We start from the raw sequence: 56829 nt of genomic DNA, 5'->3' as shown, positions 1-56829 counted from the left end.
CCGCGTCGTCGGCCAGGTGATGGACCGGGTGAGACCGTCGCCCATCTCCACGATGGGACGGGTCATCTGGAAGTCGTAGTAGTCCTCCGGATCCAGCTCGACGAGCGGTGTCGCCTTCCACTCCGCCTCGAGGTGAGCGAGCACTCCGCTCGACGCCTCGCCGGCGTCGTTCCACCCTTCGAACGCGGCGATCAGCACCGGGTCGACGAGCTCTGGGAGCCCTTCGAGCTCGATCACGCCGCCTCCCTCACTGGCCCACGGGACGTATGGTCAAGTCCAAGACTATTCGCTGGGGGGAGCGGGGAGGCACGTTCGGCGGCTTTGACGGGCGTGCCGATAGTCTTTCCCCCATGAGCAGCAGCAGACCGTCCTTCCGAGAAGTGCTGTCCCAGCGAGTCCTGGTCGCCGACGGGGCAATGGGGACGATGCTGCAGTCCTACGACCCGACGCTCGACGACTTCCAGGGCCACGAGGGCTGCAACGACGTGCTCAACGTCAGCCGTCCCGACATCGTGCGGGCCGTCCACGACGCCTACCTCGCGGTCGGCGTCGACTGCGTCGAGACCAACACCTTCAACTCCAACCGCGCGGCCCTCGGCGAGTACGGCATCGCCGACCGGATCCATGAGTACTCCGAGGCCGGAGCACGGCTCGCCCGGGAGCGGGCCGACTCCTGGTCCACCGCCGATCACCCCCGGTTCGTGCTCGGCTCGATGGGACCGGGCACCAAGCTCCCCACCCTGGGGCATCTGCCGTACGCGACCCTGCGCGACGCCTACCGAGACAACGCGGCAGGGCTGATCGCGGGCGGGGCCGACGCATTGATCATCGAGACCTGCCAGGATCTGCTGCAGGTCAAGGCCGCGATCGTCGGCGCGAAGCGGGCGATCGAGGCCGCCGGGCGCGACGTGCCGATCATCGCGCAGGTGACCATCGAGACCAACGGCGCGATGCTGCTGGGCTCGGAGATCGGCGCGGCGCTGACCTCGGTCGAGCCGCTGGGCGCCGACCTGATCGGTCTCAACTGCGCCACCGGGCCGACCGAGATGAGCGAGCACCTGCGCCACCTCGCCAAGCACTCGCGCCTGCCGCTGTCCTGCATGCCGAACGCCGGGCTGCCGCAGCTCACGGCCGACGGCGCCCACTACCCGCTCACGCCCGGCGAGCTCGCCGACGCGCACGACGCGTTCCTGCGCGACTACGGGCTCGCGCTGGTGGGCGGCTGCTGCGGCACCACCCCCGAGCACATGCGCCAGGTCGTCGAGCGCGTGGACGGCCGGTCCCGGACCGTACGGCGGCCGCGTCCCGAGGCGGGGGCGGCATCCCTCTACCAGAGCGTGCCGTTCCGGCAGGACACGTCTTATCTGGCGATCGGCGAGCGGACCAACGCCAACGGCTCCAAGGCGTTCCGCGAGGCGATGCTGGCCGGCGACTACGAGGAGTGCGTCGAGATCGCCCGGGCGCAGGCCCGCGACGGCGCGCACATGCTGGACCTGTGCGTCGACTACGTCGGCAGGGACGGCGTCGCCGACATGAAGGAGCTGGCGTTCCGCTTCGCCACCGCCTCGACGCTGCCGATCGTGATCGACTCGACTGAGCCGGCCGTGCTGGAGGCCGGGCTGGAGATGCTCGGCGGCCGGGCGGTCGTCAACTCGGTGAACTACGAGGACGGCGACGGGCCCGACTCGCGCTTCACGAAGATCATGCGGCTGGTCCGGGAGCACGGCGCCGCCGTGGTCGCGCTGACCATCGACGAGGAGGGCCAGGCCCGAACCGCCGAGTGGAAGGTCGGGATCGCCTCCCGCCTGGTCGACGACCTCGTCGGGAACTGGGGCATGCGGGTCGAGGACATCGTCGTCGACTGCCTGACCTTCCCGATCGCCACCGGCCAGGAGGAGACCCGACGCGACGGCCTGGAGACGATCGAGGCGATCCGCGAACTCAAGCGCCGCTATCCGGGCGTGCAGACCACGCTTGGCCTGTCCAACATCTCGTTCGGCCTCAACCCGGCCGCGCGCATGGTGCTCAACTCGGTCTTCCTGAACGAGTGCGTCAACGCCGGGCTCGACTCGGCCATCGTGCACGCGTCCAAGATCCTGCCGATGGCCAGGATCCCCGACGAGCAGCGTCAGGTCGCGCTCGACCTGGTCTACGACCGGCGCCGGGACGGCTATGACCCGCTGCAGCGGTTCATGGAGCTGTTCGAGGGCGTCGACGCCGCGGCGATGAAGGCCGGCAAGGCGGCGGAACTGGCCGCGCTGCCGCTGTGGGAGCGGCTCAAGCGGCGGATCATCGACGGGGAGCGCAAGGGCCTGGAGGCCGACCTCGGCGACGCGCTCGCCCAGCGGCCCGCCCTGGAGATCATCAACGACGTGCTGCTCGACGGCATGAAGACGGTGGGCGAACTGTTCGGCTCCGGCCAGATGCAGCTCCCGTTCGTGCTCCAGTCGGCCGAGGTCATGAAGTCCGCCGTGGCGTACCTGGAACCGCACATGGATCGGGTCGAGGGCGCCACGAAGGGCCGGATCGTGCTGGCCACGGTCAAGGGCGACGTCCACGACATCGGCAAGAACCTGGTCGACATCATCCTGTCCAACAACGGCTACGAGGTGGTGAACCTCGGCATCAAGCAGCCGGTGTCGGCGATCCTGGAGGCGGCCGAGGAGAAGCAGGCCGACGTGGTCGGCATGTCCGGGCTGCTGGTGAAGTCGACGGTCGTCATGAAGGAGAACCTCGAGGAGATGAACTCCCGGGGGATCGCCGGCAGTTTCCCGGTGCTGCTCGGCGGCGCGGCGCTGACCCGGGCGTACGTCGAGCAGGACCTGGCCGACCTATTCCAGGGCGAGGTGCGCTACGCCAAGGACGCGTTCGAGGGCCTGCGGCTGATGGACGCGTTCATGGCGGTCAAGCGCGGCGAGGAGGGGGCCGCGCTGCCTCCGCTGCGGGAGCGCCGGGTCAAGACGGGCGCGGTGCTGAAGCGTACGGCCGTCGAGGACCTGCCGGACCGGTCGGACGTGGCCGGCGACAACCCGGTGCCCGTGCCGCCCTTCTTCGGCGACCGGGTGATCAAGGGCATTCCGCTCGCCGACTACGCCGCGTTCCTCGACGAGCGGGCCACGTTCATGGGCCAGTGGGGGCTGAAGGCGGCCAGGGGCGGCGACGGGCCGTCGTACGAGGAGCTCATCGAGACCGAGGGCCGGCCGCGGCTGCGCATGTGGCTGGACCGACTGCAGACCGAGAACCTGCTGGAGGCGGCAGTCGTCTACGGCTACTTCCCCTGCGTGAGCGAGGGCGACAGCCTGATCATCCTCGACGAGGCCGGCGACGAACGCACCCGCTTCACGTTCCCGCGCCAGCGCCGCGACCGGCACCTGTGCCTGGCCGACTTCTTCCGCCGCCGCGAGTCCGGCGAGGTCGACGTGGTCGCCTTCCAGGTCGTCACGATGGGCCACCGGATCAGCCAGGCCACGGCCGAACTGTTCGCGAAGGACGCCTACCGGGACTACCTGGAGCTTCACGGGCTGTCCGTCCAGCTCACCGAGGCGCTGGCGGAGTACTGGCACGCCCGGGTGCGCTCCGAACTGGGCATCGGGGGCGAGGAGTCGCTGGCCGACATGCTCAAGGTCGACATCACCGGCTGCCGCTACTCCTTCGGTTACCCCGCGTGTCCCAACCTTGAGGATCAGGTCCAGCTCATGGGGTTGCTCGAGCCGGCGCGGATCGGCGTCGAGCTGTCGGAGGGGTTCCAGCTCCACCCCGAGCAGGCCACCTCGGCGCTGGTCGCCCATCACCCGGAGGCGAAGTACTTCAACGTCTAGCAGGAAAGTTCTGGGAAGTCGGGGGAAAGGGGCGACGTGGACGCGGTGCTGTTCGACATGGACGGTCTGCTCGTCGACACCGAGCGGGTGTGGTTCGAAGTCGAGTGCGAGGTGGTCACCCGCCTCGGCGGGTCGTGGGGGCCGGAGCACCAGGAGCGGCTCGTCGGCGGCTCGTGGGAACGGAGCATCGCCTACATGCTGGAGCTGACCGGGGCCGACGTGGCCCCGGTCGTCATCGGATCGTGGCTGATGGACGGCATGGAGCGGCGCCTGGCGGCGGGCGTGGCGCCCATGCCGGGGGCGGTCGAGCTGTTGCGTGAGCTGGCCGACCACGGGATCCGCGCCGGACTTGTCACCTCATCCCTGCGGGCGATCGCCGACGCGGTGCTCAAGTTCGTCGGCCGCGAGCACTTCGAGGTGATCGTGACGGCCGACGACGTCACCCGGACCAAGCCCCACCCCGAGCCCTACCTCACGGCGACCCGCCTGCTGTCGGCCGACCCCGCGCGCTGCATCGTGCTCGAGGACTCGCCGAACGGGGTCGCGTCGGCGACGGCGGCCGGCTGCCGGGTGGTCGCCGTACCGAGCGTCCTGCCGATCGCCCAGGCGCCCGGACGGGTCGTCATGCCGTCGCTGCGGCACGTGGACGTGGAACTGCTCCGCTCGCTCGTCGTCTGATCGCCTCGCCTGTCCGCCCGGCCGGGCCCGCTCGTCCCTCCGCTCACCGTCCGGACCGGCCCCGGCGGAGGGCCGTATGGCGTGCCAGGATGGAAGAACGCCGTACGAGACGAGGGGTTCGTCATGACATATGACCAGATCGCGTGGCTGCCGCTTTGCGCCGGACTCACAGCCGTCGGGATCGTCCTCAGCTTCCTGGCCTTCCGCCGCAGGGGAGCGACAGCAGGCCTGCGCGCCACCGCGTGGTCGCTGCTGCCACTGGCCGCCTATCTGACCGGTGCGCACCGCACGCTGTGGGACATCGGCTCCGCCGCCGTCCGCTTCGTCGCCGGATTGGTGCTCTCGCCCGTGGTCTGGGCGGGGGTCGTCCTGGCCGGGCTGTCCGCCGTGCTCTTCGTCGTCTCCGGCGCCATGCGCGGCCGCGCCCTGTCCCGGGCCCGCGGTGCGGGCACGACGGGGAAGACCGAGCCGCGTCAGGTGGAGCGGCCCGCGACCACCGGACCCGCGACCACCGGACCCGCGACCACCGGACCCGCGACCACCGGGAGCATCGGCTCGGGCAAGTCTGGGCCCGTCAAGTCTGGGCCCGTCAAGTCAGGGCCCGTCAAGTCGGCGCCGCCCTCTGACGACTTCTCTGACATCGAGGAGATCCTCAAGCGGCGCGGCATCAGCTGACCGCATTCTGGGACAGTGTTACAGATCTTGTGCAATGTCACGGTTCCGGGACACAACCGAGATCAAGCCAAGATAGTTTATTCAAGATCAACACGAATGAGTTTCGCGTCAATCACAGTTGAGCCACAGGGTGCCCCTGGGGACTGGTCATCCCAGCTCAGGCCATAGATTCTGCCTCCGGGGGTCCGCATACCCATCGGACCTTCTTGGACAACGTCGTCTGGGATCCAGGGGGCTGACAGCACATGACCGCACCGCTCGACGTCTCCGGTGACGAGCAGCACGCCGCACCGGAAGCCGTCTCTCAGGGCGCGGGCGCCAAAGCCATCCAGGGCCGTTCACTCGGCCAGATCGCGTGGACGCGCCTCAAACGCGACAAGGTCGCGATGGGCGGCGGCTTTGTGATCATCTTCCTGATCCTGGTGGCGATCTTCGCGCCGATCCTCGTGAACTGGTTCGGGCACCCGCCGAACGAGTTCCACCAGGAGATGATCGACACCCTGACGATGCAGCCCAAGGGCGGCACCGGCATCAGTGCGGACTTCCTGTTCGGCGTCGAGCCGGTCAACGGGCGCGACCTGTTCAGCCGGGTTCTGTACGGCGCGCGGATCTCGCTGCTCGTGGCCTTCTTCGCCACACTGCTGTCGCTCGTCATCGGGACGATCATGGGTATCACCGCGGGCTACTTCGGTGGCTGGGTCGACACCCTGATCAGCCGCGTCATGGACGTCTTCCTCGCTTTCCCGCTGCTGGTCCTCGCGCTCGCGCTGGTCGGCGTGCTCGCCCAGTTCGAGACCCAGCTCGCGGTGAAGGGCGACACGCTCCGGATCCTCCTGCTGATCTTCGTCATCGGCTTCTTCAACTGGCCCTACATCGGGCGGATCATCCGGGGGCAGACGCTCTCCCTGCGGGAGCGGGAGTTCGTGGACGCCGCCCGCAGCCTCGGCGCCCGCGGGCCGTACATCCTGTTCCGGGAGATCCTGCCCAACCTGATCGCGCCGATCCTCATCTACGCGACGCTGCTGATCCCGACCAATGTGCTGTTCGAGGCGGCGCTGTCGTTCCTCGGTGTGGGCATCCAGCCGCCCACCGCCACGTGGGGCGGGATGCTGTCGGCGGCCGTCCGTTACTACACGGTGCCGCACTTCATGTTCTTCCCCGGCATGGCGATCTTCATCACCGTGCTGGCCTTCAACCTCTTCGGCGATGGTCTGCGCGACGCGCTCGACCCCAAGTCGTCCCGTTGATCTCCGTCCCAGCCGGCTCCCCGGCCGATCTCCACAGTTGATCTGCCCAGCTGATCCGCTCGGTTGATCCGCACAGTTCCCCAACTCCCATCCACAAGGGGTGTCAACCAATGAGAAAGAGATACGCCTCGTCGGCCCTTCTGGCCGCCGCTGTCGCGATGAGCCTGGGTCTGTCGGCCTGCGGCGGCGGCAGCGAGAAGAGCACCGGCACGGGTGACACCGGCAACGCGGCGGCCCAGGGCCCGCAGCCGGAGTTCAACGCCGCGGTGGAGAACGTGGTGAACCCCTCCGACAAGAAGGGAGGCACACTGAAGATGGCGGTCACCGAGGCGTGGGACTCCATCGACCCAGGGGACACCTACTACGCCATGTCCTGGAACTTCCTGCGCATCTACAGCCGGACGCTGGTGACCTACAACCTCGCCCCCGGCGCGAAGGGCCGCGAACTCGTCCCCGACCTGGCGGAGAGCCTCGGCGAGGCGACCGACGGCGGCAAGACCTGGACCTACAAGCTGCGCGCGGGCCTCAAGTTCGAGGACGGCACCCCCATCACGTCCAAGGACGTGAAGTACGCCGTGCTGCGCCAGCTCGACAAGGACACGTTCGTCAACGGCCCGACCTACTTCAACGACTACCTGGACCTGCCGAAGGACTTCAAGAGCGTCTACAAGACGCCGGACGTCAACACCGACTCCGCGATCGAGACGCCGGACGACCAGACGATCGTCTTCCACCTGAAGAAGCCCTTCGGCGGCTTCGACCAGTTCGCCGTGCTCCCCGCGACGGTCCCGGTGCCGAAGGACAAGGACACCGGCATCAAGTACCGCCAGCACCCCGTCGCCTCCGGCCCGTACATGTTCGAGAAGGTCGAGGAGGGCAAGCAGTACACCCTGGTGCGCAATCCCAACTGGGACCCGGCGACCGACCCGGTCCGCAAGGCGCTGCCGGACCGGTACGAGGTCCAGCTCGGCGTCGAGGCGAACGACCTGGACAACCGGATCATCGCGGGTGACCTGCACGTCGACATCGCCGGCACGGGCGTCCAGGCCGCGGCAGTCGGGACGATCATGGGTGACCCCGAGCTCAAGGCCCGGGCCGACAACCCGACCTCCCCGCGCACCTGGTACATCCCGATCCTCGACGACAACCCGCCGCTCGACAACGTCGAGTGCCGCAAGGCGGTCATCTACGCCGCCGACCGGGTGGGCCTGCAGAACGCCTACGGCGGGGAGCTCTCCGGCGAGATCGCCACGGGCCTCATGCCGCCGTCGATCGGCGGCTGGCAGAAGCTCGACCTCTACCCGACCGGCACCGGTGACGTGGAGAAGGCCAAGGCGGCCCTCGCGGCCTGCGGAAAGCCCGACGGGTTCGAGACGACGATGACCTTCCGCTCCGACCGTCCGAAGGAGCAGGCGGCCGCCGAGTCGATGCAGCAGGCGCTGGCCAAGGTCGGCATCAAGCTGACCCTGAAGGGGTTCCCCACCAGCGAGTACTTCGGCAGCTACGCCGGCAAGCCCGCCTACACCAAGAAGAACAACATCGGACTGGCCGCCCACGGCTGGCAGGCCGACTGGAACGACGGCTTCGGCTTCCTGTCGCAGATCGTGGACAGCCGGACGATCCGCGAGTCCGGCAACTACAACCTCAGCATCAAGAGCCCCGAGATCGACGCGCTGATCGACCAGGCCAGCGCCGAGACCGACGTCGCCAAGCGTGAGGCCATCTGGGGCGAGATCGACCGCAAGGTGATGGAGAACGCCTACGTGCTGCCCGCGGTGTGGGCGAAGGCGCTGACCCTCCGGGGCAAGGGCCTGACCAACGTCTACGTCACCGGCGCCTTCGACATGTACGACTTCCCGAGCTTGGGCGTCGAGTAACCGAGTCGAGCAACCGACAGGCAAGGCGCAAGGGGGCCGGCCGGACCGGCCGGCCCCCGGAGCCGGGGGAACAGTGGTCACTTACATCATCCGGCGGCTGATCGCCGCGGTGCTCATGCTGGTCGTGGTGAGCATCGTCACCTTCTCGATCTTTTTCGTGATCCCGAGACTCGCCGGGGTTACCGCCACCGACTTCGCCAACCGCTACGTCGGGAGCAAGGGCGCCACCGCGGAGACCGTGGTGCACCTGGCGGACAAGCTCGGCTTCAACGATCCGCTGACCGTGCAGTACGGCAGGTGGATCAAGGGGATCGTCGTCGGTTCCGACTTCGACACCGGGGCATCGATCGAGCACTGCCCGGCACCATGCCTCGGCTACTCCTTCATCACCAAGACGCCGGTGTGGCCGGAACTGCTGGACCGGTTGCCGGTGACGGCGTCGCTGGCGATCGGCGCGTCGATCATCTGGCTCGTCGCGGGTGTGGCCACCGGGGTGCTGTCCGCGCTGCGCCGGGGCAGCTTCTTCGACCGGGCCGCGATGGGCGTCGCACTCGCGGGCGTGTCGCTGCCGATCTTCTTCACCGGCATGATCTCGCTGGTCTTCTTCAGCTACAAGTTCGGCATCACCGCGCCGGGCGGCACCTTCGTGTCCTTCTCCGAGAGTCCGGTGCAGTGGGCGTACAGCCTGATCCTGCCGTGGATCACGCTGGCCTTCCTGTACGCCGCCAGCTACGCGAGGCTGACCCGCGCCGGAATGCTGGAGACCATGAGTGAGGACTACATCCGCACCGCCAGGGCGAAGGGCCTGCCGGAGTCCAGAGTGATCACCAAGCACGGCCTGCGCGCCGCACTCACCCCGATCGTCACGATCTTCGGTCTGGACGTCGGCCTGCTGCTGGGCGGCGCCATCCTGACCGAGACCACGTTCTCGTTGCCCGGGGTCGGCAGGTACGCGGTGCAGGCGATCAACGCCAACGACCTTCCGAAGATCATGGGGGTGGTCATGCTCACCACGTGCTTCGTGGTCGTCGCGAACCTGATCGTCGACCTGCTCTACGCGGTGGTGGACCCGAGGGTGAGGCTGGGATGACTTTCCTCGAACTGAAGGATCTGCGGATCCACTTCCCCACCGACGACGGACTGGTCAAGTCGGTCGACGGGCTGTCCTTCACGCTGGAGCGCGGCAAGACGCTCGGCATCGTCGGCGAGTCCGGATCGGGCAAGAGCGTCACCAGCCTGGGCATCCTGGGCCTGCACAAGGGCACTCGGGCGCGGATCTCCGGCGAGATCTGGCTGGACGGCGAGGAGCTCGTCGGCGCCAGCGTCGAGCATGTGCGTAAGCTGCGTGGCAAGAAGATGGCGATGATCTTCCAGGATCCGCTGTCCGCGATGCATCCGTACTACACGGTCGGCAACCAGATCATCGAGGCGTACCGGATCCACCACGACGTCAGCAAGAAGGTCGCGCGCAAGCACGCGATCGACATGCTCGCCCGGGTGGGCATCCCGCAGCCCGACCGCCGGGTCGACTCCTACCCGCACGAGTTCTCCGGCGGCATGCGGCAGCGGGCGATGATCGCGATGGCGCTGAGCTGCGACCCCGAGCTGCTGATCGCCGACGAGCCGACCACCGCGCTCGACGTGACCGTGCAGGCGCAGATCCTCGATCTCATGCGCGACCTGCAGCGCGACTTCAACGCGGCGCTGATCATCATCACGCACGACCTCGGCGTCGTGGCCGAGCTGTCCGACGACATCCTCGTGATGTACGGCGGAAAGTGCGTCGAGTACGGCTCGGCCGAGGACATCTTCGAGCGGCCCGAGCACCCCTATTCCTGGGGGCTGCTGGGCTCGATGCCGCGCCTGGACCGGGAGCCGACCGAGCGACTGCTCCCGATCCAGGGGTCGCCGCCGTCTCTGATCAACGTGCCGCCCGGATGCGCCTTCCACCCACGCTGTCCCTACGCCGACCGTACGGCGGGCCGGTCGCAGACCGAGGTACCCGAACTGCTGGAGACCCACGGCGGCCACCGGGTGCGCTGCCACCTGCCGAGCGACCAGCGGCGCGGCATCTGGGAGAACGAGATCAAGCCGAACCTGGAGGCGTCGTGACGACTGAGCCGCTGCTGACGGAGCCGCTGTTGTCCGTCCGGGGGCTGGAGAAGCACTTCCCGGTGACCGCCGGCCTGCTCAAGCGGCAGGTCGGCGCGGTCCGGGCCGTGGACGGCGTCAGCTTCGACGTGGTCAGGGGAGAGACGCTGGGCCTGGTGGGGGAGTCGGGGTGCGGCAAGACCACCACCGGCCGTCTGATCACCCGGCTGATCGAGCCGACCGGCGGAAAGATCGTGTTCGAGGGTGAGGACGTCACACACATGTCGCAGGGCCGCATGCGCCCGCTCCGCCGCGACATACAGATGATCTTCCAGGATCCCTACAGCTCGCTGAACCCCCGGCACACCGTCGGCGCCATCGTCGGCGCGCCGTTCCGGATCCAGGGGATCAAGACCGAGCACGGCGTCAAGAAGGCCGTGCAGGAGATCCTGGAACTGGTCGGCCTCAACCCCGAGCACTACAACCGCTATCCGCACGAGTTCTCCGGCGGCCAGCGGCAGCGGATCGGCATCGCCAGGACGCTCGCGCTCAAACCAAAGTTGATCATCGCGGACGAGCCGGTCTCCGCGCTCGACGTGTCGATCCAGGCCCAGGTGGTCAACCTGCTGGAGGACCTGCAGAACGAGCTCGATCTCACCTATGTGGTGATCGCGCACGACCTGTCGGTGGTCCGTCACATCAGCGACCGCGTCGCGGTGATGTACCTCGGCAAGATCGTCGAGATGGCCGACCGCAAGGCGCTGTACGAGACGCCGATGCACCCGTACACCAACGCGCTGCTGTCGGCGGTCCCGATCCCCGATACCAAGCGCCGCACCGAGCGGGAGCGCATCCGCCTGCAGGGTGACGTGCCCTCACCGCTCAACCCGCCGCCGGCGTGCCGGTTCCACACCCGGTGCTGGAAGGCGCAGGAGATCTGCCAGAAGGTCGAACCGCCGCTGACGGCACTCGCCCCCGGCCACCAGGTCGCCTGCCACTTCCCCGAGAACCTCTCCGGAAATCCCTCGGGGAACGCGCCGTCGGCGCCGGCGGACGGTCAGGAGAAGGAACCGGGAACGGCCAGCCCGGTCTCGTAGGCGAGGACGACCGCCTGGACCCGGTCGCGCAGCCCCAGCTTCGTGAGCACGTTGCCGACATGGGTCTTGACGGTCGTCTCGCTGACCACCAGCCCCGCGGCGATCTCGGCGTTCGACATGCCCTTGGCGATCAGGCGGAGCACCTCCAGTTCGCGCTCGGTCAGCCGGTCGAGCCGCGCCGGGGTCGCCTGCTGGTGCGCCGAGGGCAGCCGGGCCGCGAACTTGTCCAGCAGCCGCCGCGTCACGCTCGGCGCCACGATCGCGTCGCCGGCGGCCACCACCCGGATGGCCTGCACCAGGTCGTCCGGCGGCACGTCCTTCAGCAGGAACCCGCTCGCGCCGGCGCGCAGCGCCTCCACGATGTACTCATCCAGGTCGAACGTGGTCAGCACGAGCACCTTCGGGACGTGCGCGCTCGGCGCCGCATCCTTGACGATGCGCCGGGTCGCCTCGATGCCGTCGGTCCCCGGCATGCGCACGTCCATCAGCACGACGTCGGGCAGCAGGGCCCTGGACTGGTCCATCGCGGTCGCGCCGTCGCCGGCCTCGCCGACGACGGTGATGTCGGGCTCTGCCTCAAGGATGAACCGGAAGCCCGTACGCAGCAGCGGCTGGTCGTCAACCAGTAACACCCTGATCGTCATGCTGTTTCCTTGAGGGGGCCGCCCCCGAGGGGGCTGTGGGTGCGGGGGCTGTGTGTGAGGGGACTGTGTTTGAGGGGGCTGTGTGTGAGGGGGCTGTGATTGAGGGGGAACTGAGCACGGACCTCGAATCCACCCCCGCTCCGGGGGCCGATCCGCAGGACACCACCATAGAGCGCGACGCGCTCCCGGATGCCCACCAGCCCGTGCCCTTTCCCGTCGGGGCGGGCGGGATCGGCCGCCGCGCCGCGCCCGTCGTCTTCGACGTGGACCGTCAGCCGGTCCGGCTCGTACCGTACGGTCACCCAGGCGCCGGCCGCCGGTCCGGCGTGACGCAAGCTGTTGGTGAGGGCCTCCTGCACCAGGCGGTAGGCGGCCAGGTCGATGCCCGGCGGCAGCGCACGCCGGTCGCCCTCCACCCGTAACCGGATGCGCAGGCCGGCCTCCCGCATCTGCTCGACCAGCGTCTGCAGATCTGCCATGCCCGGCTGGGGACCTCGCTCGGCCGGGCCGTCCGTACGCAGCACGCCCACGATGTTGCGCATCTCGGCCATCGCCGTACGGCCCATCTCCTCGATCGCGGTCAGCGCGTCGCGTGTGACGCCGGGATCACTGTCGAGCATCTTGCGCGCGGCCGCGGCCTGGACGGTCATCACGCTGACATGGTGCGCCACGACGTCGTGCAGCTCGCGGGCGATCCGGGAGCGCTCCTCGGCCCGCGCCGCCCGGGTGTCGGCCTCGCGGGCACGCTCGAGCCGGTCCGCCCGTTGCACCAACTCGGCGAGGTAGGCGCGGCGCAGCCGGATGGCCCGGCCGCTCACCCAGCAGAGCATGATGATCACAATGATCACCGCGTGGTCGGGCCACGCCAGCGGGAGAGGTGAAAGGTCGGTCCCGACGGCGTAACCGACCATGGTGACGGCGAGGCCGGCCAGGCTCAGCGCCAGCCCCCGGTGCGCGGCCACCGTGTAGAGCAGGATCAGGCCGGCGATCTCGCTGAGCCCGGTGTGGTAACTGAGCGAGTCGAGCGCCCACTCCGGGACCGTGGTCAGCGCCAGCAGCATGAACGGCCAGCGCCGCCGCAGCGCCACGGGCAGTGTGCACAGCGCCGCCAGGATCAGGTTCAGCGCGTCCGGCGGGCGGATCTCCACGTGCAGGGCCGCCTGTAACCGCGCGACCCCCTCCGGGCCCATCAGCACGATCATGGCGAGTGAACAGGCCGTCAGCACCACCGCGAGGAGCGAGTCGCCGAACAGGGGATGAGACCTGAACCAGGACCGGAGACCGGCGGGGGTGGTGCGCACGTTCCAAATCTAGGCCGTCGATCTGGCAGTCCACCCTGCTCGGGAGGGATATCGGGCTCCTCCCAACGGATGAGGCACACCTGAGGACCTGCCGGTCACGGTTGGGTCACATCTCGTCGGTGGCGGCCCGCCTGCTCGCCCGCGCGGACAGACGCGGCTCCCGGTCCGGGACCGGCGGCGGCGTGCCGCCGAACTCCGGGCACAGCGCCTGGTGGTCGCACCAGTCGCACAGCCGGGAGCGCCGGGATCGCCACTCGCGGGTGCGGACCGCACGCTCGATCGCCGTCCACAGCGCCTGCACCTTGCGCTCGGTGGCCCGCAGGTCGGCCTCGTCCGGCACGTAGCGTAGGATCTCGCCGTTGCCCAGGTACATGAGCTGGAGCATCCGCGGCACGGCGCCGCCGCTGCGCCACAGCGCCAGCGCGTAGAACTTCATCTGGAACAGCGCCTTCGCCTCGAAGTCGCGCCCAGGAGCGGCGCCGGTCTTGTAGTCCACGATCCGCGTCTCGCCGGTGGGCGCCACGTCGAGACGGTCGATATAGCCGCGCAGCAGCAGGCCGCTGTCGAGCACGGTCTCCACGTACATCTCCCGCTGCGCCGGCTCCAGCCGCTGCGGATCCTCCAGCGTGAAGTAGCGCTCCACCATGCCCCGGGCCTGCGTCAGCCACGTGCCCTGCTCCTCGTCGCTGGAGAAGAGCCCGCCGTAGTCGGGCTCCTCCTCGAGCAGCCGGTTCCACTGCGGCTCCAGCAGGTCCAGCGCCGCCGCCACGGTACGGCCCTGCGCCGGAAGGTCGTACAGCCGCTCCAGCACGGCGTGGACGAGCGTGCCCCGCACCGCCGCCGGGGAGGGCCGCTCGGGAAGCTGGTCGATCACCCGGAACCGGTAGAGCAGCGGGCAGGTCATGAAGTCGCCGGCACGGGAGGGGGACAGCGCGCCGATGATCGAGCGCTCTTCGGCGAGGGTCATGCCCTGCACTGTAGGACACCCGCCCGACAGAACGCCTCTCGGCCTCATACGCTGATCCCACCTCGTGGCGCGTAGCATCGGGGTCAAGGGATGGAGGGCGGCGAGCATGAGCACACCTGTCAACGGGTCGTCCCCCGGGCTGCGGATGGGGCGCCCGTTCGGTATTCCGGTGTACGTCTCACCGACATGGCTCATCGTGGCGGCGTTCATCACGATCACTTTCCAGCCGCAGGTCGCCGACAGCCTGCCCGGCTACGGCGAGATGGCGACCTACGCGGTGGCGCTGGTCTTCGCGGTCCTGCTGTACCTCTCGGTCCTGCTGCACGAACTGGCCCACTGCGTCGTCGCCAAACACTACGGGCTGCCGGTGCGTCGCATCACGCTGTACATGCTGGGCGGCGTCTCGGAGATCGAGCGCGAGCCGGAGACGGCGGGCCGCGAGTTCAACGTCGCCTTCGCCGGTCCGCTGCTGTCGCTGGGACTGGCCGGGATCGGCTTCCTGGCGTACGAGTTCCTCGTGCCGCCCACCGGCATCGTCACCGTGCTGGTCTGGCAGCTGTGGGTGTCGAACCTGATCGTCGGCATCTTCAACCTGCTGCCGGGGCTGCCGCTCGACGGCGGCAGGATGCTGCGCGCCGCGGTCTGGAAGGCCACCAACCGGTCCGGGACCGGCACGCTCGCCGCCGCCTGGGTGGGCCGCAGCGTGGCCGTCGCGGTGGTCGCGGTGCCGCTGCTGCTGAACCTGATGGCCGGTCAGGAGCCGAGGCTCGGCCAGATGCTGTGGTCGGTCGTGCTCGCCTCGTTCATCTGGGTCGGGGCGTCCCAATCTCTGCGAGTCGCCCGGGTCAGGGCCCGGCTGCCGCAGCTGCGGGCCCGGCTGCTGGCCCGGCGGGCGATCCCGGTCACCGCGGGCACGCCGCTGGCCGAGGCGCTGCGCCGCGCCGCCGAGGCGGGCGCGGGCGCGATGGTCCTGGTCGACCACGACGGACGGCCGGTCGGGATCGTCAACGAGGCCGCCGTCAACGCCACCCCCGAGCAACGCAGGCCGTGGGTCGACGTCGGCTCCGTGACGCGCAGCCTGGAGCCGTCGCTCGTGCTCGGTGCCGACCTGGAGGGGGAGTCGCTGCTCGACGCCATGCGCGATGCCCCGGCGGGGGAGTACCTGTTGGTCGAGCGGGGTGGCGAAATCTACGGCGTGCTGGCCACCGCCGACGTCAACCGCGTGTTCAGCGGGGTCTGAACGTTCCGGTTGGGGTCGGTCCCAGGAGACCATCGGCTGTCACTTTTGCTACGTTCTGGGGGGCGAACGGTATCGGCCGCGGCGCCGTTCATCCGGTGGCGTTTCCGGGAGGGAGAGTTCTGTGACGGAACAGGGCGTGGGGGTGGTCCGCCCGCTGCCGGGGGAGGGCGTGGTCGCTCATCTGAACGGCTTAATGCTGGTGTGCGCGACCGGCCAGCCGGTCGAGGAGTTGCTGGGCGCGCTGCACGAGACGGTCGTGGCCGGCGGGGACGGCCGCGCCCTGGCCCGCAGGGTCGCCCATGTCCTCGCCCGGGCCATGGGCGGCCAGGTCACGAGTGAGCCGGTGGCCTGCGCGGTGGCCGGCCCGGTCGACGGCGGCGCGGCCGTGCTGGTGAGCGGCGCCGCGCTCGCGACCGTCTCGGGCGGCCCGGACGGCGACGTCCACCTGGCCGGGCGGGACGCGCTCACCTGGACCGACCGGCTGGTGGCCGGCCCGGTCACCAAGATCGAGTTGCGGCTTCCCGGCGCCGGACCGGCGGCCCCGTACGCGCGACTCGACGGCGGCGTGGTCACCGGAGCAGGCCTCGAATGCGACCTCACCCAGGGCGGCGAGCGCGCGTTCCCTCCGCTGCCGTCCGCCGTGCCGCAGCACCAGCCCCAGCCGGTGCGGCCCTCCCTGCCCGGCCCGCCCGAGCCGATCGCCGCACAGGAGCCGGTGGTTCCGGCGCCCGTCGCCCCCGGGCCGATAGCGCCGCCCGCGCCGCCCCCGCCGCTGCTGTCGTCCCCGCCCCTGCCGCCTCCGCTTCCGGCGCCGCAGGCCTCCCAGCCCCTGGCCGAGCCCATGCCCCCCATGCCCGATCAAGGCCACATATCCGGCCCGAATGGGGGACCGTTCTTCGGGCCGATCTCTGAGCCGATTCCGGGCCCGATTTCAGGTCCGTTTTCAGGGCCCGGCGCGGGGCCGGGAGACCGCGTGCCGTCCGAGGAGCAGGCACTGCCGGAAAACATGCCGCCGGACCTGGCCGCCGCGGACGAGGAGCCGGGAGAGATCACGCGGCTCGAGGCTCCCTCCGACTCCGGGGGACTGTTCATGGTCTACGGCGTCGACTGCATGAACGACCACTTCAACGATCCGCGCGCGCCGTACTGCGCGGTCTGCGGAGCTGGGATCGACCAGCGGGCCGTCGTGCCGTACAAGGGGCCCCGCCCGCAGTTGGGCGTGCTCGTGCTCGACGACGGGGTGGCGCTGTCGCTGGACGGCGACTACGTGCTGGGCCGCGACCCCGAGCGCGCTTCCGAGGTCCAGTCGGGTGAGGCCAGGCCGGCCCGGGTCACCAGCCCTGACGGCTCGGTGTCGCGGCGGCACCTGCGGGTGTCCCTGATCGGCTGGGACGTCAACCTCATCGACCTCGGCTCGGTCAACGGGACGCAGATCCAGCCGCCGGGTGACCCGAACTTCTACGACATCCCGCCGAACGAGCCGGTCCCGATCCTGCCCGGCACGACCGTAAGGGTCGGCGTCTCCCGGACCATGCGCTACGAGGCCCGCCGCGGCGCGTAGACATCCCCCAGCTCCTGTCCCGTGATCTTGCAGTTTCTCGCAACCCATCCTTCTGGCCTGCATGTTTCCTATGGGTGATCTTGCAGATACTCGCGGGCGAGCCGTCTGACCTGCACCTACGCATTCCGTGATCTTGCAGTTGTGAGTGCAAGATCACGGACGATGTTCTCGCTGTTCAGGGCATATGCCTGCGAGAAACTGCAAGATCATGAACGTGAAGTTCCTGGTCAGGGCCCGATGTGCGAGTATTCGCAAGATCACGGCTAGAGGGGGGGGCTCGTGATCACGGGACAGGATGTGGCGGGATGCGACGGGGGCCGGGGGTCATGGGCGCAGGCGCGCCCACTGGAGGTCGTCGACGCGGGTGCCGTCCGGGCCGGGCAGCAGGCCTTTCGCGAGGTGTTCGCGGGTGAAACCGGCCCGTTCGAGCACGCGGTGTGAGGCCGTGTTGCCCGGATCGGTGCCGGCGACGATCCTGCCGAGGGCGGTGTCGGCGAAGGCCCACTCCACGAGCAGGTTCACCGCCCGGGTGACCAGGCCCCGTCCGCGGAAGCGAGGGTGCAGGCTGTAGCCGACCATGGCCTGACCCAGCGGCGGGATGATGTTGGCGAGTTGGATGTCCCCCGCGAACGCACCGGTCGCGGCGTCTCTGATCGCCATGTCGGCCCGCTGCCCGGCCAGCCACCGGTGGCCGGCGTACCGGCAGCGTTCCTCGGTCTCCGCACGCTCGAGCGCCTTCGGGGGCACGCGGTAGCGCATGATGTCCGGCATGTTCGTCATCGCGTGCCAGTCGTCGGCGTCGGCCGCCGTCAGCGGCGTGAGCCGTACGACGCCGTCGCCGAGTGAGCCGTGCGGGAAGCCGCCGGGGAGGAACGGCAGGAGGGGCTTGATCGGGTCGCCGGAGTCCGTGGCCAGCCGGGCGAACGCCGCCATGTCGGCACGCGAGCCGTCCCGGTTGCCCCCCGCTCCGCGCAGCACGCCCTCACGGGTGAACCCGCCGCGGCAGGCGACCTGCTGGCTGGGGATGTTCTCGACGTCGGCCAGCAGCGATATGCGCGGCAACCCGTGGGCGAACGCCCAGTCGGCGAGCGCGCGCAGCGCGGTCGTCGCGATGCCCCGGCCGCGCGCCCACGGCGCGAGCCAGTAGCCCACATCGGCGCTGCCGAACTGATCCGGCGGCTTCAGGCCGATGGCGCCCAGGACCTCCTCGGTCGCTCGGTCGGCGATCACGAAGTAGGCCCCGCCGGCCTTCCAGGTGTCCGGTGTGGTCACAGCGATCCACGCCAGTGCGTCGTCCCGGGTGTACGGCGAAGGGAGGACCGGGATGAACCGGGCCGACACCGGATCGGCACAGGCCCGGGCGATGGCGTCGGCGTCCGCCTCGACGGGGAGTCGCAGGACGACCGGTCCGGCGGAGACGACCTCTGGGGGAAACATGCTCGATTGTTATCCGTCACGCGGCCGTCCCGCGACGGATTTCCCGCCTCGCCCAGGGCACTAGCCTTTTCGGCATGGGTTTTCGCAGGCACGGGCCGTTCCAGGCCGGAGATCAGGTTCAGCTCACCGACCCGAAGAACAAGCGGCACACGGTGACGCTGAAGGAGGGCGGGGTCTTCCACACGCACAAGGGGTCGATCCCGCACGACGACCTGATCGGGCAGCCGGAGGGCTCGGTCGTGCGCTCCTCGGGCGGCACGGCGTACTTGGCGTTCCGGCACCTGCTGCCGGACTACGTCCTGTCGATGCCGCGCGGCGCGGCGGTGATCTATCCCAAGGACGCGGCGCAGATCGTCGCGATGGCCGACATCTTCCCCGGCGCCAGAGTGGTGGAGGCCGGGGTGGGGTCGGGTGCGCTCACGTGCTTCCTGCTGCGCGCCGTCGGGCCCGAGGGGTCGGTCACATCCTATGAGCGGCGGGCGGACTTCGCCGAGGTGGCCACGAAGAACGTGCAGAAGTTCTTCGGCGGCCCGGTGGACCAGTGGCGGCTGGTGGTCGGCGACTTCGTGGCGTCGCTCGACGAGACGGACGTCGACCGGGTGATCCTCGACATGCTCGCGCCGTGGGAGTGCGTCGACGCCGCCGCCAAGGCGCTCACTCCGGGTGGCGTTATTTGCTGTTATGTCGCGACAACCACCCAGATGTCCAGAACGGTGGAAACCCTCCGCGAGCACGGGAGTTTCACCGAGCCCCACGCGTGGGAGACCTTGGTTCGCGACTGGCATGTCGAGGGCCTCGCCGTACGGCCCGATCATCGGATGGTCGGCCACACCGGCTTTCTTGTCACGGCCCGTCGCATGGCGGAGGGGGTCACCCCGCCGCCGAGGAGGAGGCGCCCGGCAAAGGGGGCGTACGGAGAAGGGGCCGAACTAGTGTGACGATTCAGCCACAAACCGGCAAAACCGCGTGACACGGGACCATAAGGGTGTGTTCCTAATGTTGAGCCGATTAAACGGTCCATTAGGTATCAAACGCCGAACACCCAACGTAACTACACGAACACTGCCCGGCCAGGTTACGTACAGCGCCAAGATAGGTAGGGTCTTGAGTAGTCGTTCTCGACGGGGAAGGAGGTGACGGGGCGTGGCAGCTCGCGACGACGCCGAGGCTCGAGCCGCGCAGCGCGAACGGGAGGTCGCGGATCTCACAACACAGGTCTCCTTCCTGCAGGAGGAGATCACCGCGCTGAGGCGGAAGCTGGCCGAGTCTCCCCGGCAGGCCAGGATCATCGAGGAGCGTCTCCATGAGGCGCAGGCCCAGGTGGCCGCCCTCACCAGCCAGAACGAGCGGCTGGTTTCCACCCTCAAGGAGGCCAGGGACCAGATAGTCGCCCTCAAGGAGGAGGTCGACCGGCTGGCACAGCCGCCGTCCGGCTTCGGAGTGTTCCTCGAGGCCAGGGAAGACGACACGGTGGAGGTGTTCACCGGCGGCCGCAAGCTCCGGGTGAACGTGAGCCCGGCCGTGGACGTCGAGTCGCTCAGGCGTGGCCAGGAGGTCATGCTGAACGAGGCGCTCAACGTCGTGGAGGCCCTCGGCTACGAGGATGTCGGCGAGATCGTCATGCTCAAGGAGCTCCTTGAGGACGGCGACCGCGCCCTCGTCATCTCGCACGCCGACGAGGAGCGGGTGGTCAAACTCGCGCACTCGCTGCTGGACCAGCCGCTGCGCGCCGGCGACTCCCTCCTGCTCGAACCCCGGTCGAACTACGTGTACGAGCGGATCCCGAAGGCCGAGGTCGAGGAGCTCGTGCTGGAGGAGGTCCCGGACATCTCCTACGAGGAGATCGGCGGTCTCAGCCGGCAGATCGAGCAGATCAGGGACGCCATCGAGCTGCCCTACCTGCACGCCGATCTGTTCCGGGAGCACCAGCTCCGCCCGCCGAAGGGCGTGCTGCTGTACGGCCCGCCCGGTTGCGGAAAGACGCTCATCGCCAAGGCGGTGGCCAACTCCCTGGCCAAGCAGGTCGCGGAGAAGACCGGCCAGTCCGGCAAGAGCTTCTTCCTCAACATCAAGGGTCCCGAACTGCTGAACAAGTACGTCGGCGAGACCGAGCGGCACATCCGCCTGGTCTTCCAGCGGGCCCGGGAGAAGGCGTCCGAGGGCACCCCGGTGATCGTGTTCTTCGACGAGATGGACTCGATCTTCCGGACCCGGGGATCCGGCGTCTCCTCCGACGTGGAGAACACCATCGTCCCTCAGCTGCTGTCGGAGATCGACGGAGTCGAGGGTCTGGAGAACGTCATCGTCATAGGCGCGTCCAACCGCGAGGACATGATCGACCCTGCGATCCTGCGGCCCGGCCGCCTGGACGTGAAGATCAAGATTGAGCGGCCGGACGCCGAGGCGGCCAAGGACATCTTCTCGAAGTACCTGGTCAGCGAACTGCCGCTGCACGGGGACGACTTGGCCGAGCATGACGGCAGCCGCGCGAGCACGATCCTGGAGATGATCCAGCGGGTCGTCGAGCGGATGTACGCCGAGAGCGAGGAGAACCGCTTCCTGGAGGTGACCTACGCCAACGGCGACAAGGAGGTCCTGTACTTCAAGGACTTCAACTCCGGGGCCATGATCCAGAACATCGTGGACCGCGGTAAGAAGATGGCGATCAAGGAGTTCCTCGACACCGGGCAGAAGGGCCTGCGGATCTCGCATCTGCTGGCCGCCTGTGTCGATGAGTTCTCCGAGAACGAGGACCTGCCCAACACCACCAACCCCGACGACTGGGCCCGCATCTCCGGCAAGAAGGGCGAGCGGATCGTCTACATCCGCACGCTCGTCCAGGGCAAGCAGGGCACCGAGGCCGGCCGGTCGATCGACACGGTCGCCAACACGGGCCAGTACCTGTAACCACCCGGTACCTGTCCGCGACGTGATGGGAGGCGGGGGCGCGATCCGGCCGGATCGCGCCCCCGCTTTCTTGTCGAATTCTCCTCGAACGCGGGGTCTCGGCAGCGTATCGGCCGCGTCTCCGCATGGACAAGATTCGTAAATCGGGGAACCGGTCCGGATGTGATCACGTCAAAGGGGAGTGATCTACCTAGGCGTTGCCGGGGACAAGGCCGCGGGGGGCCGGGCTACTGCGGACAGGGACACCGGAGACACGGCCAACGGGGGCGGCGACACCCAGGTGTTCAAGGGCCGCCGACTCGTCGAACTCGACGCCCTCAGGTTCGTCGCGGCGTTCGCCGTGATGTCGTTCCACTTCATGGCGGCCAGCCGCTCCCTGTGGAACCAGTTCCCGACCACGGTGTTTCCCGAGGTGAGCCGTCTGACGACGCTCGGCATCCTCGGTGTGGAGCTGTTCTTCCTCATCAGCGGGTTCGTCATCCTGATGAGCGTGTGGGGCCGCACGGTCGGCCAGTTCGCGATCTCCCGGGTGTCCCGGCTGTACCCGGCGTACTGGTTCGCCGTTTTGGTCATCTTCATTCTCTACCGCTTCAGCGGCGTCGCGGGCTTCGACCCCAAACTCGACGACGGCGAATACCTGCTCAACCTGACCATGCTGCAGGGCGCGTTCGGGGTGGGACACGCGGGCGGCGTCTTCTGGTCGCTGTGGGTGGAACTGCGGTTCTACGTCCTCGTCGCGGTGTTCTCGCTGTTCGGGATCACCGTACGGCGATGCCTGGTCTTCATGGGGGCCTGGCTCCTGCTGGCCCTGGCAGCCGAGATCACCCAGAACGAGGTGCTGGTCTTCGTCTTCCTGCCCCGGCAGGCTTCCTACTTCATCGGCGGAATGGCCTTCTACCTGATCTACCGGTTCGGCGCGCGGGCCTGGGCGCCGTGGGTGTTCGTGGCCGCCTCCTTCGCGATGTCCCTCTACGCGGCCCAGGAGCGTGTGGGGTCGCGGGTGGACGCGATCGGCCTCAAGCACTTCCCGGCGCCGCCGGAGGGAGTGTTCGTCGCGATAGCGCTGATCTACCTGCTGATGGCCGGCGTCGCGCTCGGCTGGCTGCGGTGGCTGCGCTGGCGGCCCCTGATCACCGTGGGGGCCCTCACCTACCCGCTTTACCTGCTGCACCAGAACGTCTCGGCGGTCCTCATCCCCAGCTACCGGGACGATCTCAACCCGTGGCTGCTCACCGCCATCACGATGGGCGTCTCGGCGGTCCTGGCCTATCTGGTTTACCGAATCGTCGACAAGCCAGGCCAGCGGCTGCTCAGGGCCGCGCTGGAGGCGTTGCGCGGCAGTGTCCGCCCCGCCGGAGGTTCCAGGCGAAGTCATCGGGCATCTGTGCCGTAAGTGTCCGGCAACAGGGCATAGAGAAAGGGCCAGGGAGTGTTGACGCGGCCCGCGTCCGGCAGGGCATGGTTTGTGAAACATGACCTAGGCTCGGGGATATAAGTGATGACGGCCTTGAGCGGGCGGGGTGCGAATGACGGTACGGCGGGTGATGGGCATCGAGACCGAGTACGGCATCGCCGTGCCCGGGCAGCCCGGGGCGAACGCGATGGTGACCTCCTCACAGGTCGTCAACGCCTACCTGGCGGCATCGGCCGCGCGTGCGCGCCGCGCGCGCTGGGATTTCGAGGAGGAGAATCCGCTCCGCGATGCCCGGGGCTTCGACCTGGCCCGTGAGGTGGCCGACCAGAGCCAGCTCACCGACGAGGACCTCGGCCTGGCCAACGTGATCCTCACCAACGGCGCGCGGCTGTACGTGGATCACGCCCATCCGGAGTACTCCACTCCCGAGTGCACCAATCCGCGCGCGGCGGTGATCTGGGACAAGGCGGGGGAGCGGGTCATGTACGACGCGGCGGTCCGCGCCTCGGCGATGCCCGGCAACGCCCCCATTCAGCTCTACAAGAACAACACCGACGCCAAGGGCGCCTCCTACGGCTGTCACGAGAACTACCTGATGCGCCGGGCCACGCCGTTCGCCGACATCGTCCGCCATCTGACGCCGTTCTTCGTGTCCCGCCAGGTGGTCTGCGGCGCGGGGAAGGTCGGCATCGGCCAGGACTCGCGCGGCGACGGCTTCCAGATCAGCCAGCGGGCCGACTTCTTCGAGGTCGAGGTCGGCCTGGAGACCACGCTCAAGCGGCCGATCATCAATACCCGGGACGAACCACACGCCGACCCCGAGAAGTACCGACGCCTCCACGTGATCATCGGCGACGCCAACATGTCGGAGATCTCGACATATCTGAAGCTGGGGACCACGGCGCTGGTGCTGGCGATGATCGAGGAGGGCTTCCTCACCGTCGACCTCACGCCCGAGTCGCCGGTCGCGGCGCTGCGGGCGGTGTCCCACGACCCGACCTGCCGGTACGAGATCGCCCTGCGTAACGGGCGGAAGATGACGGCCGTCCAGCTCCAGATGGAGTATCTCGAGCAGGCCCGCAAGTACGTCGAGGACCGGTTCGGCACGGGCGTCGACGAGATGACCAAGGACGTGCTGGCCCGCTGGGAGTCCGTGCTCACCCGGCTCGCCGAAGATCCGATGCAGCTTTCCAGAGAGCTCGACTGGGTGGCCAAGCTGGAGATCCTGGAGGGCTACCGCACCCGGGACGGGCTGCCCTGGTCCCACCCGCGCCTCCAACTCGTCGACCTGCAGTACTCCGACATCCGCCCCGACCGCGGTCTGTACAACCGCCTCGTGGCGCGGGGCCGGATGCAGCGGCTGGTGAGCGAGGAGGAGGTGGACCGTGCCGTCGAGCTGCCGCCCACCGACACCCGCGCCTACTTCCGCGGCCGGTGCCTGCGCCAGTACAGCGACGCGGTGGCGGCCGCCTCCTGGGATTCGGTGATCTTCGACATTCCGGGCCGGGAGTCGCTGCAGCGCGTGCCGACCCTGGAGCCGCTGCGCGGGACCAAGGCGCACGTGGGGGGCCTCCTCGACCGGTGCCGCACCGCCGCCGACCTCGTCGCCGCGCTCACCGGGGAGAGCTGACCGAGTCCCGTTCCCAGGCCGGGGCTCAGAGTGCTGAGCTGTGGGGAGCCGGGCCGTGGGGAGCCGGGCCGTGGGGAGCGGCGTTCAGCGCGCGTCGGCCCGGCGGCGCGGCCGGGATGCCGCGCCGCCGGAGAAACTCGATCAGCACGGCTGCCGTTTGCTCGGCCGTCGGCCGTCGGCGCGGGTCACGTCGCAGCAGCGCCGTCAGCAGGGCGGTGAGCGGCCCGGCCGACCGCGGCGGGACGGGTTCGTCGGCGGGGGCGGGGGGCACGCCCTCGATGCCGTAATACAGCGTGGCGCCGAATGACCACAGGTCGGCCGCGGCCGAGGCCGGCGCCCCGTGCAGCCGTTCGGGCGCGAGGTAGACCCCGGTCCGCGCGATCGGGACCGTGACGGACGACGAGGAGTCACGGTCGAAGGCCGCGATCCCGAAATCCGTGAGGACCACCCGGTCCTCGGTCAGCAGGACCGTGCCCGGCCGGATGTCCCCGTGCAGCACGCCCATCGCGTGCGTGTGCCGTACGCCGGCCAGGAGCTGGAAACCCACCCAGGCGCCCCAGTGCATCGGCAGGCGCCCCAGGTGTCGTACGGTATCGGCGAGCGTGAGGCCCTGTAACAGTTCGGTGACGATCCAGAGCCGACCCCGGTCCTCCAGCAGATCGTGCACGGTGATGATCGCCGGATGGCTCAGCCGGGCGGCGGAGCGCGCCTCGCGCAGAGCCTGCCGCCGAGCCGCCGGGAGGTCCACCTCATCCGCCCGGTACGGTGGCTGCACCTCCTTGATCGCGACGTCCCGCTTGAGGCGCAGATCGTGCGCGTGCCACATGATCCCCGCGCCGTCGCGGCGCAGTGGGGAAAGCAGCAGGTAGCGTTCCGCCAGCAGTCTCCGTTCTCCGGTCTCCATCAGCCACCCGTCGTCCCCTGTTCCCGTGGATCACATTCTCCCCGGGAACGGTCCCCGGGCGTGACCGTTGGCGGCGCCAGAGGGTCCGACCCCGATAACGATCCGGTCTACCTGGGCGATTGTGGAAAAGATCGCGGGACCTTTCGCGCGCATTGTCTGCCGGTTCGGGGAAGATATGGAGGGAGAGGGTCCCCCGAGCACCGGAGGTGGGAGAGATGGCGACCAAGGAGACCGGCGGTCAGAAGCAGACCGGCCGTCAGGACCATGAGGTCGAGGAGGTCGAGGCGCAGGCGTCCCCGGATGTGCAGGAGCGCCAGGAGAAGCTCACCGACGACGTCGACGCGATCCTCGACGAGATCGACGAGGTCCTCGAGGAGAACGCGGAGGAGTTCGTCCGCAGCTACGTGCAGAAGGGCGGACAGTAGCAGCTCCAGAAGCAGGAGAGAGCGGGTCAGAGCCGGGAAAGCCGGTCAGGCGCGATTTCGAAGGGACTTCGAAGGGACGGGCGCGAACCGCACCGAATTCTCTGAGACCTCCAGCGGGGCGGCGGGGAAGCCGAGCACATCGGCCAGGAAATCCCCGTGGATGATGGCCTCGGTGGCCACCGGATGCGCGGCCACCGGGCGGATCTCCAGCCATCCGCCCCTCTCCCGCTGTACGATCGCCATCACTCCCTCAGCCGAAACACCGGAAAGCACCCCCTCGTCGGCTCCGGCAGTGCTCGCCCGCCGTCGGGGTTCACTTCACCTACGTCCCGCTGTTCGCTCGCCGCCCGGAGAGATCCCGCCCGGAGAGATCCCGTCCGGAGAGATCTCGGCGGACTCGCCTCCCAGAGGGATCCCGACGGACTCGGCGTACTTGCGGGCGATCAGTTGGGCGGTGACGATGTCGCGCAGCGCCCCGTCCAGCCCGGTGAGCGGCGGTTCGCCCTGGGTGACGAACCGGTGGAAGGCGACGAGTTGCCGCTCGAACGCCTCGGCGACGTCCCGGAAGACCATCGTCCGTTCGGTGGTGCCCACCCGCGACCGGACGGTGAGCCGGGTGGGCGCGTTGAGGAGATACGGGGAGGGGAAGTGCAGTTCCAGCGAGCCGTGCTCGTGGTGCAGCGTAACCGTCTCGTGGTAGGCAGGATAGCTCGGCAGATAGTGCCAGCGCAGGCCGAACCTCCCGGAGCGCGACCCTGCTGATGATCCCGCCGGCGGCCCGGGCAGGACCCCGGCCACCTCGACCGACGGTGGGAAGGCGTCCAGCGGCCAGACGGCCACGTGATCCACGGTCGGCACCGTCTCGGTGTCCGGCCTGAAGGACGAACCAGGGGACGAACGGGCGGATGAACCGGCGGGCGGTCCAGTGGACGGCCCAGGGGACGGCTCGGTGAACAGCCGGATCAGTGACAGTTCGTGGCTGATGCTCCCCAGCAGGACCTGCGAGTAGAGCCGCCGCACCCGATCGGGCGCGGTGCCCAGCGCCGCGGTGATCGAGCGCTCCTCGGCCTCCAGGTACGGCGCGAGCCGCTCGGGGGCATGGCCGGAGGCGCGGGGCCGGGCGAACAGGCGTTGGGACTCCCCGGAGGGATGTAGCACGGTGACGTCCAGATGGCGTACGCACTCCGGGCCCCCGGCCTCATGGAGACACTCCAGCAGCCGCTGGACCGCGGGGTCGTACTGCTTCATGTAGCCGACCATCAGCCGGGCCCCGTGCTCCGTCAGGCCGCGCACCTCGGCGTGGCTGTAGGCCAGGGGCTTCTCGCACAGCACCCAGTGGCCGCGCTCCAGCGTTGCCCGCACAAGGCCGCCGTGACATCCGGGGGTGAGCACCAGCACCGCGTCGAACCCGTCCCCGTCCAGCATTTCCACCGGGTCGCCGTACGCCCGGGCGCCGATCTCGCCGCCGACCTCCTCGGCGTGGCCGAGGTCCAGATCGCACACCGCGGCGACCCGGAACATGTCCCGCCGCCGGGCCAGCAGGGGCAGGTAGACCACCTGCGCGACCACGCCCAGCCCTACGAGGCCCACCCTCAACGCGTCCACGGCCTTACCGTCCCCCCGCATCACCTGTTCACGGCATCACCTGTTCACGGCATCTGACGTCCCCCGGCCCGAACAGGTGGAAACCGTACGGCGCGGGCTCCGGTTCGCACTGAGCTGATCGGGAAGAGTGCAACGAGTGGGGAGACATGAGTAGGGTCGGGCGTAACAACGCAATCTTGGAGGGAGTCGCGTGGCATCTCAGCAGGCCTGGATGAACCACCTCTTCACTAACACGGGGTCGTCGTCGTTCACCGAGTTCCTCGGGGCGTACGCCCCGAATCTGCTGCCCACCCGGGAGCAGGCACTGGCGGCCCCGGTGGGCGACCAGATCCCGCACGCGACCACGATCGTCGCCGTGACCTGCGCGGGCGGAGTCGTCATGGCAGGTGACAGGCGCGCGACCTCCGGAAACATCATCTCGCAGCGGGACATCGAGAAGGTCTTCCGCACCGACGACTATTCCTGTATGGGCATCGCGGGCACCGCGAGCATGGGTCTGGAGGTGGCCCGACTCTTCCGGGTCGAGCTGGAGCACTACGAGAAGACGGAGGGCAGGTCGCTGTCCACCGAGGGCAAGGCCCAGCGCCTGGCCACCATGATCCGTGGCAATCTGGGCATGGCCATGCAGGGCCTGGCGGTCGTCCCGCTGTTCGCGGCGTACGACCCGAACGCGGGCAAGGGCCGCATCTTCAGCTACGACGTGGGCGGCGGGCCGTACGAACAGCATGATCACCACTCGATCGGCTCGGGCTCGATCTTCGCCCGGGGCTCGCTGAAGAAGCTGTACCGGCCCGGCTCCACCCCTCGGGACGCGGTGCTGGCGTGCCTGCACGCGCTCTACGACGCGGCCGACGACGACTCGGCGACCGGCGGGCCCGACGTCACGAGGAAGATCTGGCCGGTGGTCGCCGTGATCACTGAGGACGGCTTCCGCCGCCTGCCGGACGAGGAGGTCGCCGAGCTCGTCCAGTCGATGCTGGAGGGGCGGATGACCGAACCGGAAGGCCCGACCGCGCCGCTGCGCTGACGATAGAGAGAGGAACACCCCCGGTGTCCATGCCCTTTGGATATGCCTCACCCGAGCAGATCATGCGGGACAGGGCGGAGTATGCGCGTAAGGGCATCGCGCGTGGCCGCAGCGTGGTCGTCATGCAGTATGCGGACGGCATCCTGTTCGTGGCGCCCAACCCCTCCAAGGCCCTCCACAAGATCAGCGAGATCTATGACCGGATCGGTTTCGCCGCGGTCGGGCGGTACAACGAGTTCGAGTCGCTCCGCCTGGCCGGCATCCGCTACGCCGACATCAACGGATACACGTTCAACCGCGGCGACGTGACCGGCAGGGGGCTCGCCAACCTCTACGCCCAGCAGCTTGGGATGATCTTCACTGAGTCGATCAAGTCGCTTGAGGTGGAGATCGTCGTGGCCGAGGTCGGGGAGGCCCCTGCCGACGATCAGATCTACCGGCTCACCTTCGACGGCTCGGTCTTCGACGAGCAGGGCATGGCCGTCATCGGCGGTCAGTCCGACGCGGTGGCCGGGCGGCTCAAGGAACGCTACCAGGACGGGCTGCCGCTGCCGCGCGCCCTCGACGCGGCCCTGGCAGCGCTGACCGAGCCGGGTGGCGACCGGCCGCCGGCCACCCAGTTGGAGGTGGCGGTCCTGGACCGGAGCCGGGAGCATCGCAAGTTCCTCCGGCTCACCGGCGCACGTCTGGAGCGTCTGCTGGCCGAGGCCGAGGCATCCGCCGGGCCGCCTGAGGCCCCAGAGGGGGCCGAGAGCCAGGGAACCGCGGATGGGGGTACGGCTCCCGCGGGCGGCGAGGCTCCGCCGCCCACCGCGCCGGAGGGCGACGTCGACGCCGGCTCGCCGGAGTAGCCGGGAGGCAGGCCGGGGCCGTCGGATCGTACGGAGTCGTGATCGAGGTCATACTCATGGTCACAACCAGATTGAGAGTTCGCTAGTCTCATCCGGTTATGACGACATTTGACCTCTTCCGGCGGGTGGCGGTCCCGGCCGCGGCCGCCGTCACCCTCCTCTCCCTGGCCGCCTGTTCCGGCGCCGACGGCTCCCCCGCGCCCACCGTGACGGTGACGGTGACCGCGACGCCGTCGGAGCAGCCCGCCGAGCCGTCAGCCGAGCCGTCCGCGGAGACGCCGACCGAGGGGACGCCGGCGCCGGAGGGCTCGGCGAGCCCCGGACCGGTCGCCCAACCGACGGAGGACGATGAGCGGCCGCCGATCTCGGTCAAGACCCCGCCGATCCACGGGGAGGTCATCCAGTCCGATCCGGGGCACGACTTCACCAAGGGCATCAGTCCGAGCCGGGACGGCATCGTACGCGGGGAGATGCGGGCGATGCAGGACGCGAACGTGGCCGAGTACGTTCCCGTGCGCTTCGTGCGGGAGTACGGCGGTTCGACGACCGGCCACTTCGAGGGCCCGCCCAAGGGCGACGTGACGGCCTTCGCCGCGCCGATCGCCAAGGACGTCGTCTTCCTGAGCGCCGTCGGCTGCGACGGGAAGGATCAGACGATCGACGGAAACTACCTGGGCACCCAGCGCTGCTCGCGGGACAGGCTGGTCTCGCTGACCGACAAGGGCGGCTTGTACGCGCTGATCACGGTGAAGAACCGCCAGATCGTCGAGGTCGTGCAGATCTACGCGGCCTGATCCCTGTTCGATTCCCCGAAACGGGGAATAGGGTTAGGTGATGGACAGACGCATCTTCGGGCTGGAGAACGAGTACGGCGTCACCTGCACGTTCCGTGGGCAGCGGAGGCTGTCACCGGACGAGGTGGCGCGGTACCTGTTCCGGCGAGTGGTGTCCTGGGGCCGATCGAGCAACGTCTTCCTGCGCAACGGTGCGCGCCTCTACCTCGACGTGGGAAGCCATCCGGAGTACGCCACCCCGGAGTGCGACAACGTCGTGGAGTTGGTCACCCACGACAAGGCGGGTGAGCGCATCCTCGAAGGACTCCTCGTGGACGCGGAGAAGCGGCTCCGCGAGGAGGGCATCGCAGGGGACATCTACCTGTTCAAGAACAACACCGACTCGGCGGGCAACTCCTATGGTTGCCATGAGAACTACCTGGTCGGACGGCACGGGGAGTTCGGCCGGCTGGCCGACGTCCTCATCCCGTACCTGGTGACCCGGCAGATCATCTGCGGCGCCGGAAAGGTTCTGCAGACCCCGCGCGGCGCGGTCTACTGCGTGTCGCAGCGGGCCGAGCACATCTGGGAGGGGGTCTCCTCGGCGACCACCCGATCGCGGCCGATCATCAACACGAGGGATGAGCCGCACGCCGACGCCGAGCGGTTCCGCCGGCTCCACGTGATCGTCGGCGACTCGAACATGAGCGAGAGCACCATGCTGCTCAAGGTCGGCGCGACCGATCTGGTGCTGCGCATGATCGAGGCCGGCGTCGTGATGCGTGACCTGTCCCTGGAGAACCCGATCAGGGCCATCCGGGAGGTCTCCCACGACATGACCGGCCGGCGACGGGTCCGCCTGGCCAACGGACGGGAGGCCTCGTCACTGGAGATCCAGCAGGAGTACCTCACCAAGGCCGCCGACTTCGTCGAGCGACGCGGCGGCGACGAGATCAGCAAGCGGGTCCTGGAGCTGTGGGAGCGCACGCTCAGGGCGGTGGAGACGGGCGACCTCGACCTCGTCTCGCGGGAGATCGACTGGGTCACCAAGTACCAGATGATTGAACGTTACAGACAGAAGTACGATCTGCCGCTGTCGTCCCCCCGCGTCGCGCAGCTCGATCTGGCCTACCACGACGTGCACCGCAAGCGAGGTCTGTTCTACCTCCTGCAGAAGCGCGGGGCGGTCGAGCGGGTGGCGAGCGACGTCAAGATCTTCGAGGCGAAGTCGGTTCCGCCGCAGACCACGAGAGCCAAGCTGCGCGGAGAGTTCATCCGCAAGGCGCAGGAGAAACGGCGCGACTTCACCGTCGACTGGGTCCACCTGAAGCTGAACGACCAGGCCCAGCGCACGGTGCTGTGCAAGGATCCGTTCCGCAGCGTGGACGAGCGAGTGGAGAAGCTGATCGCCGGAATGTGATCCTTTATCTCGTGCAGACGGTGGGTTCGGGTAGTGTTTCCCGGACCCACTTGTCGTCCCGAGGAATCTCACATGCGCCGCCGTACGGCAATCGCCGCCGCCACCGTCATACCCTTGATGCTCGCCGCGGCCTGCGGCACCGCCCAGCGGACCACCGCCGGTGAGAGCCCCTCCGCCAGTGCCGCCGCGGCGCCGTCGGGGCCGGTGGCCTCCGCCGACGGCATCAAGGTCGAGGGGAGCGTCGGCAAGAAGCCCGACGTCACCTTCCCGGCCGGAAATCCCGCTCTGACCTCGGTCTCCCGCAGGATCATCGAGGGTGAAGGCACGCCGGCCAAGGACGGGGACGTGCTCGCCGCGAGTGTCACCGTCTACACCTGGGACGGCAAGGAGAACAAGTCGGCGGGCTCGGCCTACGACCAGGGCAGGGCGGAGTTCGTCAGCGTCAGCCCGCAACTGCCCAAGCCGCTGCACGAGGCCCTGGTCGGCGCGAAGCCGGGCAGCCGGACGCTGGCGGTCATCGCCAAGGACGTCCTGCCACCCCAGCAGGTCGAGGAGGCCAAGCAGCAGGGGGTCGACTTCGACACCACCAACCAGGTGATGGTGATCGACGTGGAGTCGGCGGTGCGGAAGTCCGTGGAGGGCGCCGCCGTCGACCCCGGCGTCAAGGGCGTCAAGGTGGAGAACCCGGATGGGGACAAGGCGCCCACGCTGACCACCAAGACCGACGCCAAGCCGTCCGACAAGCTCGTCGTCAAGACGGTGATCGAGGGCACCGGGCCCAAGGTCGAGGCCGGTCAGACGATCATGGCCCACTATGTCGGCAAGATCTGGGGCAGCGACAAGGAGTTCGACTCCAGTTGGAAGCGCGGCGAGCCCGCGTCGTTCTCCCTCGACCAGGTCGTGAAGGGATGGTCCCAGGGCCTCGCCGGGGTCCCGGTCGGCAGCCGCGTGCTGCTCACGATCCCGCCGGACCTCGGGTACGGCAAGGACGGCAACAAGGACGCCGGGATCAAGGGCACCGACACCCTGGTCTTCGTCGTCGACGTCCTCGGCGCGGCCTGACTCCTCTGAGGCGCGGAAGACCGCCGCCGGGCGTCCCGGCGGCGGTGGTCATACGATGGCGACGATGGCCTTGCTCCGTTGAAGGAGGGGTGTCGTGCGCTTTGACATGGTGGTGGAGACGCCGCGGGGATCACGCAACAAGTACGAGATGGATCCCGGACGGCAGCGGATCCGCCTGGACCGGCTGCTGTTCACCGCGACGGCCTATCCCTATGACTACGGTTTCCTGCCGCGCACCCTGGCCGAAGACGACGACCCGCTGGACGCGATGGCGCTGGGCGAGCTGCCGACCTTCCCCGGCTGCGTGATCGCCGTACGACCGGTCGGCGTCTTCTGGATGCACGACGAGAAGGGTCCCGACGCGAAGATTCTGTGCGTGCCCGCCACGGATGACCGCTTCGCCCATATCCGGGACATCACCGATGTCCAGCCGCACGTGCTGAACGAGATCGGCCACTTCTTCGAGGTCTACAAGGCCCTCGAACCCGGCAAGAGCGCCGACACCCGGGGATGGGAGCCTCGGCCGAACGCGGAAACCGTGATAGACGACGCGCTGAGCCGGTTCACCTCGATCTCGTAGCGCGTGATCCCGTGGGACACGACCTAGACTCCGCCTGTGGAAGTCGATGACCGCGACGGGGTGCGCGAACTGCTGCGCCCCGGCGGCACGCTGGTGGTGGTCGGCCTGGCCCACGAGACGACCCCGGCGGAGTGGGCGGCGACGATCGCGGTCGCCCCGATCGTACGGATCGCGAAAGTGCTGCGTCGCGCCAGTGGCCCCGAGGCATGCTGGTGGCCGACCCGCGGGGCAGGTGCGATCCGCGGCACGGCGGCTGCTGCCCGGAATGCGCTATCGCCGACACGTGCTCCGCCGCTACTCCCTGACCTGGCATAAAACTTCCTGACCTGGCGTAAACCCAACATGCTAGAGAGTTTCCCGTCGATCTTTATCGCAGAGGCGAAGGGTCAGGTGCATGGCCAACTGCAGCACCAGTGTGACCCGACTGCGTCAACTGCTGGACCGCCCGGACCACATCGTGTAGCTCCCTGCCCTGGGCGTGGCCGGCGGTTGAGGACATGCCGCAGGGAAAAGAGCACTCCACTACAAAATTGTAGTCCGCTTAAAATTAGGAGTAGGGTCCACCTATGGGAGAGGGGCTGCGGGAGCGTAAGAAGCGGCAGATGCGGCAGCGCATCTCTGAAGTGGCCATCGGCCTGTTCGTCGAGCGTGGCTTCGACAATGTCACAGTCACCGAGATCGCTGCCGTTGCCGAGGTGTCGGTGAACACCGTCTACAACTACTTTGAAGCCAAGGAGGACCTCGTCCTGCCGCCAGAGGATGCCTCTCCGTGGCGGCTGGCCGATGTCGTGCGGCAGCGCTGTCCGGGCGATTCGGCGGCGGGCGCAGTGCTGGCCTGGCTGCGCGAGGAGATACGTGGCCGGGAGCGCCGGGTAGGCCTGAGCGCCGGGTTCGGGCGCGTACTCGAGATGATGCGGGCCGCTCCCACGCTGTCCGCGCGGCTGGAGGACCTCGGCCGCCAGATGACCGACGCGCTGGCCGTTGTACTGGCCGAGGAGACCGGTGCCGCACTGGACGACCCGCTGCCGCGCGCGGTCGCCTGGCACATCGGGTGCCTGCACGCGCTGGTCTACGCCGAGATCGGTAGGCGGATCACAGCAGGAGAGTGTCCCGACGTGATCGCCACCGCCGTGCTGGAATTGCTGGACGTCGTGGAGGGGCTGCTGGGCGAGCAGGTTCTCGGATATGCCGTGCGTGAGGGATGAGCGCGTGTTCAGAGTGACGATCAGAGGCAAGTTCAAGGGGCTCGACGACATCGGCCGGGCCGCCGTGCTGGCGGCGAGCGGGGCCGCGTACACGGAGACCGGAATGTTCACCCACGACCAGAGCATGTCGGTTTTCACCTTTCGCTGCCAGGCGCCGGCCGGGCCCGATGACGGCGAGGACGACGCCGTTCTGCACGCCATGGTCGCCCTTGACTCGCATGGGCACCTGTACGAGATCCTGAAGGTCGCGGTCACGGACATGCGTGAGATTAAGGTGCGTCGTCGGCGATGAAGTTCGAAGCGCACGCGGCTTGATCGACAGCTGTTACGAGGCGAGCAGGTCGGCGGCGTGGTGGCCGGCGGCTGCCGAGGCCAGGAAGTAGGCGGTGTCCTCCTCCAGGCCGCGGCCCATCGTGGACAGCCGGACCGGTGCGGCCTTGAGCGCGTCGAGCAGCCCGTCGACGGGCACGGTGACGAGCTCGTGGCGCGCGGCCAGCGGCGCGGCCTGCTCGCGCACCCGATCGCCCAGCTCACCCGGCAGCTCGGGCAGCACGACCCGGGCCGGGGCCAGCGCCACGCGTCCGTAGGCGGTGAGCGAGTGATGTGACACCCCTATGTGGCGGTCGCGCCGGTCGCCCTCGCTGATCCGAAGGGCGGCCACCGGCCGTCCGGACAGCACGGCGGCGGCGTTCACCGCTTCTCCTGCGCACACGCCGGAGAAGCCCCAGCGGGTGCCGGTGCCGAGGTTGCCCGGGCCCTGCGCCACCACGGCCACGTCGGCGTGGAGCACGTGGCGGGCGGCGAGCAGCCCGGTGTGCAGGGTGACCGCCTCCAGGTCGCCGCCGAACGCCTGCCCGACGGTGATCACCCCGCACAGCCATTCGCGCGCCCTCAGCTCGGCGCACGACATCGAGAACCACGCGGGGAGCGCCCCGCCGTCCTGCATCACGTACGCCACCCGGGGCCGGTCGCCATCGCCCGCATGCGAATAGAGGCCGCACAGGATCGCGGGCAGCGCCGAGTGCAGATCGGCGATCACGACCGGCATGCCGTCGACCGAGTCCGCCTCCCGGAGCGCCTCGTGGTACGGCGAGCCCTGTTCGTCCGCGCCCGCCACGGTCGCCTGCAGCGGCGTGTAGCGCGCCTTGACCAGATGGCCGGGACCGGCGGGATCGGCCGGCAACCGGTCGGGCACCGCGACCACCATGGCGTACCCTCCCGTGCCGAGGCCCATGGCGAGTGCGGTCGTGTTGAGCAGCACGACGTCGCCGGTCTCGGGCCGGCCCACCAGCGCGGGATAGGCCAGCGCCCGGCAGCGGCCGTCCTCGGTGGCGACCTCCAGTTCCACCGCCCCCGGCCACTCGCGCCGGACCCCCGTCACCTCGCCTTTGCGCCATCGGATCACCAGGAAAGGGTAGCGTTCTGCCTGGGAAAGGAGGCCTTATGTCACGGCGGAAGACCGAGCGGCTGCTCAACCTGGTGATCTGCCTGCTCGCCACGCACCGGCCGCTGAGCGCGGAGCAGATCAGGCATGCCGTCCCGGGCTACGACCCGGACAACGACGAGGCCTTCCAGCGCATGTTCGAGCGCGACAAGAACGAGCTGCGCGAGATCGGCATCCCACTCGAGGTGCACAAGGACCCGTGGGAGGACGATCCCGGCTATCGGATCCCGCGTGAGGCCTACGAGCTGCCCGAGATCACCCTGGAGCCGGACGAGGCCGCCGTGCTCGGCCTGGCCGCCCAGGTCTGGCAGCGGGCCAGCCTCGCCGACGCGGCCGGCGGGGCGCTGCTCAAGCTCCGGGCCGGGGGAGTGCGCACCGACCTCGCGGAAACCCCGTTGGAGCTGCGGCTGCACACCCGCGACCCGGCCTTCCCCACGCTGTGGGAGGCGGTGCGCGACCGGCGGGTGGTGACCTTCGACTACCGCTCGGCCGGCAGCGAGGCCGTGCTCACCCGGGTCGTCGAACCCTGGGGTGTGGTGAGCCGCTACGGGAGGTGGTACGTCGTGGGACACGACCGCGACCGGGACGCCTCCCGGGTCTTCCGGCTGAGCCGGATCGCCGGCCGCGTCGCGACGGTCGGCCGTCCCGGAGCGTTCACCGTGCCCGAGGGCGTGGATCTGCGGGCGATGGTCGGCTACCAGGAGCGGCCGGTCGAGCGGGTCGCGCTGGTCCTGGTACGGCAGGGCACCTGCCTGGGCCTGCGGCACCTCGCCCGAGCCGTACGGACCGGGTCCGACGGGTGGGACGAGGCCGAGGTGATGTTCGCCGAACCCGAGCGGCTGGCGGGCTGGATCGCCAGCCTGGGCCCGCACGCGAAGGTCGTCGATCCACCGGACGCGCGGGAGGCCGTGATCCGCCGGCTGAAGGGGGCCCAGTTGAAGGAGGCCCAGTTGAAGGAGGCCCAGGGGAAGGAGGCACTGCGATGAGTTCCGACCGGCTGCCGCGGCTGCTGGCGCTCGTGCCGTACCTGATGTCGCACCCGGGGGCGCAGGTCCCCGAGGTGGCGCGGCTGTTCGGCCTGTCGGAGAAGCAGCTCATCGACGACCTGCAGCTCGTCTGGATGTGCGGTCTGCCGGGGCACACCCCGGGCGACCTGATCGACGTGTCGTGGGACGGCGGCGAGATCCTCATCGACAACGCCGACACGATCGCCCGCCCGCTGAAGCTGGGCGTGGACGAGGCGAGCGCGCTGCTGGTGGCGCTGCGGATGCTCGACGAACTGCCGGAGTTCCAGGGCCGCGACGTGCTGGGCCGGGTGATCGCCAAGCTGGAGCAGGCGGCGGGCGAGGGCGCGGCCACGGTCAGCAGCCAGGTGCATGTGGAACTCGGTGCGGCGCCCGACGCCCACGCGGTGATCACGGACGCGGCCCGGCGCGGCCGGCGGCTGTCCCTGCGCTACTACGTGCCGGGGCGCGACGAGATCACCCCGCGCGAGGTCGACCCGCTGCGCGTGGTGCTGGTGGACGGGCGGCACTACCTGGAGGGCTGGTGCTACCGCGCCGAGGCGATGCGGATGTTCCGCATCGACCGGATCATCGACGTCGAGGTCCTGGACGTGCCGGCCGATCCACCGGCCGAGGCCGAGCCGATGGACGTCGCCGAGGGCGTCTTCCGGCCCTCCGACCGCGACGAACTCGTCGAGCTGGAGCTCAGTCCGGCCGGCCGCTGGGTCGCCGAGTACTACCCGTGTGAGGAGGTCGCCGAGCTGGGCGAGGGCCGCCTGCGGGTGACGCTCCGCGCCCGCGACCAGTCCTGGGTCGTACGGCTCGCGCTGCGGCTCGGTGAGAGCGGGCGCGTGGTGTCTCCCGCGTCTCTGGCCGACCAGGTCGCGGCCACCGCCGAGGCGGCGCTGGCCAACTACGCGTCGGCCGGCTGACCGCCCCCATCACGTCCCGATAGCATCCAATTAGCATGGCGGGCATGACGTGGATCTTCGCCGGAAGCGGTCTGGCGGTCGCCGGGCTCGCCATCCTGGCGGTCTTGGCCGTACGGATGGTCGCCGCGGCGCGTGGCCTCGGCTCGGAGTTGGACCGGGCACGGCGCATGCTGCCGCGGGAGGGGGACGAACCGCCCGGGTTGCGCGTACGATCGGGGGGGACGGCACGACCTTCGCTTTAAGGAGATGTCATGGGCAGTCTTGGACCCACGGAATTGATTCTGATCCTTCTGGTTCTGGTCCTCCTGTTCGGCGCGAAGAAGCTGCCCGACACCGCCAAGGCGCTGGGGCAGTCGCTGCGCATGTTCAAGAAGGAGACCGGCAAGCTCAGCGACGAGGACTCCGACGACGTCGTGCGGGCGAAGGCGGAGCCCGTCGCGGCCGCGCAGCTCCCGCCCGCGGGCCCGTCCGTCGAGGAGCGGTTGCGCTCGCTCGAGGAGGAGAACCGGCGGCTCAAGGAGTCGCAGGCTCCGGTCAGCGCGCAGGCGCAGAACGAGCGGAACCCCGGCTGAGACCTGCCACCGCGTTTCGCCGGCCTCCCACCCGTCTCTTGACATAGGACTAGCGTGATGGCTCTGCTGAAGCGATCGACTCCCGCCGTCTCGGATGACGGGCGGATGACTCTGATGGAGCACATCCGCGAGCTCCGCAACCGGTTGATCAAGGCCATCCTGGCCGTGGTGGCGGGCACCGTCCTCGGGTTCGTCTTCTTCGAACCCATCTGGAAGTTCCTGAAGCAGCCGTACTGTCGGCTCCCCCAGGCCCACCAGCTGGACAAGGACAAGTGTCTGCTGTTCGTCAACGGGGTGTTCGACTCGTTCTTCGTGAACCTCAAGGTCGCGCTGATGTTCGGCCTGGTGGTGTCGGCCGGGTTCTGGCTGTACCAGCTGTGGGCGTTCGTCACCCCAGGGCTGTACCGGAACGAGCGGCGCTACACCGTGGCGTTCCTCGGACTGGCCGTGCCGCTGTTCACCGCCGGGGCGGCGCTGGCCTACTTCATCATGGACAAGGGACTGGGGCTGCTCCTCGGCTTCGCCCCCGAGGACACGCTGAACCTCCTCACCATCAACGACTACCTGAACTTCACGCTCGGTATGCTGGCGATCTTCGGGGTCTCGTTCCTGATGCCGCTGCTGATGGTGTTCCTGAACGTGGTCGGTGTGCTGCGCTTCGCCACCGTGGCCAAGCACCAGCGGATGGTCGTCTTCCTGCTGTTCGTCTTCTCGGCGGTGGCCACGCCCAGCCAGGACCCGATCAGCATGCTGATGCTGGCCCTGCCGATGGTCGGGCTGTTCTACGTCGCGCAGGCGATCATGTTCTTCCGCGACAGGAAACGCGAGGCCGCCGACGCGGCGCATGCCCGCGCGATCGAGGAGGAGCTCGACGGCCCGGTCACGACCTCCGACCCCGAGCCCTAAGGATCTGAACGAGGAGCTTTCCGCCAGACGGGACGGCCCGGAATCCGGTTATCGGTAGGGTTGGCGGTATGAGTACGCCTGCGGAACGCTACGCCGCATTCCGTCAACAGCAGGCCGAATCCGGGCCCGCCCTCACCTCGTTCCGTGGCCTGTACGACTTCGAGCTCGACGAGTTCCAGCTCGACGCCTGCCGGGCGCTCGAGGCGGGCGACGGTGTGCTGGTGGCGGCGCCGACCGGGTCGGGCAAGACCGTCGTCGGGGAGTTCGCCGTCCACCTCGCCGTCCAGCGCGGCAGCAAGTGCTTCTACACCACTCCCATCAAGGCGCTGTCCAACCAGAAGTACAACGACCTGGTCCGCCGGTACGGCGCCGCCAAGGTGGGCCTGCTGACCGGGGACAACAGCGTCAACGGCGAGGCGCCGATCGTGGTCATGACCACCGAGGTGCTGCGCAACATGCTGTACGCGGGCTCGCCCACGTTGGCCGGGCTCGCCTACGTCGTGATGGACGAGGTGCACTACCTCGCCGACCGGTTCCGGGGGGCGGTCTGGGAAGAGGTGATCATCCACCTGCCCGAGTCGGTCCGCGTGGTCGCCCTGTCCGCGACGGTCAGCAACGCCGAGGAGTTCGGCGAGTGGCTCGGCGAGGTCCGCGGCGACACCACCGTGATCGTCGACGAGCACCGGCCGGTGCCGCTGTGGCAGCACATGCTGGTCGGCAAGCGGATGTACGACCTGTTCGTCTACGAGGGCGACGACAGCCAGCGGGTCAACCCGGCGCTGATGCGGATCACCCGGGACGAGGCCCGTCTGGCGCAGACGCGAGGCAGGCGGGGCTACTCGAGGCCGGGGCGGGTGAACACCTCCAATCGCGCGGACGTGATCGAGAAGCTCGACGCGGAAGGGTTGCTGCCCGCGATCACCTTCATCTTCTCCCGGGCGGGCTGCGACGCCGCCGTGATGCAGTGCAACTACGCCGGGCTGCGCCTGACCACGGATCGGGAGCGGATGGAGATCCGCCACGTCGTCGACGAGCGCACCGCGCACCTGCCCGACGAGGACCTCGCCGTGCTGGGCTATCTGGAGTGGCGTGACTGCCTGGAGCGCGGCCTGGCGGCCCATCACGCGGGCATGCTCCCGGCCTTCAAGGAGGTCGTGGAGGAGCTGTTCACCAGGGGCCTGGTCAAGGCCGTGTTCGCCACCGAGACGCTGGCGCTCGGCATCAACATGCCGGCCAGGTCCGTGGTGATCGAGAAGCTCGACAAGTGGAACGGCGAGACCCACGCCGATCTCACGCCGGGGGAGTACACCCAGCTCACCGGCCGGGCCGGGCGGCGTGGCATCGACGTCGAGGGCCACGCCGTGGTGATCTGGCAGCCGGGCATGGATCCGCTCAGCGTCGCCGGTCTCGCCGGCACCCGGACCTACCCGCTGCGCTCCAGCTTCCAGCCGTCGTACAACATGGCCGTCAACCTCGTCGGCCAGGTCGGCCGCGACCGCGCCAGGACGCTGCTGGAGGACTCCTTCGCCCAGTTCCAGGCCGACCGGGCGGTCGTCGGGCTGGCCCGGCAGCTCCGCAAGGCCGAGCAGGCGCTCGAGGGCTATGCGGAGGCGATGACCTGCCACCTGGGGGACTTCCAGGAGTACGCGGCGATGCGCAGGCGGCTGTCGGACCGGGAGGCCGAGCTGTCGCGGCAGCGCGGCGCGGCCCGCCGGGCGCAGGCCGTACAGTCCCTGGAGGTGCTGCGGCCGGGGGACGTCATCCGCGTGCCCGGCGGCCGCCGCGCGGGCCTGGCGGTGGTGCTCGACCCCGGGGTGAACCCGCGCGGCGTGAGCGGGCGCGGGGTGAACGGGCGCGGCGAGGGACCTTCTCCGCTCGTGCTGACCATCGGCAAGCAGGTCAAGCGGCTGTCGGCGGCGGACTTCCCGGTGCCGGTCGAGCCCATCGAGAAGATCAGGATCCCGAAGAACTTCAACGCGCGCTCTCCGAAGGAGCGGGCCGACCTGGTAGCCACCGTGCACGCCAAGATCGGCGACCGTGACCTCGGCAAGCCCGAACGGGCCCGGGACCACGCGGTGGAGGACGAGGAGGTGGCCCGGCTGCGGCGGGAGCTGCGCCGGCATCCCTGCCACGGCTGCGACGAGCGCGAGGATCACGCCCGGTGGGCCGAGCGCTACCACAAACTGCTCCGGGAGACCGAGGGGCTGCGCCGCCGGGTCGAGAGCCGATCCCACGTGATCGCGCGGACCTTCGACCGGGTCTGCGGGGTGCTTGACCAGCTCGGCTACCTGGACGGAGAGACGGTCACCGAGCAGGGCCGGCGCCTGGCCAAGATCTACACCGAGCTGGACCTGCTCACCTCCGAGTGCCTGCGCGCGGGCGTGTGGGAGGGGCTCGACCCGGCCGAGTTGGCCGCGTGCGTGTCGTCGCTGGTGTACGAGTCCCGGCAGTCGGACGACACGCGCAGCCCGAAGATTCCCGGCGGGGCGGCCCGCGACGCGCTCGCCGAGATGGTCCGGCTCTGGGGTGAGCTGGAGGAGATCGAGCGGGACCACGGCCTGTCGTTCATCCGGGAACCCGACCTGGGTTTCGCCTGGGTGGCCTTCCGCTGGGCCAAGGGCCACAGCCTCGACGCCGTGCTCACCGACTGCGACCTGGCCGCGGGCGACTTCGTGCGCTGGGTCAAGCAACTGCTCGACCTGCTCGGCCAGCTCAAGGACGCCTCTCCGCGCGGCGCCAAGGTGGGCGACACCGCGGCCAAGGCGATCGAGGCCATGCGCCGCGGCGTCGTCGCCTACTCCTCGGTGAGCTGAGCGCGGCCGGCGCGGCTCAACTGAGCACGGCGAGCAGGCGGTTCAGCGGGCTGTCCAGGCCGCACCGCTCCGACAGGGCGACCAGGCGCTCGGGATCGCGCGGCTTGGCCGGGCGGGTCAGGTCCAACTCGGGAACCGGCGCGTCCTGCACGACCCCGACCACGACCGGGGCGACCTCCAGGTAGTCGCGGGCCGCCGCGAGCTTGCCGCGGGCGCCGCGGGGGAGGCTCTCGGTGGTGCCCGCGGGCGCGTCCAGCGCGGCCAGCAGGGCCGCCAGCGAGCCGAACCGGGTGATCAGGGCGGCCGCCGTCTTGTCGCCGATCCCGGCCACGCCGGGCAGGCCGTCGCTCGGGTCGCCGCGCAGCGTGGCGAAGTCGGCGTACGCCCGGCCCGGGATTCCGTACTTCTGATGGACAAACGCCTCATCGACCACCTGAAGGTTGCGAATTCCCCTTACTGTGTAAAGGGCCCGGCAGGGTTTCGCGTCGTCGACGAGCTGGAACAGGTCCCGGTCACCGGTGACGATGTCCACCGCGCCCGACGCCCGGGCCGTGAGTGTGCCGATCACGTCGTCGGCCTCGTAGCCGGGAACGCCGACCCGGGCGATGCCGACGGCGTCCAGGACCTGCTCGATCACGGGAACCTGCGGGGTCAGCGCGTCGGGCACGGTCTCCGCCCCGTCATCGGTCGCCACCCGGTGGGCTTTGTACGACGGGATCGCGGCCACCCGGAACGCCGGCCGCCAGTCGGCGTCCATGCACGCCGCGAGCCGCGTGGGGGAGTGGTCCCGGACGAGCGTTGCGATCATGTCGATGAGCCCCCGCACCGCGTTGACCGGCATGCCGTCCGGAGCGGTCACCGACTCGGGCACGCCGTAGAACGCGCGGAAGTAGAGCGACGGGGTGTCAAGAAGCATCAGCACCCGCCCATTGTGTCCCGACCGCAGGTGTCTCGGGGCTCAGAGCCCGGCCTTGAGAGCGATGAGCGCGGCCTGGGTGCGGTCGGCCGCTCCGAGCTTGACCAGGATCGCCGAGACGTGGTTGGCGGCCGTCTTGGCCGAGATGTGCAGGGTACGGGCGATCGCGGGGTTGTCGTGGCCGGCGGCGACCAGTGCGAGGACCTCACGTTCCCGCTGGGTCAGCTGGGGGAACGGCGGAGCGAAGTTCAGGCCTGCGACCGCCCTGCGGCCGACGGACGAGCCGAAGATGACCTGACCGTCGGCAACCGCCCTGATCGCCCGCACGATCTCCTCACGCGAGGCTCCCTTGAGGAGGTAGCCGCTCGCCCCGGCGGCCATGGCCGCACCGATGAGGTGGTCGTCGGCGGCCATGGTCAGCATGAGGATCCCCAGGCGGGGCTGTAGCGCGAGCAGACGCGACAGGGCGTGAATGCCGGAACCGTCCGGCAGGTGCACATCCATCACGACGACGTCGGGCGCCTGTTCGCCGACCAGGGCCGCGGCCTCGGCGGCCGTGCCCGCGACGCCCACGACCGAGATGCCTTCGACGTCGAGGGCCAGGCGGAGACCGTCGATGAGCATCGGGTGGTCGTCGACGAGGACGACGCGGATCGGGTCAGTCATCGAGACGTTCCTCCGTTGCCGTCAGGGGCACGGCCAGGGGCAGAGTCGCTCGCACTTCGGTTCCGACGCCGGGGCCGCCGACGGACCAGGAACCGCCGACCTCCTCGGCGCGCAGCCGCATGTTCGGCATCCCGCCGCCGGCCGTCGCGTCCGGCGGGATGCCCCGGCCGTCGTCGGCGATCCTCAGCTCCACATCGGCCCCGGCGACCGTCATCGTGACCTCGCACCGTGACGCCTGCGCGTGCTTCGCGACGTTCTGCAGGGCCTCGTTGACGATCCAGTACACGGCGGCTTCGACCGAGGGATCGAGACGGTCGGCGCCCGGTGCGATGTCGGCCGTCACCGTCATGTTGTCCGACGAGAAGCGCCGTACGAGCGTCGCGAGCGCGCCGCTCAGCCCCAGATCCGTCACCACCGCCGGACCGAGGTCGTCGATGACCCGGCGGATGTCCGACAGCGCCGTGGCGAGATCGGAGCGTACCTCGGCGATCAACACCGCGCCACGCTCCGGTCGGTGCGGCAGCAGCTCGGCCGCTACCTCGGTTTTCAGTCCGAGTGCCGTCAGCGTGGAGGCGACTCCGTCGTGCAGGTCCCGGCGTAGCCGTCGGCGCTCCTGCTCGCGGACGGCCACGAGATCCGCCCGATGCCGCCGCAACGCGGCGGTCAACGAACTGGCGTAGGCGGCTGCTCCGGCCTGCCGCGCGAGATCCTCGAGTAGCCGCCGGTCGGTCGGGGCGAACTCCGTCTCCCCGGCACGCAGCCCGACGACGAGGGCGCCGAGATCTTCACCGTGATGGCGCAGGGCCAGATGAACCACGCGGTCCTGCGGTCGGCCGGCGGATGCGACGGGGGCCGTGCCGGCCGCCCGCAGTTCGACGGCCACCCAGGGCAGTCGCAGACTGGCGGCGGCCAACTCGGTGAGGTGCCGCAATCCCTCACCTGGCTCGCCGGCCGCCTCCAAGGTGGTGCCGAACGCCGACAGGACGGCGTACGGCTCGGTTCGCCGACCGTAGAGGAGACGTTCGATCCAGTCGCGTAGCCGCCGCTGCACGGGGGTCAGGCCGACGCACACGATCAGAGCCGCGACCGGCACGCCGGTGACGTCGTTGCCGAGAAGGATGGTCGATGCGGTGACGGCGCCGACGAACACCGCGACGACGCAGCCGGTGAGCGCCAGGAAGGTGAGTGCGCGTCCGACCGTGGCGCGGACGTCCCACAACGCGCCGCGGACGATGCCGAAACTGACTGCGGCCGTCAGGCACACCGTGCTCGGCACGGCCATCCCGTATATCCAGGGACCTGGCGGCTCGATCAGCAGCAGGCCGATCCCCGTGTTCACGACGGCGAGCCAGAACACCAGGCGCACGGTCGGCCGCAGGCGGGCGTCGATGCCGCGTAGCCGTAATCGCATGGCGACGACAGAGCTGAGGAAGGCGGCGTTGATGGCGGCCACCGCGAACGGCAGTGCCGAGGGCGCCCACGCGACGCCGCCGATCGGGTTCGCGACGGACGCCAGAGGCCCGTCGGCCGCGAGCGGACCGGGGGTCAGCGCGGTCACCAGCACGGCGGCGACGTTGGCCGCGCCGGCAAGCGGAAGCGCGACCCGCCACCGGGGCGACGGCAGATCACCGGCAGGGAAGAGCAGATAGACGGCGGCGGCCGCCCCGAGGTGGGGGAAGAACACCCAACCGCCCACCCAGCCGGTCCAGGCCGCCTCCGCGACGCGTCCGTCGATCGCCGCGAGCGACGCATGCGCGGTCAAGGCGCCGCTTGCCGCCAGGCACAGTCCGCCCGCCGCGAGCAGCCACCCGAACGGCATCCTCGGTCTTGCGTACGCCGTCACCGTGCCGGCGGTGAGCCAGCTCATCGCGGTCACGGCTTCGGCCGGCACCCGCCATCGGCCGCCGGTCCATCCGGCGTGGGCGTAGTCGGCGACGGCGAGGGCCGTCAGGGCGCCGCCGAGCACGAACATGACCGCCACCCACCACCGCACACGACCCGCCACGTCACAATTCCACCAGGTCGCCCCGGTGCTCGTCACGGGCTGACTTCCCGGCGCGACCGGGAGGATTTCCCGGCGCCCACCGCTGCCCGGCTCATGACATCGGGACTGATCCGCGTGCACCCTGCCGCCATGACTTCAACAGACCTCGGCCGCGGCGCCCGGCTGACCACAGGCATCGCCGGGCTGGTAGGCGTGGCGGTGCTCGGCTACTTCATCACCTTCGCGACCCTGCCGGACGTGACGGCGTCGGACGCGCCCGGTGCGATCACCGCCTGGCTCGCCGATCCAGCCACCGCGTCCACCGCCCTGACCGCGCTGGCCGTCGGTGCCCTGTCCTACGTCCTCCTCCTGGTGTTCCTCGGAGGCATCCGAAGGCTCGTCGGCATGTGGGACCCGGACGGCATCTGGCCGTCCGTCACCGGCCTCGCCCTGACCCTCTTCCTGGCGGGGGCGCTGGTCAGCGATGCGTTCGCCTGGGCGGTGCCACTGACCCGCCGGACCGCGCCCGCGATGACCGTGCCACCCGAACTCGTGGCACTGCTCGACCGCGGCTGGCTGGTCGCACTGGTCGAGGCACAACTGGCGCTCGGCGTGGCGATCGGGGCGGCGACGATGGCAGGGCTCGCCGCCCGCCGCCGGGGTGTCCAGGTGCCCCGAATCGTGCTCGGTCTCGGAGCTGTCGCCGCCTTCGCGGTCGTCCCGCTCATCCTGATGCCGGACACATCGGCCGTCTTCCTCGCCACGAACCAGCTGCGCCTGCTGTGGATCGTCGCGGTGTCGATCTGGCTCGTCGCCCGACCGGGCACCCGAACCCTCTGAACGGCCGGCTCCGGCCGTGTCACGTGCGGCCGGTCAGCCGCATGGCCAGCAGGCACACGTCGTCCTCGGGGTTGGGCCCGCCGACCGCCTCGACGAACCGGTCGAGCTTCGCGCCGAAGTCCGCACCGGGATCCGTTCCGGCGTCGACGGCCACATCCTCGGGGGCGACCTCCTCGGCGGCGCGGACGGCGAGCGACACCCCCTCGCCGATATCGCGGTCGCGCCGTTCGACGAGGCCGTCGGTGAACATCAGCAGCAGGTCGCCGGGGGCGAGCCCGACCTCCGCCATGCCGTACGGCGGGTTCGCCGTCGCGCCCAGCACGACCCCGGCGGGGGCCGCGAGCTGGCGGGCGGCGCCGTGCCGCACCAGGATGGGGGCGGGGTGACCGGCCTGCGCCCAGGAGAGCCGGCGCGTGGCCGGATCGAAGTGGCCGCAGACCACCGTTGCGGTCGTGTCCGCGAACCCGTCCAGCACGAGGGCGTTGAGCTGGGCGAGCAGCAGACCCGGGGAGGCCCCTGTCATGCTCAGCCCGAGCAGTGCCCGCCGCAGGCGGGTCATCTTGTCGATCGCCGGCTCTCCGTGGCCGGACACGTCGCCGACGGCCAGGAACAGCCGTCCGTCCGGCAGCTGAACCGCCTCGTGCCAGTCGCCTCCCAGGCCGGTGGCGTCGCCGGCCGGGACGGAGCGGACCGCGATGCCGGCGTAGGGGAGGTCGTTCGAGCTCGCCGGCCCGGGCAGGACCGCGTCCCGCAGGCCAGCGGCGGCATGGGCCCGCTCGGCGGCTCGTGCCCGGACATCGTGCAGTTGCCGCCACGACTCCGGTACGGGGTCGTCGGCGGGGGGGAGGGACGGCTGCGCGCCGTCCACTAGGCCGACCATGGAACTCGCTCTCCGGATGCTCTCGGATACGGGGACGGGGTAGAACGGAACGTGATCGTTCTAGCGCGGAGCGTAGCAGTAGTCTGCACCGCCGGGATGGGATTTCTTCTATGCGGTGGAATAAACACCCGGCTCTCGGCGGTCGCCGCGTGTCGCCTTCCGGCGGCGATCACCGTCTCGGGGTGGCACTAGATTGGGTGGTGTGACAACGACGTCCTCTGAGCTCTATCCGGTGGCCCGCCTGGCCGAGGTCCGCGAGGCCGCCGCCCGAGCCGGTCTCGGGGCCCTGCTGCTGACTCCCGGTCCTGATCTACGCTATGTCACCGGCTATGACGCGCTGCCCCTGGAGCGGCTGACCTGCCTCGCCGTGCCCGCCACCGGGGAGCCGTTCCTGACGGTGCCGCGCCTGGAACTGCCGGCGGCCGAGCACTCGCAGGCCGCCCGGCTCGGGATCGAGTTCGTGGCCTGGGACGAGACAGACGATCCATACGAAGAGGTGGCGCGCAGGCTGGGCGCCGTCGGACGGGTCGGCCTCGCCGACCGCATGTGGGCCATGCAGTCGCTGCGGTTCCGCGCTGTCATGCCGGAGGCCGAGCAGGTGCTCGCCGGGAGCGCGCTGCGCGAGCTGCGCATGCGCAAGACACCGGCCGAGAGGGCGGCGCTGGCGGAGGCCGGGGCGGCCATCGACGCCGTGCACAACCTGGTCCCGAGCCTGCTGAAGGCCGGCCGGACCGAGCGCGAGGTCGGCAGGGACATCGCCGAGGCGATCATCGACGCCGGGCACACCCGGGTCGACTTCGTGATCGTCGGCTCCGGGCCGAACGGCGCGAGCCCCCACCACGAGCTGTCCGACCGGATGATCCAGCCCGGCGAGCCCGTTGTGGTCGACATCGGCGGGACCATGCCGAGCGGTTACTGCTCCGACTCCACCCGGGTGTACTGCATCGGCGAGCCTCCGGCGGAGTTCGCGGCCTACTACGAGGTGCTCAGGAGCGCCCAGGAGGCGGCCTGCGCTCATGTGCGGCCGGGGGTGACCTGCGAGTCGGTGGACGCCGCCGCCCGCGAGGTGATCGCTGAGGCGGGCTTCGGCGACCGCTTCATCCACCGCACCGGTCACGGCATCGGCCTGGAGACCCACGAGGAGCCGTACATCGTCAGCGGCAACACCGAGCCGATGGAGCCGGGCTTCGCCTTCTCCGTCGAGCCCGGCATCTACCTGCCCGGCAAGCACGGCGCCCGGATCGAGGACATCGTCGTCTGCGGTGAGACCGCCGGCGAGCGGATGAACAACACCACCCGCGACCTGGTCGTCGTGTAGCCGGGCGCCGGCGGCGAGCAGGGGTGATCGTCGGGTAAGCGGATTGCAACCGGCGAACGTTAGTGTACGGATCATGATCAAGCGATCCGTTCTCATCGGCGCCGTCGTCGCGGCGGGCGCCACCCTGACGCTGCTGCCGTCCGGGCCCGCCTCCGCCCAGGCGGGCGCCTCCGCGGCGGCGCCCGCCCCCGCGAAGACGGCCGGAGCGTTGTTCAATGCCTGGCAGCGGGGAGACCGCGCCGCCGCGGCCCGCCACGCCCTGCCGGCCGCGGTCAAGACCCTGTTCGCCTATCCGTACCGTGCGCCGGACGAGTTCGCCGGGTGTGTCCGCAACGCCTGCCGGTTCGTGCACACCAGCGTCCGCGTGCCCGGCGGGCTGAACGGCGTACTGATGATCGTGTCCGGGTCGAAGGTCGCGAAGGTCTACACCTCCCGGCATCTCAGCGCGCCGTCCGCGGCCGCGAAGGGACTCTTCACGGCCTGGAAGCGGCACGACCGCGACGCCGGGTTGGAGGTGGCCGCCACGAAGGCCGTCGCCACGCTGTTCCGCGCCCGGTACGACGTGCACGGCGTGCGGTACTACTACCAGGGCTGCAGCGCCGAGCCGAAGGGATACTCCTGCGCCTGGTCCTACGAGGGCGGCGCGATGCTGATGCACGTCCGGGGCTCCAAGGCCGCCGGATACCAGGTCGCCTCGATCGGTCACATCGCCGACTGAGCCCCGTTCGAACCCCCTGTTCCAACCCGCTGTTCGAACCTTCAGGCGTTGGCGGCCTCGCCGGTGCCTGCGCCTCGCCTGCGGAGCCGTACGAGGTCCTGGTGGGCCTCGTGGTGAGTGTCGTGGTGGGTGGCGTCCGGATCGTCCGTTGCCGGGCCTTCGACGGTGAAGCCCGCGTCGCGGATCAACTGGAGGTCGTCCTGGCCCGGCTGCCCCTCGCTGGTGAGGTAGTCGCCCAGGAAGATCGAGTTCGCCACGTGGAGCGCCAGCGACTGCATGCTCCGCAGGTGGATCTCCCGCCCGCCGCCGATCCTGATCTCCGCGGATGGACAGACGAAGCGGACCATGGCGAGGATGCGCAGGCACCGCTGCGGGGTCAGGTTCCACTCCCCGCCCAGCGGCGTGCCCTCGAACGGGATGAGGAAGTTGACGGGGATCGAGTCGGGGGCCAGCTCACGCAGCGCGAACGCGACGTCGACCAGGTCCTCGTCGCTCTCACCCATGCCCGCGATGAGACCGGAGCAGGGGGACAGCCCCGCCTTCTTCGCCATGCCGACGGTCTCCACCCGGTCATCGAAGGTATGGGTGCTGCAGATGTCGGCGTAGGTGGCCTCGGAGGTGTTCAGGTTGTGGTTGTAGGCGTCGGCGCCGGCATGGCACAGCCGGTCGGCCTGGCCGTCGGAGAGCAGCCCGAGGCAGGCGCACACCTCGACGCCGGGATGATCGGCCTTGATCGCGGAGATGCTCCGCGCGACCCTGTCGACGTCCCGGTCGGTGGGGCCGCGGCCGCTGGCGACCAGGCAGACCCGCCTGGCGCCGCCGGCGATGCCCGCGGCGGCGCTCGTGACCGCCTCCTCGGTGCTCAGCCAGGTGTACTTGAGCACGTCGGCCTTGGAGCCGAGCCGCTGAGAGCAGTAGGTGCAGTCCTCCGGGCAGAGTCCGCTCTTCAGGTTGACCAGATAGTTGAGCTTGACCCGCCTGCCGAAGAAGTGGCGGCGCACCCGGAAGGCCGCGGCGACCACGTCCAGGATGTCGTCGTCCGGCGTGCCCAGCACGGCACACGCCTCGTCGCGGGCCAGCGGCTCCAGGCGGATCGCCTTCTCCGCCAGTGCCTCGAGTGAAATCATTCTTCGCCTCTCCGTTCACGTGATCGATCGACGATCAAGGGGACCGGACCCAGCATGCCATCCCGTCCCGGAAGAGGGGAGGAGACCGGTTACGTCAGGCGACCAGGGGTAGGCGGAGGTTTGACCGACACCTGACACCAATGAACCTGACTACGCCGCTGGGGGATGACATGGCGAGCAGCGAGTTCTGGCCGTACGGTTTCAGCCCACTGGACGAACTGATCTCCCGGTTCTTCGGGAGGGAGCCCGTCGGCTCGGGCCGGCCGGTGGACATCGGGCGGCTGCTGAGTGAGGACGCGATCGAGTTGCTCCGTGTCGCGGTGGCGAAGGCGGCCGAGTGCGGCGCGCCGTACCTCGACACCGAACATCTGCTGTGGGCCGCCACCCAGGTTGACGCGTCACGGCGGCTGCTTGAGCAGGCCGGAGCGGATCCGGATGAACTGGGCGGGAGCGTGGCGGACATGGCCGAGCGGCGCGAGCCGCGCCAGGGGCCGATGCCGCTGTCCCCGGCGGCGAAACGGGCACTGCTCGACGCGCGGCGGATCGCCAGAGCCACCGGGCACTCCTACATCGGTCCGGATCACCTCGTCTTGGCGCTGTCGGCCAACCCCGACTCGATGGCGGGACGGTTGCTGCGGCGGATCTCCCCGCAGGCGCTGGGCGCGGACACGGCGACGGGCGTCGCCGAGCCGGTGCCGTCCCGGCGGCCGCCGAGCACGACCCCGACGCTGGACCAGTACGGCACGGACCTGACCGAGCTGGCCAAGGAGGGCAGGATCGACCCGGTGATCGGCCGGGACGACGAGATCGCCCAGACGGTCGAGGTGCTGTCGCGGCGCACCAAGAACAATCCGGTGCTGCTGGGCGATCCCGGCGTGGGCAAGACCGCGATCGTCGAGGGGCTGGCGCAGCGGGTGGTCGACGGGGCGGTGCCGGAGACCCTGCGCGGCAAGCGCGTGGTGCAGATCGATCTCGCCGGGATGGTCGCCGGCACCAAGTTCCGCGGCGAGTTCGAGGAACGGCTGAAGAAAGTCATGGACGAGATCCGCGACCACGGCGACGATCTCGTCGTGTTCATCGACGAGATGCACACGGTGGTCGGTGCCGGGGGCGCCGAGGGCGCGATCGACGCCTCGAACATGCTCAAGCCGGCGCTGGCCCGGGGCGAACTGCACGTGGTGGGCGCGACCACACTGGACGAGTACCGGCGCTATGTCGAGAAGGACGCGGCGCTGGAGCGGCGTTTCCAGCCGGTCCTCGTGCCGGAGCCCGGTGTCGCCGACACGATCGAGATCCTGCGCGGGCTGCGGGACCGCTACGAGGCGCATCACCAGGTGCGGTTCGGCGACGAGGCGCTCATCGCGGCGGCGGAGCTGTCCGACCGGTACGTGACGGGGCGGTTCCTGCCGGACAAGGCGATCGACCTGATGGACCAGGCCGGGGCGCGGGTCGCGCTGCGGACCAGGACCACGCCGTCCGACACCCGCGAGCTGGAGGAGCGGCTGGAGCAGCGGCAGCGCGACAAGGAGCAGGCCGTCGCCTCCGAGGACTACGAGCGCGCCACCGAGCTCCGCGACGAGATCGCCGAGCTCGGGCGGCGGATCGAGGAGACCAGGGACGGCCGTCGGGGGGTGCCGGAGGTCACCGCGGCCGACATCGCCGAGATCGTCTCCCGGGCGACCGGCATTCCGGTCGCGCAGCTCACGCAGGAGGAGAAGGAGCGCCTGCTCGCGCTGGAGGAGCATCTGCACCAGCGGGTGGTCGGCCAGGACGAGGCGGTCGCGGCGGTGGCCGAGGCGGTACGGCGTTCGCGCGCCGGGCTCGGCGATCCGGGCCGGCCGATCGGTTCGTTCCTCTTCCTCGGCCCGACCGGGGTCGGCAAGACGGAACTGGCCCGCGCGCTGGCCGAGGCGCTGTTCGGCGACCAGGACCGGATGATCCGGTTCGACATGAGTGAGTTCCAGGAGCGGCACACGGTCTCCCGGCTCGTCGGCGCGCCGCCCGGCTATGTGGGCTACGAGGAGGCGGGCCAGCTCACCGAGGCGGTACGGCGGCGGCCGTACTCGGTTCTCCTCCTCGACGAGATAGAGAAGGCCAACCCGGATGTGTTCAACCTGCTGCTGCAGGTGATGGACGACGGGCGGCTCACCGACGCGCAGGGCCGCATGGTCGACTTCAAGAACACCGTGCTGATCATGACGTCGAACCTCGGCGCCGACCTGATCATGGCGCATCCGGGGGAGGCGGCCGGGCTGCGCGGGCAGCTCATGCGGCTGCTGCAGCGGGCGTTCCGGCCCGAGTTCCTCAATCGGATCGACGAGACGATCGTGTTCCACGGCATCGACGTCGAGCAGCTCAGGCAGATCACCGGGCTGCTGCTGGAGGACAGCAGGCGGCGGCTGCACGCCCAGGACGTCGCCCTCGACGTCGACGCCGCGGCGGTCGACTGGCTGGCGGTGCAGGGGTACCAGCCGGAGTTCGGGGCACGTCCGCTGCGCCGTACGATCCAGCGCAAGATCGACAACACGCTCTCCCGGCTGCTCCTCGACGGCACGCTCAAGCCCGGTCAGCGGGTCCACGTGGGCGTGCGGGAGGGCGACCTGGCGTTCACGGTGCTGGAGGAGGAGGGCGCCCCGGCACCCGGCGCCGAGCCGCACGCCCGGGTCGCCCCGGAGCGGGAGGAGACCCGGCCGGAGGACCGGGTGCACGCCCCCGGACACTACCTCTGAGCCATTCCGGGCACATCCCGCACACGGGCACATCGGGACGGCGCTACCGTTTCTGGCGTGGAGGAGATCGATCGACGAATCGTGACATTGCTGGCGAGGGACGGCCGGATGAGCTTCACCGACCTGGCCAAGGAGACCGGGCTGTCGGTGTCGGCGGTCCACCAGCGGGTGCGCAGGCTGGAGAGGCGCGGGGTCATCCGCGGCTACGCGGCGCTGGTGGACTACGACGAGATCGGCCTGCCGCTGACCGCGTTCGTTTCGATCAAACCGATCGACCCGGCCGCGCCCGACGACGCCCCGGAGCGGCTCAGGCACCTCACCGCGATCGAGGCGTGCCACAGCGTGGCCGGTGACGAGAGCTACATCCTCAAGGTCCGCGTCGCCTCGCCGTTCGCGCTGGAGGAGTTGCTCCAGCAGATCCGCGCGTCGGCCAACGTCAGCACGCGCACCACGGTCGTGCTGAGCACCCCCTACGAGCACCGCACACCGATGGTCGAGCCGGAGTCCGGGGCGGAGGCGGAACCGGAGGTCACTCCCGGGCCGGGGGGCTGACGAGGTCCCGGGCCGGGGGGCTGACGAGGAAGTGCGCCCGTACCCGCTCGGCCGCATCGGCGGGCGCCCCGAGCCGGTCCAGGCCGAGCAGGGCGGCCCCCACGATGGGCGGCACGTCGGCGACCACCAGCTTCGCGAGCGGAGCCCGCTCCGTGTAGCCCCGCTCGATCAGCGACATCAGCAGCGGATGGCCGGCGGTGAGCACCCCGCCGCCGAGCACGACCTCACAGGGTTCGCCGAGGAGGCCGGTGCGCCGCATCGCGACGATCCCGAGCACGGCCACCTCCTCCGCCATCCGCTTCACGACCGACATGGCGACGGCGTCCCCGTCGGTGGCCGTGGCGAGCAGCGGGGGCACCAGGTCGTGCAGCCGGTCGAGGGACTCCTCCCCGAGATGCAGCCGGATGACGGCATCCTCGACGGTGGCTGTGCCGAAGCACGCCAGGACGGCGTCGGTGAGGGCCGTCGCCGGTCCCCGGCCGTCCTCGGCCCGTACGGCGTGCCACAGCGCCTCTTCGCCCAGGTGGTGGCCGCCGCCCCAGTCGCCGCTGAGCCGGCCGAGGGAGGGGAACCGGGCCACCTGGCCCGAGGGCGCGACGCCGACCGCGTTGATGCCGGCACCGCACACGACCGCGACGCCCCATGGTGCGCTCGCCCCCGCGCGCAGCAGCGCGAACGTGTCGTTGCCCACGGTCGCGGTGCGCCCGTATCCGCGGGCGAGCAGTTCGTCGCTGAGCCGCTCCTCCTCGATCGGCAGGTCGGCCCCCGCCACATAGGCCGCCACGTGATCGGCGTACGGCAGGCCGTACTCCCGATCACCTTCCCCCTCGGGTAACCCGTCGGGCCTCCCGTCGTGCAAGGCGGGCAACCGGACGTGCTGCCCGCCGCCTGCGAGGGCCTGCCGTACGGTCTGACCGATCACGTCGATCGCCGCGGCGACCCCCGCGCTCTGCGGCAGGAACCCCGGGCCGCGGCCGGTCGCGAGCACGGTCCCGTCCTCGCGCACCAGGGCGACGTCGGTCTTGCTGTTCCCGCCGTCCACCGCCAGCACGGTACGGCCCCCGCCGTCCGAGCTCGGGCTCCCGGCGGCAGGCGCGGCACGGCCTGGGCCGGCAGCGGTCACCGGGACACCGTCCACGGCAGGTGCGCCCGGTTGGCGGCGATCAGCCGGTCGGCGAGGTCGTCGGCGAGTGCCGCCTGCCCGATCAGCGGATGGGCCAGCAGGGCGGCCCTGACGCGGTCCGTGCCGCCGTTGCGGGCCGCGTCGAGGGCGAGCGTCTCATAGGCGGAGACATGGGAGATCAGGCCGCGGTAGAGCGGCTCGACGGGGTCGACGGGCGCCGGTGCCGCCCCGTGGACGCCGATCACCGCCGGGACCTCGATGACCGCGTCGTCGTCGAGGAAGGGCAGGGTCCCCCCGTTGCGGGTGTTCACCACCTGGACGTCGCCCCGGTCGCCGACAAGAGAGGCGATCAACGCCACGGCGGCCTCGGAGTAGAACGCGCCGCCGCGCTTTTCCAGCAGTTCCGGTTTGGCGTCCACGGCCGGGTCGGCGTACATCTCCAGCAGTTCGGACTCGATGGCGGCGACCCGCGCGGCCCGGGACGGGCCTGCTTTCTGCTCCTCGACCACCTGGTCGTGCTGGTAGTAGTAGCGCAGGTAGTACGACGGCACGGCGCCGAGCCGGCGGATCAGCTCCACCGGCAGGCCCGCCGCCTCGGCGAGTTCCTCAGCGTGGTTCTCCATCGCCTCGGGGAGCACGTCCTCGCCGTCCAGCCGTACGGCACGCACCCAGGTGAGGTGGTTGAGCCCGACGTGGTCCAGGGAGATCCGGTCCGGGGTGACGCCCAGCGCGGCCGCGGCGCGGCGCTGGAACCCGACCGCCACGTTGCACAGCCCGATCGCGCGGTGGCCCGCGTCGAGCAGCGCCTTGGTGACGATGCCGACGGGGTTGGTGAAGTCCACGATCCACGCGCCGGGGGCGTGCGCGCGTACCCGCTCGGCGATGCCGAGCACCACCGGGACGGTACGCAGCGCCTTGGCGAGCCCGCCCGCGCCCGTGGTCTCCTGCCCGACGCAGCCGCACTCGAGGGGGAGGGTCTCGTCGACGTCGCGGGCGGCCTGACCGCCCACGCGCAGTTGGATCAGCACGGCGGCGGCTCCGGCGACGCACTCGTCCACGGTCGTGGAGGCGGTCACCCGGGCCGGGTGGCCGGCGCGGGCGAGCATCCGCCCGGCCATGGCGGCCACGAGGCCGAGGCGGTGTTCGTCCGGGTCGATGAGCACGATCTCCGAGAGGGGCAGCTCGTCGCGCAGCCGGGCGAAGCCGTCGATGAGTTCCGGAGTGTAGGTGGAGCCGCCCCCGACAACGGCCAGCTTCATGTGATGTCTACGTCCTTTCGGATGTCTTGTTCGGCGCCGTCTTATTTGGCGCTGTCCTATTTGACGCCGGTCAGCTTGACGCCCTCGATGAAGACTTTCTGCGCGAAGAAGAACAGGATGATCACCGGGGCTATCACGAGGAGGGTGGCGGCCATCGTGAGGTTCCATTGGACGCGGTGCACCGACCGGAACGCGGCCAGGCCGAGCGAGAGCGTCCAGTGGTCCAGGTCCGTCCGGGCGTAGAGCAGCGGACCGTAGTAGTCGTTCCAGCAGTAGAAGAAGCTGAACAGCGCCACGGCGGCGATCGCCGGGCGGGCCATCGGCAGGATCACCCGCACGAGAGTCCGGAACTCCCCGCACCCGTCGACCTTGGCGGCGTCGGAGTACTCACGCGGGATCGTGATCAGGAACTGCCGGAGCAGGAAGATCGAGAACGCGTCGCCGAGCAGCATCGGGATGATCAGCGGCCACAGGGTGCCGGTGAGGTGGAACCTCGCCCAGATGAGGTAGACGGGCACGGACACGACCTGCGGCGGCAGCATCATCATGGTGATGACCATCAGGAACGCGAGCTTCCTGCCGCGGAAGCGGAACCTCGCCAGCGCGTACG

General features: G+C 69.9%; 52 protein-coding genes (2 of these 52 running past the window's edge). 35 read left to right on the top strand and 17 right to left on the bottom strand.

Features of this window, described 5'->3' with window-relative positions; genetic code table 11:
• A protein-coding gene (locus ACFHYQ_RS15770) for a PAC2 family protein (RefSeq protein ID WP_394301894.1) crosses the window boundary here: on the bottom strand, nt 1-237 show its beginning. 618 nt of this gene lie to the left of the window's left edge; 237 of the gene's 855 nt are visible here — the first part of the coding sequence; its start codon is at nt 235-237; its stop codon lies beyond the left edge, outside the window.
• 113 nt (nt 238-350) lie between these two features.
• Here ACFHYQ_RS15770 and metH point away from each other — a divergent pair, with 113 nt between their 5' ends.
• From metH to ACFHYQ_RS15730, 8 genes are all read left to right on the top strand, one after another.
• On the top strand, nt 351-3818 hold the full coding sequence (gene metH, locus ACFHYQ_RS15765) for a methionine synthase (protein ID WP_394301893.1): 3468 nt from the start codon (nt 351-353) through the stop codon (nt 3816-3818).
• Between the two features lie 36 nt (nt 3819-3854).
• Nucleotides 3855-4496: an HAD family hydrolase gene (locus ACFHYQ_RS15760; protein ID WP_394301892.1), complete on the top strand. Its 642-nt coding sequence runs from the start codon at nt 3855-3857 to the stop codon at nt 4494-4496.
• A gap of 81 nt (nt 4497-4577) precedes the next feature.
• Nucleotides 4578-5171 carry a cellulose synthase gene (locus ACFHYQ_RS15755; protein WP_394301891.1) on the top strand — a complete coding sequence of 198 codons (594 nt, stop codon included), beginning with the start codon at nt 4578-4580 and terminating at the stop codon, nt 5169-5171.
• Nucleotides 5172-5416: 245 nt separating this feature from the next.
• Nucleotides 5417-6418, top strand: a complete 1002-nt coding sequence (locus ACFHYQ_RS15750) for an ABC transporter permease (protein ID WP_394301890.1) — start codon at nt 5417-5419, stop codon at nt 6416-6418.
• A gap of 110 nt (nt 6419-6528) precedes the next feature.
• Nucleotides 6529-8295: an ABC transporter substrate-binding protein gene (locus tag ACFHYQ_RS15745; RefSeq protein ID WP_394301889.1), complete on the top strand. Its 1767-nt coding sequence runs from the start codon at nt 6529-6531 to the stop codon at nt 8293-8295.
• Nucleotides 8296-8368: 73 nt separating this feature from the next.
• Nucleotides 8369-9385 (top strand): ABC transporter permease, encoded by a 1017-nt coding sequence (locus ACFHYQ_RS15740; protein WP_394301888.1) that lies wholly within the window; start codon nt 8369-8371, stop codon nt 9383-9385.
• Complete coding sequence (locus tag ACFHYQ_RS15735) at nt 9382-10407, top strand: ABC transporter ATP-binding protein (protein ID WP_394301887.1); 1026 nt, start codon at nt 9382-9384, stop codon at nt 10405-10407. The genes ACFHYQ_RS15740 and ACFHYQ_RS15735 overlap by 4 nt, the downstream gene beginning before the upstream one ends.
• On the top strand, nt 10404-11483 hold the full coding sequence (locus ACFHYQ_RS15730) for an ABC transporter ATP-binding protein (protein WP_394301886.1): 1080 nt from the start codon (nt 10404-10406) through the stop codon (nt 11481-11483). Before ACFHYQ_RS15735 ends, ACFHYQ_RS15730 begins: the two co-directional genes overlap by 4 nt.
• On the opposite strand, the gene ACFHYQ_RS15725 is transcribed toward ACFHYQ_RS15730, so the two are convergent.
• The 3 genes from ACFHYQ_RS15725 to ACFHYQ_RS15715 form a co-directional block, all read right to left on the bottom strand.
• Nucleotides 11444-12127: a response regulator gene (locus tag ACFHYQ_RS15725; protein WP_394301885.1), complete on the bottom strand. Its 684-nt coding sequence runs from the start codon at nt 12125-12127 to the stop codon at nt 11444-11446. The two genes, ACFHYQ_RS15730 and ACFHYQ_RS15725, sit on opposite strands and share 40 nt — an antisense overlap.
• Nucleotides 12124-13428, bottom strand: coding sequence for a sensor histidine kinase (locus ACFHYQ_RS15720; RefSeq protein WP_394301884.1), 1305 nt, complete (start codon nt 13426-13428; stop codon nt 12124-12126). The genes ACFHYQ_RS15725 and ACFHYQ_RS15720 overlap by 4 nt, the downstream gene beginning before the upstream one ends.
• Before the next feature lie 106 nt (nt 13429-13534).
• Entirely contained in the window at nt 13535-14395 is an 861-nt protein-coding gene (locus tag ACFHYQ_RS15715; RefSeq protein WP_394301883.1) for a RecB family exonuclease, read from the bottom strand.
• Between the two features lie 106 nt (nt 14396-14501).
• On the opposite strand from ACFHYQ_RS15715, the gene ACFHYQ_RS15710 reads away from it, so the two are divergent.
• Complete coding sequence (locus ACFHYQ_RS15710) at nt 14502-15635, top strand: site-2 protease family protein (RefSeq protein ID WP_394301882.1); 1134 nt, start codon at nt 14502-14504, stop codon at nt 15633-15635.
• A gap of 121 nt (nt 15636-15756) precedes the next feature.
• Complete coding sequence (locus ACFHYQ_RS15705) at nt 15757-17196, top strand: FHA domain-containing protein (protein WP_394301881.1); 1440 nt, start codon at nt 15757-15759, stop codon at nt 17194-17196.
• A gap of 324 nt (nt 17197-17520) precedes the next feature.
• On the opposite strand, the gene ACFHYQ_RS15700 is transcribed toward ACFHYQ_RS15705, so the two are convergent.
• The gene (locus ACFHYQ_RS15700) at nt 17521-18633 is read right to left on the bottom strand and encodes a GNAT family N-acetyltransferase (protein ID WP_394301880.1); all 1113 of its coding nucleotides are present in this window, start codon (nt 18631-18633) and stop codon (nt 17521-17523) included.
• 74 nt (nt 18634-18707) lie between these two features.
• Here ACFHYQ_RS15700 and ACFHYQ_RS15695 point away from each other — a divergent pair, with 74 nt between their 5' ends.
• The 4 genes from ACFHYQ_RS15695 to dop all read left to right on the top strand — a co-directional run bounded on the left by ACFHYQ_RS15695 (nt 18708) and on the right by dop (nt 24584).
• Nucleotides 18708-19571: a tRNA (adenine-N1)-methyltransferase gene (locus ACFHYQ_RS15695; protein ID WP_394301879.1), complete on the top strand. Its 864-nt coding sequence runs from the start codon at nt 18708-18710 to the stop codon at nt 19569-19571.
• A 205-nt stretch (nt 19572-19776) separates the two neighbouring features.
• Nucleotides 19777-21540 carry a proteasome ATPase gene (gene arc, locus ACFHYQ_RS15690; protein WP_394301878.1) on the top strand — a complete coding sequence of 588 codons (1764 nt, stop codon included), beginning with the start codon at nt 19777-19779 and terminating at the stop codon, nt 21538-21540.
• A gap of 181 nt (nt 21541-21721) precedes the next feature.
• Complete coding sequence (locus tag ACFHYQ_RS15685) at nt 21722-22933, top strand: acyltransferase family protein (RefSeq protein ID WP_394301877.1); 1212 nt, start codon at nt 21722-21724, stop codon at nt 22931-22933.
• A gap of 133 nt (nt 22934-23066) precedes the next feature.
• A complete protein-coding gene (dop, locus tag ACFHYQ_RS15680) occupies nt 23067-24584 on the top strand; it encodes a depupylase/deamidase Dop (protein WP_204017282.1) in 1518 nt (505 codons plus the stop codon).
• Nucleotides 24585-24609: 25 nt separating this feature from the next.
• Here the strand turns inward: dop and ACFHYQ_RS15675 are convergent, their stop codons facing one another.
• Nucleotides 24610-25488: a serine/threonine-protein kinase gene (locus tag ACFHYQ_RS15675; protein WP_394301876.1), complete on the bottom strand. Its 879-nt coding sequence runs from the start codon at nt 25486-25488 to the stop codon at nt 24610-24612.
• Between the two features lie 215 nt (nt 25489-25703).
• On the opposite strand from ACFHYQ_RS15675, the gene ACFHYQ_RS15670 reads away from it, so the two are divergent.
• Complete coding sequence (locus ACFHYQ_RS15670) at nt 25704-25913, top strand: ubiquitin-like protein Pup (protein ID WP_204017280.1); 210 nt, start codon at nt 25704-25706, stop codon at nt 25911-25913.
• Between the two features lie 45 nt (nt 25914-25958).
• Here the strand turns inward: ACFHYQ_RS15670 and ACFHYQ_RS15665 are convergent, their stop codons facing one another.
• Nucleotides 25959-26156 (bottom strand): hypothetical protein, encoded by a 198-nt coding sequence (locus ACFHYQ_RS15665; RefSeq protein ID WP_394301875.1) that lies wholly within the window; start codon nt 26154-26156, stop codon nt 25959-25961.
• Nucleotides 26157-26231: 75 nt separating this feature from the next.
• Entirely contained in the window at nt 26232-27518 is a 1287-nt protein-coding gene (locus ACFHYQ_RS15660; protein WP_394301874.1) for a Gfo/Idh/MocA family protein, read from the bottom strand.
• Nucleotides 27519-27729: 211 nt separating this feature from the next.
• Here ACFHYQ_RS15660 and prcB point away from each other — a divergent pair, with 211 nt between their 5' ends.
• From prcB to ACFHYQ_RS15615, 9 genes are all read left to right on the top strand, one after another.
• Complete coding sequence (gene prcB / locus ACFHYQ_RS15655; RefSeq protein ID WP_394301951.1) at nt 27730-28545, top strand: proteasome subunit beta; 816 nt, start codon at nt 27730-27732, stop codon at nt 28543-28545.
• A 29-nt stretch (nt 28546-28574) separates the two neighbouring features.
• Entirely contained in the window at nt 28575-29396 is an 822-nt protein-coding gene (prcA, locus tag ACFHYQ_RS15650; RefSeq protein WP_394301950.1) for a proteasome subunit alpha, read from the top strand.
• Nucleotides 29397-29494: 98 nt separating this feature from the next.
• Complete coding sequence (locus tag ACFHYQ_RS15645) at nt 29495-30190, top strand: hypothetical protein (RefSeq protein WP_394301873.1); 696 nt, start codon at nt 29495-29497, stop codon at nt 30188-30190.
• A gap of 40 nt (nt 30191-30230) precedes the next feature.
• Entirely contained in the window at nt 30231-31589 is a 1359-nt protein-coding gene (gene pafA, locus ACFHYQ_RS15640) for a Pup--protein ligase (RefSeq protein ID WP_204017277.1), read from the top strand.
• A gap of 72 nt (nt 31590-31661) precedes the next feature.
• The gene (locus tag ACFHYQ_RS15635; RefSeq protein ID WP_394301872.1) at nt 31662-32651 is read left to right on the top strand and encodes an FKBP-type peptidyl-prolyl cis-trans isomerase; all 990 of its coding nucleotides are present in this window, start codon (nt 31662-31664) and stop codon (nt 32649-32651) included.
• 94 nt (nt 32652-32745) lie between these two features.
• The gene (locus ACFHYQ_RS15630; RefSeq protein ID WP_394301871.1) at nt 32746-33231 is read left to right on the top strand and encodes an inorganic diphosphatase; all 486 of its coding nucleotides are present in this window, start codon (nt 32746-32748) and stop codon (nt 33229-33231) included.
• A gap of 36 nt (nt 33232-33267) precedes the next feature.
• Complete coding sequence (locus tag ACFHYQ_RS15625; RefSeq protein ID WP_394301870.1) at nt 33268-33546, top strand: hypothetical protein; 279 nt, start codon at nt 33268-33270, stop codon at nt 33544-33546.
• Nucleotides 33547-33797: 251 nt separating this feature from the next.
• Nucleotides 33798-34436, top strand: a complete 639-nt coding sequence (locus ACFHYQ_RS15620) for a TetR/AcrR family transcriptional regulator (RefSeq protein WP_394301869.1) — start codon at nt 33798-33800, stop codon at nt 34434-34436.
• Between the two features lie 4 nt (nt 34437-34440).
• A complete protein-coding gene (locus ACFHYQ_RS15615; protein ID WP_394301868.1) occupies nt 34441-34728 on the top strand; it encodes a DUF6204 family protein in 288 nt (95 codons plus the stop codon).
• A gap of 33 nt (nt 34729-34761) precedes the next feature.
• Here ACFHYQ_RS15615 and ACFHYQ_RS15610 read toward each other — a convergent pair whose 3' ends face one another.
• Entirely contained in the window at nt 34762-35841 is a 1080-nt protein-coding gene (locus tag ACFHYQ_RS15610) for a DUF3866 family protein (protein WP_394301867.1), read from the bottom strand.
• A gap of 38 nt (nt 35842-35879) precedes the next feature.
• Here ACFHYQ_RS15610 and ACFHYQ_RS15605 point away from each other — a divergent pair, with 38 nt between their 5' ends.
• The 6 genes from ACFHYQ_RS15605 to ACFHYQ_RS15580 all read left to right on the top strand — a co-directional run bounded on the left by ACFHYQ_RS15605 (nt 35880) and on the right by ACFHYQ_RS15580 (nt 42107).
• Nucleotides 35880-36866 carry a helix-turn-helix transcriptional regulator gene (locus ACFHYQ_RS15605; RefSeq protein WP_394301866.1) on the top strand — a complete coding sequence of 329 codons (987 nt, stop codon included), beginning with the start codon at nt 35880-35882 and terminating at the stop codon, nt 36864-36866.
• Entirely contained in the window at nt 36863-37816 is a 954-nt protein-coding gene (locus ACFHYQ_RS15600) for a helix-turn-helix transcriptional regulator (RefSeq protein WP_394301865.1), read from the top strand. The genes ACFHYQ_RS15605 and ACFHYQ_RS15600 overlap by 4 nt, the downstream gene beginning before the upstream one ends.
• Before the next feature lie 44 nt (nt 37817-37860).
• On the top strand, nt 37861-38058 hold the full coding sequence (locus ACFHYQ_RS15595) for a hypothetical protein (RefSeq protein ID WP_394301864.1): 198 nt from the start codon (nt 37861-37863) through the stop codon (nt 38056-38058).
• A 9-nt stretch (nt 38059-38067) separates the two neighbouring features.
• Nucleotides 38068-38388, top strand: a complete 321-nt coding sequence (gene tatA / locus ACFHYQ_RS15590; protein WP_394301863.1) for a Sec-independent protein translocase subunit TatA — start codon at nt 38068-38070, stop codon at nt 38386-38388.
• Nucleotides 38389-38445: 57 nt separating this feature from the next.
• Nucleotides 38446-39294, top strand: a complete 849-nt coding sequence (tatC, locus tag ACFHYQ_RS15585) for a twin-arginine translocase subunit TatC (RefSeq protein ID WP_394301862.1) — start codon at nt 38446-38448, stop codon at nt 39292-39294.
• 68 nt (nt 39295-39362) lie between these two features.
• Nucleotides 39363-42107 (top strand): DEAD/DEAH box helicase, encoded by a 2745-nt coding sequence (locus ACFHYQ_RS15580; protein ID WP_394301861.1) that lies wholly within the window; start codon nt 39363-39365, stop codon nt 42105-42107.
• A 16-nt stretch (nt 42108-42123) separates the two neighbouring features.
• Here the strand turns inward: ACFHYQ_RS15580 and ACFHYQ_RS15575 are convergent, their stop codons facing one another.
• From ACFHYQ_RS15575 to ACFHYQ_RS15565, 3 genes are read right to left on the bottom strand one after another with little or no spacing between them, the layout of a single operon-like run.
• Nucleotides 42124-43023 (bottom strand): 5'-3' exonuclease, encoded by a 900-nt coding sequence (locus ACFHYQ_RS15575; protein ID WP_394301949.1) that lies wholly within the window; start codon nt 43021-43023, stop codon nt 42124-42126.
• 42 nt (nt 43024-43065) lie between these two features.
• Complete coding sequence (locus ACFHYQ_RS15570; RefSeq protein WP_394301860.1) at nt 43066-43689, bottom strand: response regulator transcription factor; 624 nt, start codon at nt 43687-43689, stop codon at nt 43066-43068.
• Nucleotides 43682-45730, bottom strand: coding sequence for a sensor histidine kinase (locus tag ACFHYQ_RS15565; RefSeq protein WP_394301859.1), 2049 nt, complete (start codon nt 45728-45730; stop codon nt 43682-43684). The genes ACFHYQ_RS15570 and ACFHYQ_RS15565 overlap by 8 nt, the downstream gene beginning before the upstream one ends.
• Before the next feature lie 93 nt (nt 45731-45823).
• Between ACFHYQ_RS15565 and ACFHYQ_RS15560 the strand changes: the two genes are divergently transcribed.
• The gene (locus ACFHYQ_RS15560; RefSeq protein ID WP_394301858.1) at nt 45824-46513 is read left to right on the top strand and encodes a phosphatidylglycerol lysyltransferase domain-containing protein; all 690 of its coding nucleotides are present in this window, start codon (nt 45824-45826) and stop codon (nt 46511-46513) included.
• Between the two features lie 19 nt (nt 46514-46532).
• On the opposite strand, the gene ACFHYQ_RS15555 is transcribed toward ACFHYQ_RS15560, so the two are convergent.
• Nucleotides 46533-47393, bottom strand: coding sequence for a PP2C family protein-serine/threonine phosphatase (locus ACFHYQ_RS15555; RefSeq protein ID WP_394301857.1), 861 nt, complete (start codon nt 47391-47393; stop codon nt 46533-46535).
• A gap of 202 nt (nt 47394-47595) precedes the next feature.
• Between ACFHYQ_RS15555 and ACFHYQ_RS15550 the strand changes: the two genes are divergently transcribed.
• Both ACFHYQ_RS15550 and ACFHYQ_RS15545 read left to right on the top strand, forming a co-directional pair.
• The gene (locus ACFHYQ_RS15550) at nt 47596-48711 is read left to right on the top strand and encodes a M24 family metallopeptidase (RefSeq protein ID WP_394301856.1); all 1116 of its coding nucleotides are present in this window, start codon (nt 47596-47598) and stop codon (nt 48709-48711) included.
• A gap of 73 nt (nt 48712-48784) precedes the next feature.
• Nucleotides 48785-49429 carry a hypothetical protein gene (locus ACFHYQ_RS15545; protein WP_394301855.1) on the top strand — a complete coding sequence of 215 codons (645 nt, stop codon included), beginning with the start codon at nt 48785-48787 and terminating at the stop codon, nt 49427-49429.
• A gap of 41 nt (nt 49430-49470) precedes the next feature.
• On the opposite strand, the gene bioB is transcribed toward ACFHYQ_RS15545, so the two are convergent.
• Nucleotides 49471-50556: a biotin synthase BioB gene (gene bioB, locus ACFHYQ_RS15540; protein WP_394301854.1), complete on the bottom strand. Its 1086-nt coding sequence runs from the start codon at nt 50554-50556 to the stop codon at nt 49471-49473.
• A 140-nt stretch (nt 50557-50696) separates the two neighbouring features.
• Here bioB and ACFHYQ_RS15535 point away from each other — a divergent pair, with 140 nt between their 5' ends.
• Both ACFHYQ_RS15535 and ACFHYQ_RS15530 read left to right on the top strand, forming a co-directional pair.
• Nucleotides 50697-53285, top strand: coding sequence for an ATP-dependent Clp protease ATP-binding subunit (locus ACFHYQ_RS15535; RefSeq protein WP_394301853.1), 2589 nt, complete (start codon nt 50697-50699; stop codon nt 53283-53285).
• A gap of 57 nt (nt 53286-53342) precedes the next feature.
• Nucleotides 53343-53837, top strand: a complete 495-nt coding sequence (locus ACFHYQ_RS15530; protein WP_394301852.1) for an Lrp/AsnC family transcriptional regulator — start codon at nt 53343-53345, stop codon at nt 53835-53837.
• On the opposite strand, the gene ACFHYQ_RS15525 is transcribed toward ACFHYQ_RS15530, so the two are convergent.
• The 3 genes in view from ACFHYQ_RS15525 to ACFHYQ_RS15515 are tightly spaced (at most 56 nt apart) and all read right to left on the bottom strand, a layout consistent with a single transcriptional unit that may run on beyond the window.
• Nucleotides 53815-54960 carry an N-acetylglucosamine kinase gene (locus ACFHYQ_RS15525; RefSeq protein ID WP_394301851.1) on the bottom strand — a complete coding sequence of 382 codons (1146 nt, stop codon included), beginning with the start codon at nt 54958-54960 and terminating at the stop codon, nt 53815-53817. The genes ACFHYQ_RS15530 and ACFHYQ_RS15525 overlap by 23 nt on opposite strands.
• Nucleotides 54957-56219 carry a 6-phospho-beta-glucosidase gene (locus tag ACFHYQ_RS15520; RefSeq protein ID WP_394301850.1) on the bottom strand — a complete coding sequence of 421 codons (1263 nt, stop codon included), beginning with the start codon at nt 56217-56219 and terminating at the stop codon, nt 54957-54959. Before ACFHYQ_RS15520 ends, ACFHYQ_RS15525 begins: the two co-directional genes overlap by 4 nt.
• Before the next feature lie 56 nt (nt 56220-56275).
• Nucleotides 56276-56829, bottom strand: the 3' portion of a protein-coding gene (locus ACFHYQ_RS15515; RefSeq protein ID WP_394301849.1) for a carbohydrate ABC transporter permease. 322 nt of this gene lie beyond the right edge of the window; 554 of the gene's 876 nt are visible here — the last part of the coding sequence; its start codon lies beyond the right edge, outside the window; the stop codon is at nt 56276-56278.

It is taken from the genome of Sphaerimonospora cavernae (assembly GCF_042435035.1).
GTDB lineage: Bacteria > Actinomycetota > Actinomycetes > Streptosporangiales > Streptosporangiaceae > Sphaerimonospora > Sphaerimonospora cavernae.
This window is presented reverse-complemented; position numbering and strand designations above follow the sequence as displayed.

What these genes read in the sequence shown, in the direction of transcription:
- tatA (WP_394301863.1), top strand. Translation starts at nt 38,068, where the DNA reads ATGGGCAGTCTTGGACCCACGGAATTGATTCTGATCCTTCTGGTTCTG.
- ACFHYQ_RS15675 (WP_394301876.1), bottom strand. Translation starts at nt 25,488, where the DNA reads ATGGAGACCGGAGAACGGAGACTGCTGGCGGAACGCTACCTGCTGCTT.
- ACFHYQ_RS15745 (WP_394301889.1), top strand. Translation starts at nt 6,529, where the DNA reads ATGAGAAAGAGATACGCCTCGTCGGCCCTTCTGGCCGCCGCTGTCGCG.
- ACFHYQ_RS15570 (WP_394301860.1), bottom strand. Translation starts at nt 43,689, where the DNA reads ATGACTGACCCGATCCGCGTCGTCCTCGTCGACGACCACCCGATGCTC.
- ACFHYQ_RS15575 (WP_394301949.1), bottom strand. Translation starts at nt 43,023, where the DNA reads ATGCTTCTTGACACCCCGTCGCTCTACTTCCGCGCGTTCTACGGCGTG.
- bioB (WP_394301854.1), bottom strand. Translation starts at nt 50,556, where the DNA reads ATGATTTCACTCGAGGCACTGGCGGAGAAGGCGATCCGCCTGGAGCCG.
- ACFHYQ_RS15560 (WP_394301858.1), top strand. Translation starts at nt 45,824, where the DNA reads ATGACTTCAACAGACCTCGGCCGCGGCGCCCGGCTGACCACAGGCATC.
- ACFHYQ_RS15545 (WP_394301855.1), top strand. Translation starts at nt 48,785, where the DNA reads ATGATCAAGCGATCCGTTCTCATCGGCGCCGTCGTCGCGGCGGGCGCC.
- tatC (WP_394301862.1), top strand. Translation starts at nt 38,446, where the DNA reads ATGGCTCTGCTGAAGCGATCGACTCCCGCCGTCTCGGATGACGGGCGG.
- ACFHYQ_RS15700 (WP_394301880.1), bottom strand. Translation starts at nt 18,633, where the DNA reads ATGTTTCCCCCAGAGGTCGTCTCCGCCGGACCGGTCGTCCTGCGACTC.
- ACFHYQ_RS15645 (WP_394301873.1), top strand. Translation starts at nt 29,495, where the DNA reads ATGACGACATTTGACCTCTTCCGGCGGGTGGCGGTCCCGGCCGCGGCC.
- ACFHYQ_RS15735 (WP_394301887.1), top strand. Translation starts at nt 9,382, where the DNA reads ATGACTTTCCTCGAACTGAAGGATCTGCGGATCCACTTCCCCACCGAC.
- dop (WP_204017282.1), top strand. Translation starts at nt 23,067, where the DNA reads ATGACGGTACGGCGGGTGATGGGCATCGAGACCGAGTACGGCATCGCC.
- ACFHYQ_RS15750 (WP_394301890.1), top strand. Translation starts at nt 5,417, where the DNA reads ATGACCGCACCGCTCGACGTCTCCGGTGACGAGCAGCACGCCGCACCG.
- ACFHYQ_RS15670 (WP_204017280.1), top strand. Translation starts at nt 25,704, where the DNA reads ATGGCGACCAAGGAGACCGGCGGTCAGAAGCAGACCGGCCGTCAGGAC.
- ACFHYQ_RS15595 (WP_394301864.1), top strand. Translation starts at nt 37,861, where the DNA reads ATGACGTGGATCTTCGCCGGAAGCGGTCTGGCGGTCGCCGGGCTCGCC.
- ACFHYQ_RS15710 (WP_394301882.1), top strand. Translation starts at nt 14,502, where the DNA reads ATGAGCACACCTGTCAACGGGTCGTCCCCCGGGCTGCGGATGGGGCGC.
- ACFHYQ_RS15635 (WP_394301872.1), top strand. Translation starts at nt 31,662, where the DNA reads ATGCGCCGCCGTACGGCAATCGCCGCCGCCACCGTCATACCCTTGATG.
- ACFHYQ_RS15520 (WP_394301850.1), bottom strand. Translation starts at nt 56,219, where the DNA reads ATGAAGCTGGCCGTTGTCGGGGGCGGCTCCACCTACACTCCGGAACTC.
- metH (WP_394301893.1), top strand. Translation starts at nt 351, where the DNA reads ATGAGCAGCAGCAGACCGTCCTTCCGAGAAGTGCTGTCCCAGCGAGTC.
- ACFHYQ_RS15620 (WP_394301869.1), top strand. Translation starts at nt 33,798, where the DNA reads ATGGGAGAGGGGCTGCGGGAGCGTAAGAAGCGGCAGATGCGGCAGCGC.
- ACFHYQ_RS15580 (WP_394301861.1), top strand. Translation starts at nt 39,363, where the DNA reads ATGAGTACGCCTGCGGAACGCTACGCCGCATTCCGTCAACAGCAGGCC.
- ACFHYQ_RS15665 (WP_394301875.1), bottom strand. Translation starts at nt 26,156, where the DNA reads ATGGCGATCGTACAGCGGGAGAGGGGCGGATGGCTGGAGATCCGCCCG.
- ACFHYQ_RS15695 (WP_394301879.1), top strand. Translation starts at nt 18,708, where the DNA reads ATGGGTTTTCGCAGGCACGGGCCGTTCCAGGCCGGAGATCAGGTTCAG.
- ACFHYQ_RS15715 (WP_394301883.1), bottom strand. Translation starts at nt 14,395, where the DNA reads ATGACCCTCGCCGAAGAGCGCTCGATCATCGGCGCGCTGTCCCCCTCC.
- ACFHYQ_RS15725 (WP_394301885.1), bottom strand. Translation starts at nt 12,127, where the DNA reads ATGACGATCAGGGTGTTACTGGTTGACGACCAGCCGCTGCTGCGTACG.
- prcA (WP_394301950.1), top strand. Translation starts at nt 28,575, where the DNA reads ATGCCCTTTGGATATGCCTCACCCGAGCAGATCATGCGGGACAGGGCG.
- prcB (WP_394301951.1), top strand. Translation starts at nt 27,730, where the DNA reads ATGAACCACCTCTTCACTAACACGGGGTCGTCGTCGTTCACCGAGTTC.
- ACFHYQ_RS15555 (WP_394301857.1), bottom strand. Translation starts at nt 47,393, where the DNA reads ATGGTCGGCCTAGTGGACGGCGCGCAGCCGTCCCTCCCCCCCGCCGAC.
- pafA (WP_204017277.1), top strand. Translation starts at nt 30,231, where the DNA reads ATGGACAGACGCATCTTCGGGCTGGAGAACGAGTACGGCGTCACCTGC.
- ACFHYQ_RS15600 (WP_394301865.1), top strand. Translation starts at nt 36,863, where the DNA reads ATGAGTTCCGACCGGCTGCCGCGGCTGCTGGCGCTCGTGCCGTACCTG.
- ACFHYQ_RS15605 (WP_394301866.1), top strand. Translation starts at nt 35,880, where the DNA reads ATGTCACGGCGGAAGACCGAGCGGCTGCTCAACCTGGTGATCTGCCTG.
- ACFHYQ_RS15535 (WP_394301853.1), top strand. Translation starts at nt 50,697, where the DNA reads ATGAACCTGACTACGCCGCTGGGGGATGACATGGCGAGCAGCGAGTTC.